The sequence below is a fragment of the [Clostridium] fimetarium genome (genome assembly GCF_900111235.1).
GTDB classification, from domain to species: Bacteria; Bacillota; Clostridia; order Lachnospirales; family Lachnospiraceae; genus Clostridium_N; species Clostridium_N fimetarium.
In genome coordinates this window covers 288,358-346,028 of sequence record NZ_FOJI01000003.1, presented here as the reverse complement: position 1 = coordinate 346,028, position 57,671 = coordinate 288,358, and the positions used below count along the sequence as shown (strand labels likewise).

Below are 57,671 nucleotides of genomic sequence, written 5' to 3'. Positions count from 1 at the left end.
TGCGATACAAAGGCATGCAAAAGTCTATATGAATTATTTGCAATGGAGTATGGAATTCAGGACAGTGATATTGAACTGTTTTCACTTAATGTCAAAAGTACACCAGTATCAACTAAGAAATTACCGGTGCAGAAAGTGGTGAATAGCAGTTTTTGGGTACAAAATCCAGAACTTGACTTGATCAGCAAAGTTTGTTGCCTGACGGGAACCTTTAGAAGGGGTGTAAAGTCAGATATTGAGGCATTTATCATAGGTAATGGAGGTGCTTGTAGTAGTGGGTTAACTCAAAATGTGGATTATCTAGTGGTCGGGGGACAAGGAAGCAGCAATTGGAAGTATGGAAACTATGGTGCTAAGGTTAGCAAAGCAGTGCAAATGCAAGAAAAAGGGATCGTGATTCAGATTATCAGTGAAGATGTTTTGTATATAAAACAGTAATTAGAATACATTTTTAAAATGAACAGAATAAAGTAGAATAGAGGAACGTGTGATGGTAAGAACAGTTGTGAAGGATGTCATATTTCTGGGACAAAAAGCAGAAATTGCAACGCAGGAGGATGTAGCTGTTATTGATGATTTGCTAGACACCTTAAAAGCGAATGCGCAGCATTGTGTAGGTATGGCTGCAAATATGATAGGGAAAAAGAAACGAATTATTGTGTATAGTATGGGCGTTATATGCGTACCTATGATCAATCCAGTTATTATAAAGAAATCAAAACCCTATGAAACGCAGGAAGGATGTCTATCATTAATAGGTGTTAGAAAGACAACACGATATGAATTCATAGAAGTGGAATATATGGATCGAAATTTCAAAAAGCAAAAAGATTCATTTGCTGGATGGACGGCACAGATTATTCAACATGAAATCGATCATTGTGATGGGATTGTGATTTAATATATAGTAGTTAAGATTTGCACAAATATGATTAGAAAAGGGGAAATTAAAAAATGAACAACGAAGTAAACCGTAAGCTAGAAGAAGCACAGCAGGGCATGCTGCGACTACAAAAGATTAATTCAATGTTAGACGAACTAAATAGTCAGAAGACAACATTTACAATTAAAGTGTCAGAGCTGAAAAATAGTTTAGAGAAGGAAGAATTTGATGTAGACAATCTGGAAGGTAAAAGTGTGTCTCACATGTTCCATGCAATCCTTGGTAATTTTAATGAACATTTAGAAAAAGAACAAAAAGAAGCGTTGGCAGCCCGATTAAAATATGACCAAGCAGCGAGGGATCTTGAAACTGTAAATGATCAAATTTCAAAGCTTGTTTCAGAAATGGCCCAATACCAATCTTGTGAAAGTACCTATCACGAACTTTATGAAAAGAAAAAAGAGATGTTACTTCAGTCGGTTTCTAAAGTGGTTGATAGTATACTGATGTTGTCGGATCAGATTAACAGTATAAATAATAACATAAATGAAATTAAGGAAGCCATTCAGGCGGGAAATCAAGTTATTTCACATCTAGATAATGCGACCACCAGCCTGAACAGTGCGCAAGGTTGGGGAACCTGGGATATGCTTGGTGGCGGTCTGGTTGCTGACATTGCAAAACATTCGCATATTGATAAGGCAACAAGTGAAGTAGAAGAATCGCAGAAGGCATTATTACACTTTAGAACGGAGCTTGCGGATGTTAGAATTTCGAATAACATTGGTATAGAAATAAGTGGATTTTCTAAATTTGCAGACTTTTTCTTTGACGGTTTAATTGCTGACTGGAACATGCAGTCCAAAATACATAAATCACAGGACAGTGTAGATGAAACAAAAAGTCAAGTTCAGCAGGTATTAGGTAAGCTGAAATCCATGAAGAATGAGGAATCTTTTCAAGTAGAGCAGTTAGAACAAAAAGTGAAGGATCTGATTACACAGGCGTAGTGATTTATGGTACATATAGATTAGATATTAAAACAGGAAGTGAAATTTTTAAATTTCATTAAAATTATTAAAGAATGTGCCGATATAAAATACATAAATCAAATTCGTAATAGCTAAATGATTTTGGTAGTGAAAGGATTTGCTACTACAGGTAATTCAAGGAGGATATAATATGAATACAAATGCAGTTACACAAAATGAAAATAACACAGTTACATCTAATTACGCAGCAACGGGTAAAACCGCAAAAGCAAATTATGGCAGTACAGTTGGCGCACCAGAATTAAGTGATTCTGCAGCAAAATATTATGAGCAGTTAAAGAAGAAATACTCAGGCATGGATTTTGTACTTGTAAGTGAGGAAAAAAAATCACAGGCACAAGAAAATGTCGGAAGTTATGCCAATGCGAATCGCACAGTTGTTTTGATTGATACAGACAAGATCGAGAAAATGGCATCAGATGAAAGTTATCGCAAGCAATATGAAGGAATTATTAGTGGGGCAACATCACAGTTGAGCGAGTTGAAATCTAGCCTTGGAAGTAATGAAAGTAGTGTGAAAACATATGGCATGCAGGTGAATGATGGTGGAACAGTATCATTTTTTGCAGTTATAGATATATCACAGACAGAACAGAAAAAGCGAATTGAAAAAAATGCGGCCAAGAATGCTGAAGAAAAGAAAACGTCAGCAGAAAAAGCATCGGAAAAGCTTACCAAAAAGGCTACAGAACAGAAAGTGGCTGATAATGAAAGCAAGACAGATAAGGCAGATAAAACAGATAAGACAGATAAAACTGAAGGTGATTATTCTAAGAATACGGTAACAGTAACCGCCTCTTCCATAGAAGAATTGATAAAGAAAATAAATGATACCCTGTATGAGAACATGAGCAATCATGTGGAGACAGATAATGAAAAGCAGGTAGGTAAAAATATCGACTTTTCTGCATAGAAAAACAATTAAAGATGAAGCTATGGATGGCGTCAGAATCGAAGGAGCGAAATATACCCTTTGATTTTGGCGTCATTTTTCTTATTTAAAACTTATAAGTGTTTTGGTACTTTAGTTTAGAAGCAAGATGACGATATATTATATAGAAGATAAAAATATTTATAAATATATTCATGAAAATGGGGGAAATTATTTTGAGAATTACAAATCAGATGCTTCAAAACACCGCACAAAAGGCAGGAATACAACTAAATCAGACGACTTTGCTGGATATTATTAATAACAAAGATTCGGATAGTAGCCTATTAAGTGGAATAAACAATAATAGTGCTTTAAGTAAATTACAAAATAACAATTATAAGCTACTTGAGAAATCAGCAGGTCAATTAAATGAATACACTTCTGATTTTTTTGCAACAGGTGAGGATTCGCTGTTTGCCAAGGCAGAAAAGAGCGGTAGTAATAAAGATATTGTTCAAAATGTAAAGAGCTTTGTGGAAGCTTATAATGCTACAGAAGATAAGCTAAAAAAGACAGATAGTACGCTGAATCAATATTACCTTCAGCAGATGAAATCATTAGTAGTTGATAATACAGATGCCTTAAAGAAGGTAGGAATCACGCAGTCAAAAGATGGAACGATTAGCTTAGATACAAGCATATTAGAAAGTGCGAGTGTTAGTGATTTGAAAGCGGCATTTGGTAGTTCTAACGTGTTTTCATCAAGAATGTCATATATAGGAAGCAAAGTAGAACAGAATGCAACCGCGAATATCGAAAGTGTAAGTAGTCAATATACCTCTTATGGAATTAATTCGTATATGAACAGTAATAATGATTATAATTTTTGGGGATAGATAAAGAGACTGTTATTTTAATTGTGAATAAATTTGAGCTGCAAGTGTAGCTTATAAGGAGGAAACATATGTCATACCGCTTTTTTCAAAACAAGGAGTGTGAATATTTTCCTTGCCATAAGATGAGTGAAAACCAAAAGAAAGATTTTAGTTGTCTATTTTGTTATTGTCCACTGTACCAGCGCAATGATTGTGGTGGAGATTTTGTATTACTTGAAAATGGGTGTAAGGACTGTACAAACTGTTTACTTCCACATTTTCAATATGATTATGTTGTTGGTAAGCTAAAGAAAGACTAGTAAAAAGACTAGGAAATAGTATTAGGTGAGAATTCCTTGGAGCAAGTTCATTTGCCTAACTTTATATTGACATTACATCTAAAAAGTAATATTATTATGATATTAAAATAATATCACATATGCAGTTAGCAGCGTATGAAATGCAAAAGAGGAGAACATTATGAATTTAGAAGAAAATCCAAAACAGAATGTAATTGAAGAAAAAGAACTAAAACCTTTAAACGGAGGCCCGGTGTTGCTCCTGTTGCTTCTAGAACTTACTCTTTCTATTGTTTTCTTTGTACTTGGTTGTATTTTTTTAGACAATGAGAATTATATATTAGGAGGATTTATGCTTGCGATAGGAATTGTGGCTTTTTTTGCATTCTTTTTTCTGATTCCAGGTCTTCACATTGTCAATCCTAATGAGGCACTTGTAATGACTTATTTCGGACAGTATTACGGAACCATTAAGCATCAGGGTTTTTATTATACCCATCCTTTTGCATCTGCCTTTAATCCAACTCATCGGGGCGCAGCATCGACTGCATCTGCAAATGGTTCCCAGACCAATGGTATGCAGGATGCACCTACTTTGAGCAAAAAAATATCCACAAAAACCATGACTTTAAGTAACGAAAGGCAAAAAGTGAATGATGTTTTGGGAAATCCGATTATCATTGGTGCCATTGTTATCTGGAAAGTTGCTGATCCAACCAAAGCAGTTTTTAATGTTGAAAATTATAAGTTATTTTTGTCCATTCAATGCGATTCGACGATTCGAAATATTGCAAGACTATATCCATATGATACGTTTGAAGATGACAGCGATGAAAAAACGCTTCGTGGAAGCAGTCAGGAAATTGCGGATAGTATGAAAGCAGAGCTACAACAACGGGTAGAGGAAGCAGGCTTGAATATCCAGGAAGTAAGAATTACCCATTTGTCTTATGCAGAAGAAATCGCAGCTGCAATGCTTCAGCGTCAACAGGCAGTGGCCATCATAGCCGCTAGACAAAAGATAGTGGAAGGCGCAGTTAGCATGGTGAAAATGGCCATTGAACAATTAGGTGAAGAGGAAATTATAGTTTTAGATGAGGAAAGAAAAGCTGCCATGGTTAGTAATTTGCTAGTTGTTCTTTGCGGTAACAAGGACATTCAGCCAATCGTAAACACTGGTTCCATTTATTAATCATTCTAAATGAGCTTCAGAATAGTAGGTATGAATTATGGAAGAAAAGATACTTCAAAAAGAAGAAAAACTGAAAGCACGCTTAGAACAATTAAGTGTACTTGAAAAAGAAATTTTACAAAAGCAAAAATTTATAAAAGATAAAGAAAAAGAAAAGAAGCAGGTACTACTTCGCCTTTCCCCTAGCTTGTGGAATGAACTTGCTGCATGGGCTGAGGATGATATCCGCTCCATCAATGGACAGATTGAATTTCTGCTTTCTGAATGTGTGAAACAGCGGAAAAATCATTAGAAAGAATAGTACAAAGGCATAGTATAAAAGGCTATATCACCAGGAAATCACTGTGATATAGCCTTTTTTTAAAACCGTTTTTATGGATTGAAGAATATAAAATCTTATGTTTTTAGAGAGACATTTCGTTATTGATTTTTATAGCAACCCTAGGATTATATGACGTTCCTTGGATTTATGTATATATTGTGCTATACTATAAATAAGACTTGAACTCACACGATATTATAATTGTGTCTGTGCTTTTATCGTTAAGTCGATTTTAAACTTGCTCCTGTTCTTTATTTCTCACCTATGCATAGGTAAATTCTTGTTTCTCGAATATTTGTATGACATTACAGCTCATCAAGATATTTTTGAATTATGTACTTCTTATAGATCCCGTTTACGGACATCTATTTCACGATGTTTCCAAGTACCATCTCACTAAAAAATTATTAAAATATGATTTTAAATATTTCGTTGGATATTTTATTTCAATGTCTAATAGAACAAAACTTTTATACTAAATTCACACTAATCTTTAATCTGATAAGGAGGATTAATAATGACTAATAAATATGGAAAACTTTTTGAACACCTTAAGGTTGGTAAACTTACTTTGAAAAATCGTATTGCTATGGCCCCATTGGGAATGGTGGCTATGTCAGATCCTTGCGGCGGATTTACCCAAGATGCGCAGGAGTATTATATAGAACGTGCAAAAGGTGGTACAGGACTAATAATAACAGGTGTTACAAATGTAAATTATAATGAATTTGTACCGTTAGCAATGCCTTGTGCTTCCTATAAACCATTAATGTTTGCAAAATCTTGTGCTCCTATGAACGAAAGAATTCATGCTTATGATGCTAAAATATTTCTGCAGCTAACAGCAGGATTTGGTAGAGTAATAATTCCAAAACTAATGGAAAATGGTATTGCCCCATCAAAACAGGAAAATAGATGGGATCCATCCATTATGCATAGAGCTATGACGGTTGCTGAAATCGAAGAATTAGTTGCATCTTTTGTTGCCAGTGCTGTTGTTGCAAAGGAATCAAAATTTGATGGCGTTGAGATTCATGCTGTTCATGAGGGCTATCTGTTAGATCAATTTGCAATTTCTTTATATAATAAACGTACAGATGAATATGGCGGAGATTTGCTTGGCCGCTTAAAGATCACTACTGATATTGTAAAAGGGATTAAGGCTGCTTGCGGCGAGGATTTCCCAGTATCATTACGTTACAGCTTAAAGAGCTATGTCAAAGAAATTCGTAAAGGGGCGTTACCTGGAGAAGCTTTTGTGGAGAAGGGTAAGGATATTGAGGAAGGGATTGAAGCTGCTAAGATTCTAGTAAATGCAGGCTATGATTTGTTGAATGTAGATGCAGGAACCTATGATTCATGGTATTGGAATCATCCACCTATGTATTTTGAAAAAGGCATGTATAGAAAATTTGGTAAAATTCTAAAGGAAAATGTAAATGTTCCAATTATTCTTGCGGGAAGAATGGATGATCCAGAAATGGCCTGTGAAGCACTAGGTACATCATGCGATATTGTCGCATATGGCAGACCTCTGCTTGCAGATCCTTATCTACCAGAAAAAATCCGTACTGAAAAACTAGAAGACATTCGTCCATGTTTGTCTTGCCAACAGGGCTGTTTAGATAGACTCGCTCATGGGTTACCAATATCTTGCGCAGTTAATCCAGCCTGTGGTAGAGAGAAATCTTTGGCAATCATACCAGCTGTCGATAAGAAAAATGTGTTGATTATCGGTGGTGGCCTTTCAGGTATGGAAACAGCAAGAGTTTGTGCTATGCGAGGTCATCAGGTCACACTTCTAGAAAAAGGTGACCAACTAGGCGGCAATATTATTGTGGGTTCTGTACCTGATTTCAAGAAAGATGACCGTGCACTTTTGAAATGGTACAAGGTACAGCTAGGGAAACTTCCGGTCGATATTAAGCTCAACTTTAAAGCGGATAAAAAGATGATTGAAAAATCTAACGCGGATGTTGTTATTTTTGCAACAGGTTCAAAACCGATAAGATTAGACTTAGGTAATAAAAACAATATATTTACAGCAGATGAAATATTAAAAGATATAGAAAAAGCAGGTGATGATATTGTCTTTGTTGGTGGCGGTTTAGTCGGTTGTGAAACAGCATTGTGGCTACGTCAACAAGGTAAAAATGTTACAATTGTAGAAGCAAAACCACAGATACTTGGTGGTGGAGAAGATATGTGCTTTGCAAATTACGATATGCTCAAAGATCTCTTAGTGTTTAACGAAGTAAACGTGTATTGTAACTCATCCATAAAAATGATAATGGATGATGCTGTCTCAATTGAAACACAAAATGGCGGGAAAGAAATAAAGGCAGATACGGTCATTGTTGCGGTGGGATATAGTTCCCAAAAAGGTCTTTTTGACACAATGACAGATACCAATAAAATTATTTACAATGTTGGTGATTCCCGTAATGTACATAATATTATGTATGCAATATGGGATGCCAACCAAATAGCAAGAGAGCTATAAATCGATCAGGCCTCTTAAGTTCATCCAAATGGGTAATGCAATTAATAAAAATCTTAGCAATTGCACATATTTTTCTATAACAGTGTTATAATATAGAAGAATAGTCGGTAACTGACCTTTCGAAATAAATGACGTAATTTAGCGTAAAGAAAGAGTGTGTATAATGGGAAGATGTTATCAATTATCAAAAAAAATAACAGATGCAGAATCAGAATTAATTCTAAAAGAAATAAAGGCATTAGATGATGTTGACAAAGTAGAAATAACAAAAGATCATACTTCTATTAATATCAGCGCAAAGGAAGATCAATATACAGTCGTTATGGGTAAAGTCGTTAATATTTGTAGTAGAATAGCGGGAGACCTAAGATTGTCATTTTCAAAATTTGCTCTTGAAGCATAGTAGAAGTAAAACAGACAGAAAATTATAAAAGCTATCAAAGAAAATAAACAGAAGGCTACATGTAGTCTTCTGTTTTGTATTTATCAAGCAAGTTATAGTATTTGACAATAAATTTATTATAGGTTTCCTTTTTGCCCTATTACTTTATTATATCCAGTGCTTTTTCTTCTGCAGTTGGCATTTGAATTCCCAGCAATTTGCAAAATGTTGGACATTCATTTAAAACAGATGCACTTTCAATTACTGCATTTTCCTTAATATCAGGTCCAAATGCAATCATTAATGGTTTGGGTCCCTTGGAAGGATGGTAACCGTGATTTGATTTATAGGAATGATAGTCGGGAGAATTTGCTTTAGTGATTAGTGCTCCCGTATATTGATTACCAAAACAAGTTCCTAATGTTCCTTCCACTACAAAGCTAAATGGTCCTGTAAGACCTTCTTCTGCGGCTTCTTCTATCGTATAAATATGTTCTATGTAATCTGGATATTGTTTTTGAAGCTCTAATAATAGATGGTAAACGCTAGATAGCATGGCTTCATCCTTTGGATCTTTTAGCATAATCTGGCTGGAAAAGCCTGCTGAAAAACTGTAAGCGGTATAATCTTTTACCAAATTTTTAGAATCGAGTGAAATCAATCCTGCTTCTATAAAAGGAATATTTAACTGGAATTCTTGTTCTATGTTGATCTGACCATGATCACCAACAATAATAAAATTCGTGTTTTCGTAGGTTCCAGCTTCTTTTGTTGCATTTAAAATATTTTGAATATGCACATCTGCTTTCATCAGAGCTTTTTCAACATATTCGCTATCATTACCTGTTTTATGGCGATATCCGTCTAACAAAATAATATGTGTAAGTAACAAATCAGGTTGATTCTCTTTTAAGATATCACAAGCAATTGGTACCACAAACTGATCTACTTCAAAAGATTTTGCGAAATCAAAACCTGCCACATATTTATCAAAAAAACGATCCATAATTTCTGGTGAACTACCTACTCCATAACTTGCTCTTGGTGATCCATACATGTAAGGCCACATCTCTGCAAAATTGTAATCTGGAATAGCTCCACCCATTGTTGGCCAGGTAGCAACTGCGGTAGTAAGTCCAGCCTCTTTGGCTGCATCAATTAAAGTTGGGACTTTTATGGCACTACTTTCCCAGATCCAATTATACCCAACTACATTCCAGTTAGTGTCTGTCTCAGGAGCATAAGGATACTGATTGTGGTAAACACCGTGTTGTGCTGGTGTAACACCTGTAATTATGCTGACGTGATTTACATTTGTAAGAGTAGGATATACCTCTCTAATATTTTTTACGATAGAAGCCTTTTCTAGAATTTTCTTAAAACCTGGTAATTCTTTCATTATCTCTAAATCCTGAGTCTGTAGTGCATCTACAGATATTATAACTAATTTGCTGCTCATGTTTTCTTTCCTCCTTTTAGGGTCTAATACTGTCTAATAATGCATTTAAACTAAAGCGAACCAAATCCCCTGCCTGTATCTGGTACTTGGCTGGAATGGTCGCTGTTTGTTTTGCCATGGTAGAAACAATTATAATGGAGCTATATAAAATTGATACGGCAGTTATTTTGGGATCAAGGACGTCCTTCACAGAACCATCATAAAAATTTTCCAGAAAGAATTTTACAGTATCACCAGTGTGATAATCATCTTCTTCATATATTGTCATTAACAATTCACTGTCTTCATGACTGGTGGCATTTAGATAAGTATCTTTAAATAGATCAATAAATATATAGGAGTTTGGATTACAATCAAATCCCTCACATAATAAATTGATAAATTTTTCGAATTTATCAAAGGTCGTGCAATCATTACTGCCTATTTTATCCTCTAATTTTTGAAAAAAATCTGTGGTATGCGTTCTCATTATATGCCATAGGAGTTCTTCTTTATTTTTGAAGTACCTATAAAAAGTAGCTCTCATAATTCCGCATTCTTCCACAATATCTGATAATTTCACTTTTTCAATCCCCTGTTCCACAAAAATCTTTTCTGCAGTCGACAAAATTAAGTTATATTGCTTTTCTCCATGTCTTAAGTATTTGTTCTTTTGTTCCACGAAACCACCTCTTTCATCATTTTAAATTCATTCTACACCACGTTAAAATAAAACACAATGTCAAAATTTAAACATTACGTACAATTTACAAAGAGTTTACAGAGACTTGATAGTAGTGCTCAATATGTATTTGCTATACTGAAAATGCAAAAGAAAAAGAGATGAGGAAATACAAAATGAAATATTTTAGACGGTATCCTTTTATAAATGCCTATAACATTAGAGACTTGGGAGGATATCCTACGAATGACGGTGGAGTAACCAGATTTGGAGTGTTTTATAGAGCTGATTCGCTGGCAAATATTTCAAAGGATGAATGGAAAAGGTTAGAGCACATGAATGTGAAAACTATAATTGATTTAAGGTCAACCAAAGAAAAGGTCAGTCAGGCTTATACGACAACACCAAGCATTCATTATCTTCACATGCCAATGCTCGATGAAAAACAAAACAATTCAATTTTAGAAGCCACGATGCATAAATATTCTTCTCCAGATGAATTTAAAAAAAGTATGAGTGAAGGGTATGTGACTTTATTTAAGAATAATATTCACAATATTATGCAGATCATAAAAACCATTGCATCTGCTTTGGAAAATGGAAGTGTATTATTTCACTGTACTGCTGGAAAAGATCGTACAGGAATTCTTGCAGCGCTGCTACTTTATCTATGTAAAGTAGATCTGGTTGATATATCAGCAGACTATCAGATTACATATACCTATAACTTGAAAAACCCAATCATGTATGAAGCAATACAATTATATGGAGATTTATTAAGGTCTGATGCGGATAATATTGAAGCCTTAATACTTTACTTCCATACACAAAATATAGAAACGTCACTATTTGGTAAAGTGTTTACGGAAAACGAAATAAGAAACATAAGACGCCATTTTGTTTTCATCTAATAGAAAGGACAGTATATGATACCTAAAATTGAATTGAAACAGATTAAGAAATGTTATGAAAGTAATCAACCGGTGATTGATCATTTATCACTCAATATTCAAGATAGAAGTTTTACTGTGTTACTTGGACCATCGGGTTGTGGAAAATCTACCATATTAAGAATGATCGCGGGATTGGAGCAAGAGACAGAAGGCTCAATCTATATTGATGGTAAGGATATGAAGAAAGTGGAACCAGGTGCGCGAAATATTGCGATGGTATTTCAGAATTATGCATTATACCCAAACATGACAGTCCGGGAAAATATAGAATTTGGGCTTATCAATATGAAAGTGCCAAAAAAATCCCGCTCAGAACGCATTCAGAAAGTATGTGAAATAGTAGGGTTGTCAGAATATATTCACAGGAAACCTGCAAAATTATCTGGAGGTCAAAGGCAACGTGTCGCGTTGGCAAGGGCAATGGTAAAGAACCCTTCTGTATTTTTGATGGATGAGCCGCTCTCTAATTTGGATGCAAAATTAAGAAATCAGATTAGGACTGATTTAATCGAACTTCACAGAAAACTAAATGCTACTTTTGTATATGTTACCCATGATCAAACAGAGGCAATGTCAATGGCTACAGATATTATTTTATTAAAAGATGGTCAAATAATGCAGCAAAGTACACCAATGGAAATCTATCATAATCCGCAAAATATATTTACATCTAAATTTATTGGAAATCCACCAATGAATATTATGCAGTTGGATTTCGTTTTGCCTGAGGGATTGGTGATTCCCGAAAATGCCAAATACATAGGGTTCCGTCCTGAAAATACAGAATTCACGGATGATGTGCAAGAAAATCAGCAGTACCTATCTTTTAAAGGAGAAATTATTCTGCATGAGATGCTAGGAAATGAGATATTATACCGAATTCAGCTGGAAAAAGAAAGTATTAATGCAAAAACCTATAGTTCCAAGATGATGGAGTATTCCCAAGTTACAGTAATGGTTTCTTATGAAAAATTGTATTATTTTGATGCTAATGAAAATCGAATTTACATCTAAGAAAGGATCTGCCATGAAGAAAATAAATTATAAAAAAGCAGGTTCACTGCTAAAGCCATATGCACTGATTACTCCTTCCATGATTATTTTATTTTTGTTTTTTTTATACCCAATGATATATATGATTTATCTGAGCTTTTTTAAATGGAATATGATTGGAAAAATGAAATTTATAGGTATCAAAAATTATTTGGAGATGTTTGGAAATTCTGAATTTTGGGTAGTTATAAAAAACACATTCTCCTTCATGCTTTTATCGGTTGGAATAAGTATTTTGTTGTCCTTACTGTTAGCAGCATATCTGCAAAAGAACACAAAAATAAACCAGATACTGCAGAGCGTAATTTTTGCTCCTTATATCATCTCCTTTGTTTCTATCTCATTTATTTTTTTATGGATGTTTGAACCGGATTATGGATTATTTAATTATTTTTTGGAATGCATTGGGTTGCCACCTATTAGGTGGCTTCAGAATACAAATACGGCCATGATTTCACTGGTAATGGTATCGGTCTGGAAAGGTGTTGGTTATAACACGCTCATTATTATTTCGGCAATACAAAAAATACCACAATACTTGTTCGAGGCTGCTCAGTTGGATCGTTCGAGCCGAGTTAAAACATTTTTTAAAATTACGCTTCCAATGATATCGCCAACTATGTTCTTCCTGGTGCTTGTCAATATCATTGTCTCATTAAAAACATTTGAAACGATACAATTAATGACACTTGGAGGGCCTGCTAATTCCACGAAGACATTGGTTTATTATGTATATGAATATGGCTTTAGCTTTTATAAAATTGGTTATGCATCAGCGTTAGGTGTTGTATTGATGATACTGATTGGCGTACTTACTATTCTATACTTTAAAGTGCTCAGTAAAAAAGTATATTACCGTTAAGGAGGAACACATGATTAAACAGATAATGAAAAAATCCATACGAATACTAATAAATACATTGATTATAATCATTTTCTTTGTCCCATTCTATTGGATGATTCTTACGGCAATTAAGACCGTACAGGAAACAATACAGTTTCCACCCTCTTTCTGGGTGAGTAATCCACAATGGGAGAATTTTGTAACAGCATTTAAAGCAATTCCGTTTATGAAATACACGGTAAATAGTATTATAGTTTCAATCAGTGTAATGGCATTGCAGTTTTTAACGGTAATTCCGGCAGCCTATGCATTCGCACGACTTAAATTTAGAGGAAAATCATTCTTATTTGGTTCTATTTTAGCAACTATGATGGTTCCAAGTCAGCTCGTTTTTCTTCCTATATATCTGATGTTTAGTAAATGGGGGTTGATCAACAATTATCTGAGTCTTATTTTACCATTCGCAACGAGTGCATTTGGGATTTTTATGATGAGGCAAAGCTTCATGCAGGTTCCAGAAGAAATAGTGGAAGCTGCGAGATTGGATAAGGCCACCGAATTAAAAATAATAACAAAAATCATGCTACCTGCTGCAAAACCAACCATATTTATGCTGGCATTGTTCAGTTTTATCTCAACCTGGAATGATTATTTTTGGCCGCTTATAATTACAACAAATAATAATGTACGTACGCTACCAATAGGTATCAGCAGTCTTAGAATGGTAGAAGGTGGAATTACCTATCATATTGTTATGGCGGGAAACCTTTTGTTAATTATTCCAATTATCATTGCGTTTTTCATTGCACAAAAACAGATTATCCGGGCTTTTACTTATACCGGTGAAAAATAAAGCAGGAAACTGCATCGCATTAAATGGAAATGTTGCAAAAAATTGTTATGCGAAAAAGCGCGCACAAATAAGCGCGTACAAATGGAGGATATTATGAAACGATTACTTTCTTTAGCCCTCATCCTTACGATGGTGGGTACCTTATCAGCATGCGGCACACAAAAAAATGATGAGACGGTTATTAATGAAACTGTTCCAAAAACCGAAGATGTCTTAACTTCACCTGTTACAATTGATTATTGGTATTGCTTTACGGATACCGTTGAGAAATACAATCTCGACAAAGTTGCAGAATTTAATAGTACCATTGGAACACAACTTGGAATTACTGTAAATGCAGTAAATCAACAAGATTACACTACTGTAGGACAGAAACTTCAGGCGGCAGCGGTTGCTGGAAATACGCCTGCTGTAGTACTTATGGGCGTTGATCAGACACCATTTGTGAATGATAATGTTTTACTTCCCCTGGATGGTTATATCAAAAGAGATCAAGTAGATATGAAAGATTTTCAGGAAGGCTTTTTAGCAGAATCTTATTTTAATAGTAAATGCTATTCTATTCCATTTTTAAAAAGCACTGCAGTTATGATTTATAATAAAACAATGTTTGATAAAGCAGGTCTTGATGGTACAAAAATGACAACATGGAATGATTTTAAAACATATTCAACAACACTTCATAGTAAATTAGGTGTATATGGTGTAACTACATATTCATGGCCATGGATTCTGGACAGCTATTTAAAATCATATAATTCAGGTTTACATAATAGTGACAATACCACTACAAATATTAACAGTACACTTACAAAAAACTTTACACAAATGTTCTTGGATTTAAAGCAAAGCGGATCTGCCCATTTAATTCCACAGGCAGAATATAATAATATATATACAGAATTTGCAAGTGGGAAAACGGCAATGATCCCAATGTCTACAGGTGCCATTGTTTCTCTATCAGCAATGGGAACAAAATATGGATTTGAAGTTGGTGTATCGTTTATGCCAAAAGGAGATATTGATGCGACTGTAACCGGAGGTGCTAATTTAGCCATCACTACAAAAATCAGCGATGCCCAAAAAGAAGCAGCTTGGCAATTTGTAAAATTCATGACAAATACAGATAATTCAGCTGCAGCTACAATCGCTACAGGTTATCTTCCAACTAGAATCAGCGCAAATTCATCTGCGGCACTAACAGCATTTATCGCTAAAGTACCACAGATGCAAGTGGCAATTAATCAGCTGGTAAATGCAAAATCCTATGCAACTGTTGGAACTGAAGAAAACCGCACAATCTCTACAGCAATAGAAAATATCTGGATCAGTGATGCAGATTTAACGAAAACATTGCAGGAAGTTGAACCCAAAATTAATACTTTAATAAAAGAGGCTAAATAGTTAGAATATTAATTGACCTCGCATCAAGGGTATATATTAAGCTACAATTATAAAAAAGAAAAATAAAACACCCTATATGAACGTTTAATTAAGTTCATATAGGGTGTTTTGGGCTTTGGAATTAGATTCATAGCATCTTTTTTTTCGTTGATATTCAATTTAGATATTAAAGCAATTTTTCTTGTATAAATATAAAAAATATATAAAAAATATATTAAAAGTATATGAAAATAGTGAAAAAATATATGAAATAGTAGTCTATTATATGGTATTTGATTAATAAAACAAAGATAAGAGAATTTATATATGAAAAATGTGGAAAAATACATTCAAAAAAAAGTTATAGTTGTTAAAATTAACACGTATAGACCATTAATTAACAATATTTTATGAATACGACAAAATGGAAAGAGGTGATTAGAAATATACTAATATAATTTAAAAAATTGAGAGAGGGTAAAAAAATGAGAAAAATGAAAATGAGAAATTTGTTAGGTAAGCGTATTATGGCATTGGTACTTAGCACAGGTTTAATCGTTTCTGGTATACCTGCAATTGGAACAAGCACAGTGGAGGCAGAAACGCTCACTACTATTTATGCTGCAGCGTATCAGGACGCAACTGCTACAAAACAAACAACACTGCCAGCAGCAGTTGATGTCAATGGAACAAGCACGAGTGTAAAATGGAGTTGGCCAAGTACCAAATTTGCGGTGCCTTTTGATACCGTTGAGGTAACAGGACAAGCAGGAAATGACGTAGTAAAAGCACAAGTAGAAGTGATTCCAAAAGCGGAAAACGAACTTGTGTATTTTGTGGATGCCAGCCGAGATAGTGGCAAAGAGTCCAAAGCGTTTGATTCAATCAAGGCTTTGAGCACAACAATAAAAAATACCGTTGCCGATCAGATATATAACGATACGGATAAATGGGGAAGAATTGGAACTAATTTTAGAGAAAAAGGAACAAGTAATATAGCTGTTACAAAAAAAATAGAGAGTGGATGGTACAGTAGCAGTAAAACAGAGGCACTTACCTATCAGCTTTATCTAGAGGCAGGTGAGTATACACTTGGGGCAGGTTTACATGAGTGGTGGAATGGCCGAAGTGTGAACTACGTACTGAGTGGTAATGGCATGATGAGCGTCACTTCGCAGACTGCAACTGTATCTGGTGTTGGAAGCTCTGATGTGAAGCTTACACATTTCACAGTAGCTTCTGCATGTACGGTTACTATGAAAGTGCAAAATATTAATGCCACAGGAGAGGCTCCAGCGCTTAGCTGGTTTTCTGTAGCAAAAGGAACTGTGACTCTTCCAAATATAACAACACAATACGGCGAAGTGGTCGTAGATGGAACTGATGTGGTAGCAGCAGCCCAAAATGTCAATGGACTAACCTACAAAGGGTTTGGACTACTCAGTGGTAACAGTACGAGTAACCTTTTGATGGATTATAAGGTAGAATCTCCAGAAGTATATCAGCAAATGATGCAGGTGTTGTTCGGTGGTAAACATCCACTGATGAACCATGTAAAAATGGAGATGGGCAACGATGGAAATAACTCTACTGGTGCAGATGCATGTACAATGCGTTTAGAAACCGAAGAAGCGGATGCTTCCAGAAGTCCTGGATTTCAACTGGCAGCGGATGCAAAGAAAATCAATCCAGATATAAAAGTCAGTTTCCTAAGATGGGGAATGCCAACCTGGGTTGCGAGTGCATGGAACAGTGATCGCACCGGTGCAGGATATGAAGCAATGTATAAATGGTATAGCCAAACAGTATTTGATGCTTATGAAAAATATGGATACATAGTAGATTATATCAATCCGGATACCAATGAAACATCTAATCCTGATGAAGATTTTATCAAATGGTTTAAAACAAAATTAACAGAAGAAAAAGATTTCCCAAGTTATATGGATGCAGCAGCACAAAAAGCATATAACAGCATTAAAATCATTGCGTCTGATGAAAATACCAGCCTAAATATTGTGCCAAGCATGAGAGCTGATTCTGCATTGTATAATGCTGTATCTGCTGTTGGTTTCCACTATAGAGCAGGTGATACAAATTCAACACGTGATTATCGTACAATGGCAGATGTTGACGACAAAGAAATATGGTACAGTGAAGGCTGCGCAACATTTAGTTATTCAGAGTATCAGGAAAATAAAACAATCGCTTATGGTGCTGGCACTATTGGTGGATTTCAGAGTCCATTAGCGCTTGCTGATAACTTTATTAAGAGTTTTGTATATTCACGCAAGACCCATTATATTTTTCAGCCGGCAGTCGGATCTTTTTATGAAGGTGCACAGTATGACCACAAAGAACTGATCAGTGCAAGAGAGCCATGGGCAGGTTATGTACATTATGACCCAATGATTTATTTATTGGAACATTTTTCAAAATTTGCTGTGACTGGTTGGGAAAATGAAGACAATACGGCAGGTATTTGGCGTGTAATTCCAAGTGCCAGTGCAAATAATTCCAGCGGTTCAGATCATTTGACAAACGAAGCAGGCAATCCAAGCTATATGACGCTTGCAGCACCTGACAAAAAGAATTTTTCTGTTGTAATGGTAAATAACAGCAGCAAGACGCAAAAATATAGTGTCAAAGCGCAAAATATGGATATTGCAGACGGCGCACCTATGGAAATCTGGGAAACAAAGACAGATAGTTATATGCAATATATTGGTGAGGCTGGATACAGCAATGGTTATTATACTGTAACAGTTGAGCCATATTCAACAGTTACCTTAACAACCCTTGACTGTAATAAGGATGCGCAGTACACGAATCCTTTGCCAGAATCAAACGAGAAAGCAGTACTAGATACGGATGCTTCAGGTAAAACTCTGGATACAACTGATAACATTTTGTATGCAGATGATTATAATTATGACGAATATAATGATTATAGTGCCTATGGTAAAGATTATCTAACAAGTCGTGGAAATGAACCACGAAATACCGTAGACTTTAGTGGTGCTTTCGTTGTAGATAACGGACAGTTGAAGCAACTGCTTAATAACAGTGTTAGCCAGTGGAATAACAATACGCCCAATAGTGTTGTTGGTGATTTTCGCTGGATGAACTACAAGGCAAGCATAGATGTAACTGTAGGTGTTGGATATGCAGGTTTGAATATCCGCCAACAGACAGGTATGGGATTTGAAGGAAGCGGATACAATCTGAGTATTACCAAGGATGGTATTTGGACATTAAAGAAACATAGTACTGTTGTGGCAAGTGGCACAGCTACTAAAAACGATGCGGGGACCTACAAGCTTGCATTGGAAGGAAAAGGAGCAGTTATAAGCGCGTGGGTTGATGGGGTTTTGGTGAATGCCTATACGGATTTGAATCCAGAATACTTTGGCCGTGTAAGATTGGGCTGTAGTTGGAATGAGACTACCTTTGATAATCTGCTTGTAGAAAAAGTGGATGGATATGAGCCTTATGCTACCGAATTAATTGACAATGCTTCTGATGAAGTCACCTATGATGGTACATGGGATATTCGTGTTGCAGGTAACGGCGCTAGCAGTAATGACTGGTACCGTTCAACAAGTACTACCGCTACACCAGGTTCAAGTTTTCAATTTGATATGTCAGGGGCAGGATTTGCACTCCTGGGTGGAAATGATGGTTCTGCGACATTGGATATTAGTGTGGATGGCAAACAGGTAGCTACAGATGTTACCACACAATCCAGCAACCAGCATTATTCAACTTATATTCAGGATGGTTTGAAGAACAGTGCACATACGGTTAAGGTTACTGTGAAATCAGGAAATTTTGTACTAGATGCCATTGATATTCTACCATCAGGAGAAATGGATAAAGCGCAACTCGACGAATTAATTCAGAAAGTTGAAAATACAAAATATATAGATACTATGTTTGAAGACAAATGGATACCATTTACTACAGCGTTGCAAACTGCTAGGGACGTATCAGCCAATGTAAGGGCTTCCCAGAATGAAATTGACGCTGCCTACACTGCATTGAAAGCAGCAGCAATCGGAATTGTAAACCCCAATAAACTAAAAGAAAAAATGGAGAAAGCAAGATCAATTGATGCTAGTCTATATACAGATGAAAGTTATGAAAAAGTGACGATGGCGTTGAATGATGCAAATTCAGAAATTAATAATGAAATAGTGATACAGGAAAATTTAGATGCGACGGGAACAGCATTGGAAAAAGCAATAGCTGAACTTGTAAAGAAAACTCCTATTTCGGAAGCTACAATAAATGAGCCAAGTACTCCAAGCAGTGAAAGCACTGCCGTAGAAAATGGCATAGCAACCGGGGACACAACGATGGTAAGTACAATAATTGTGCTTGGGGTTGTATCTGCATTTATTTTGGCATCATTGGTTTTGGTGTCATTTATCAAACGAAAAAAAGCAAGAAATATTAATAGTAAATAAAAGAATTTCATATGAGATACAAAAAAGGTATAAACAAGAGCACTATTGATTGCAGAAATACAGTTAATAGTGTTTTTGTTCCTTTTGACTTTGTAAAGGCAATGCGTTAATATAGTTGTATCGATAAAAAAGATAAAGTTATGGCAAGGAGAAATATGGCATATTATAATATAATAATTAAAAACAAATTAGGTAAGAGGATGTCTGAAAAATCACAGGAGGATCAATGTTGTCTCGTGTATAAGGATGCATATTTGCATGATGATACGATTACATTTGAATCTTCGGAGAGTGGTATTTATGTTGTGGTATCAGTGGATGATGCAATGGAAAGTTCGTTTGTATTTATGAAAGATAAATCGTTTGAATATAAAATCCCATTTGATGAAAATAAAGTATCATATTCACCGAAATCATTTGCAGGGAATATACATTTGATTAAGATCAGGACAGCGACAGAAGAGGAAATATCAAGATATAGGAATTTGGCGGTTAACAATTTGGATCAGCATGTCAATACTGTAATGTTTCCACATGCTACGGCAAATGTTGAAACCAGAGGGGAAGCAGTTTTTGCAGCAAGAAATGCCATAGATGGTAATAGAGAAAATTCCTCGCATGGAAACTGGCCATATGAATCATGGGGAATTAATATGCAAGATGATGCCGAATTTAAAATTGATTTTGGAAGAACAATTGTAGCAGACAAAATTGTATTGTATACGAGAGCAGATTTTCCACATGATAATTGGTGGACGCAGGTGAGATTTTCTTTTTCAGATGGAACACAGATGGAATTTGATATGGAAAAATCATGTAAGCCGCATATATGTGAATTTGCGCAGAAGAAAATCGAGTGGATAAAAATTGATAAATTAATAAAATCAGATGATCCTTCCATGTTTCCAGCGCTGAGTCAGATAGAAGTGTATGGAAAAAACGAATATTAGGAGGTATGTGTTTATTATGAATGTAATTGATTTTGGAGTCACTTCAAAAGGTGAGAAAACAAGTTTAATTATTATAAAAAACGAAAAAGGAACAAAAGTAGCAATCAGTGATTATGGAGCAACTGTTGTAAGTATATTTGTGAACGATAAATATGGAAAAACAATCGATGTTGTACTCGGATATGATGATGCGAAAGGATATGAAGGCAGAAAATCTTTCTTCGGTGCATTTATCGGACGTAATGCAAATCGTATTGGTAATGCACAGTGCTCAATATCAGGAAAAAGTTATAAACTCACTGATAATGATAATGGAAATAATCTCCATGGCGGCTGTGACTATTATGCGAACAGAATGTGGGAAACAGAAAATATAGAAGATAATAGTGTCACATTTAGCTTGCGAAGCCCAGATATGGATCAGGGGTTTCCAGGAAATGTGGATATTAAGGTTACCTATTCGCTTTCAGAAGACGATGAATTCAAAATTAACTATTATGCCGTGAGTGATGCAGATACGATCGTAAATATGACGAATCATAGTTATTTTAATTTAGATGGACATGCGTCAGGGAGTATTTTAAAAGAGAAACTCATGATCGATGCAGATTATTATACGAAGACAGATTCAAAATCTATTCCAACAGGCGAATTAGTTGAGGTTGCAGGAACACCTATGGATTTTAGAACGTTTAAAGAAATTGGACAGGATATAAATCATGATTATGAAGCTTTAAAGATTGCAGATGGTTATGATCATAACTATGTTCTGAAAAATAATAGTCAACTCTGTAAAGTAGCAGCAGTTGTGTCGGATGTGAGCGGTATAACAATGGAAATAATGACTGATATGCCAGGATTACAACTATATACAGCAAATTTTCTTGATCATAGCGCAGGAAAATCTGGCGCAGTATATAATGCAAAAGAGGCTGTATGTTTTGAAACACAGTATTTTCCAGACGCACCACACCATGATAATTTCCTGAGTTCGATTTTGAAAGCAAAAGAGATCTATAATAAAACAACAATATACAAATTTTATGTTTGTAGAATTTAATGAAAAAACGAATGAATTGAATTTAATGAGTATAAGTTATTGCGGTATATTATTCTTGAAATATATTTTCTGATATTCTTTAGGAGTGAAATTTATTAATTTTTTAAATATTTTTGAAAAATAACTAGTATTTGAAAAGCCTGTTGCACAAGCAATCTCAGTAATCGTCATGTCTTTTGAGATTAAAAGCGGCAGGCTTTTTTCTATGCGATAATATAGAATATAATCAAAAATTGACTGGTTTGTATGCTTCTTGAAAAAACGACAGCATTCGCCTTTGCTTAGATTTGCCGCGTTTCCGATATCATCAAGGGTGATCGTTTCATCATAGTGTAGATGAATATAGTCAAATATTGCTTTTAGATGCTGGATTTTAACAGTGCTTGCCAAGCATGCTGCATCTGATTGCAAAATCGAATAGTTCGATGCATATTGGTAGATAGCGATCCATACAAGTAAAAGGTGGTGTTGAATTTTGAGTTCATATCCATCTTTTTTCTTTTGGTTTAAAGTATAGATTTTTTTGATATGTGAAAGAATACTTTTATTATCAGGGTTATCGCAAGTGAAATGAAAGGAACTAAACATTGTGTTGGAAACAACTGGCGTTATGTATTTTGTTTGGATGGTACTTGATTCAAACCCATAGATAATACGTGGGTTAAAGGCAATTGAGATATATTGACAGTCATTATGATTGTGCATATGTCCGGCGTGAAGTGCGTTGGAATTACAAAAAACTACATCACCTTCTCGCAGATGATAAAGGTTCTCATTAATCATGTATTCTATTTCACCGCTTAAAACCAGTGTCAGTTCTATTTCAGGATGCCAATGACATGAAAAAGCACCAGTATCATAACGTGAGAGAATTTCCAGACTAATATCAACAGGAAATTCATAAGTGCCATGTGTTTTTAATTCCTTTTGGTTATTGTTTGTTTTCAGCTGCATAAGGCGCTCCTTTTTCTTGCTATTTTTTGCTTATATCAAGTTTGTGTAAGAATATTTTTAATATATATGATAAAAACGCAATATAGTTATAATAATCACTAATATAGTTGTTGTATAAGAGTATATATCTCATTATAATCATAATTAGAGAATAATCAAATGGTTTTTACTCAAATAGTTTTTGATGCTTAAGGAGGGTTTTATGAATCATATTAATTTATTGAATGAATTTGTGGATAAGTTTGGAGAGGGTGGAGATATTCGTGGATATTTTACACCTGGAAGAGTGAATCTAATTGGAGAATATACAGATTTTAATGGCGGATATGTCTTTCCATGTGGCTTGACAATGGGAACCTATATGGTAGCAAGAAAAAGAGCAGACAGAAAGCTGTATATGTATTCCATGAATTTTGAAAAAAAAGGAGTGGTACAGTCTTCACTTGATGAATTTGTGAATGGGTTAGAAAAGAATTGGACAATGTACCCAAAGGGTGTTATGTGGGCTTTTGAAGAGAAAGGCTATCCACTTACTTATGGCTACGACTTTCTAGTGTATGGAAATATACCCAATGGCTCTGGTTTATCATCCTCAGCATCACTTGAGGTGTTAACAGGAATTATGCTGAAGGATATGAATGGCACGAAGGATATTGATAGCAGGAATGGCATTGATAACAGTGATTCCAATGATGATATTCATGGGATATCACTTCAAGATATTGCGCTAATCGGACAGTTCGCAGAAAATAAATATGTAGGCGTTAATTGCGGAATCATGGATCAGTTTGCAGTAGCTATGGCAAAAAAAGATTATGCAATATTTCTGGATACAAACAATCTGTCATATAAATATGTACCTTTAAAGTTGGGCAAATATAAAATCGTTATTATCAGCAGTAATAAGAAGAGAAGTCTTGCTGATTCGAAATATAATGAAAGAAGAAGTGAGTGTGAACAAGCACTTGCGTTATTACAGACAAGAAAAAAAGTGAGTTGTCTGTGCGATTTAACAGTGGCTGATTTTAATGAAATCCAAGATGTAATTGCAGATGATATTTTACTCGCCCGTGCAAAACATGTGATATATGAAAATGAACGTACAAAAAATGCAGTAACGGCACTTGAAATTAATGATATTGTAGAATTTGGTAAGCTTATGAATGAGTCACATCGTTCACTTCGTGATGATTTTGAAGTCACAGGGGTAGAACTTGATCTACTTGTGCAAGAAGCCCAAAAGTGTGAAGGTGTAGTAGGTTCAAGAATGACGGGTGCAGGGTTTGGAGGATGTACAGTGAGCATCGTAAGAGATGACTGCATTGATGCATTTATTGAACAAGTTGGCAAAACGTATGAAGAAGAAATTGGCTATAGCGCAGATTTTTATGTTGCCGGTGTAGGTGATGGAGCACACAAAATAGATATCGATGGGGTTAATTATGTTGAATGAAGCAATTAAAAAACTTGTTTTATATGGTGTAGAAAATGGATTGATTCAGAAAACAGATATTGTGTATACAATCAATAGATTACTCGAAGTGTTGCAACTTGATGACTATGAGAATGTCTCATGCGAAAGAGAAGAAAATCTGGGAAAAATATTGGAGCCTATGCTGGATTATGGGATTGATAAAGGATTGATTGCAGAAAATTCAGTTGTATATAGAGACTTATTTGACACAAAAATAATGGGATGTATCATGCCAGCTCCAAGTGTGATAATAAATGAATTCAGGAAAAGATATGAAGACACACCATCAAGCGCAACTGATTATTTTTATAAATTAAGTATGGATAGCGATTATATAAGACGTTACAGAGTCTCGAAAGATATACGTTGGATAAAGCCAAGCATATACGGCGAAATTGATATGTCAATTAATCTTTCAAAGCCGGAAAAGGATCCAAAAGCAATTGCTGCTGCACGTTTTATAAAAAGTAGCGGATATCCACAATGTTTGCTCTGCCGTGAAAGCGAAGGTTACGCAGGAAGACTTAATTATCCGGCAAGGCAGAATCACAGAATTATTCCATTGAAAATGAATGGTGGGGATTGGGGACTTCAATATTCCCCATATGTTTATTATAATGAACATTGTATCGTGCTAAATTATAAGCATATTCCTATGTCAATTGGAAGGCAGACATTTGAAAATCTATTCGCATTTATTAGACAGTTTCCTAAGTATTTTATTGGCTCAAATGCAGACCTTCCTATAGTAGGTGGCTCGATACTGACTCATGATCATTATCAGGGTGGTTGTTATCAATTTGCCATGGAAAAAGCGCCTGTTGAAGAAGAATTTACGATCAAAGGATTTGAAGGTGTAACGGCTGGAATTGTAAAATGGCCATTATCAGTGATTCGCTTAAGAAACAGTAATTGTGATCGAGTAATTGAACTTGCGACACATATTTTGGATACTTGGAGAGGGTATACAGATGAAGCTGCATTTGTATATGCGCAAACAAATGGCGAACCTCATAATACAATTACACCAATTGCCAGAATGAATGGTGAGGAATATGAACTTGACCTTGCAATGCGAAATAATATAACGACTGAGGAATATCCACTTGGTGTATATCATCCACATGAACAATATCATCATATTAAGAAAGAAAATATTGGGTTGATAGAAGTGATGGGACTTGCGATTCTTCCATCAAGACTAAAAGATGAATTGGAAATCCTATCGGACTATATACTAGGTGGAAACATTTCAGAAATTAGAAATGATAGCGCAGTTGAAAAACATTACGAGTGGGTGAATGAATGGATTTCAAACTACAATGATCTGAATGAAGAAAATATAATGGATATATTGAAAAGAGAAACAGGAAACGTATTTGTTAAAGTGCTTGAAGATGCCGGAGTATATAAGTGTACTCCAGAGGGCAGAGAAGCTTTTAGAAGATTTATAAAAACACTTAGTATTTAATAGTATTCATGTTACAAAATGAAATATTTCTGCTTATATAATATAATTACGTTGACGGAAAATGATGCTAAGTGTAATATGACTATTAATGATTCAAAAGTATTTTGTTCAAGCAAAACACAGAAAAGGAGATAAGATTAAACTATGATAAAAGGGTTTAAGATGAAACTTAATGATGGAATGGCAGCAGAATACAAAAAGAGGCATAATGAGCTTTGGCCTGAAATGAAAGATATAATTCATAATCAAGGTGGGAAAAATTATAGTATTTTTCTTGATGAGGAAACCAATATTTTATTTGGGTATATCGAAATAGAAAATGAAGAACGGTGGAATAAGGCTGGGAAAACAGATGTAAATCAAAAATGGTGGGATTTCATGGCATCAATTATGGAGACAAATGAGGATAATAGTCCGGTTAGTAAAGATCTAGAGTTGATGTTTCATCTTGATTGAGTGGAAGATTAAATCATTCCATGAAAGCTACTAGATTAACAGACAGAATGATTAAATTTGCGCAACTGATGGAAATACTACTACTCGATTACATTATGGTGAGTAGTGATAGCCATCAGTTTTTTTGATAGTTTATTAATTCAGATATAAGAGCAATTCATTTTGAAAACAAGTGCGGAAAGGAATTCATCTATGAAGAAAATAATTAGGCGTCAGTATCGGGCTTCATTGAAGTCGGAAATAAATGAAATCGCTTTTTTACAAGCAGCCAATCAATCCAAACAGGAAGCATGCGCTGCAAGAAAAAACGATAGAGTATTGACCTGTGGGATGTTTCGTTATAAGCAAATGGTTTTTTTATATATGGAATTAATAATAGACGATGTGCATCCTATATTAGATGACAAACACCGCATAATAGATGATAAGAATCCCATAATAGATGACCAATATCCCATAATAGATGATCCATCGATATGGTTCCCAAAACTGACAGAATTTTTGTGTAAATGGCCTCAGATGGACAAGGAAAAAGAGTGGGTAGAAATGTTTCCTGTATTTTGGTTTGATTCTCCAGTGAGTATAGAACAGTGGAAAAGAAAGCAAAGTCCAGATAAGAGATGTGGAAGGATTGCAGTATTGTATCCGGATAAGCTGCTTTCATATATCTGCCATCATCAGGCAATTGCGCAGGAAGGTTTGCTCAAAGGTGACAGATACCAAAGTATTGCCGTTCATGAAAATATCTTATTTTCATATTTCGAGACACCAAGAGACAGGGAAGTGGTTAATATTAAAAGAGTAGATGAAAAGTCATCTGAAATTGAGAAATGGAAGAATGTGGATCCAGTCAGCCATTTTCAGCATTTTCCAGAGGCTAATGGAGACGATTTTATGATTATTTCTACGATATTTGAAATTGGGTAATTTAAAATTGCACTTAGTGGTTGCGAAAAAGAACCTTGAAGTTGGTAGATAATATGTAAACCATTTGATAAACTCATTATAAAATCACTTATAGGAGGCGTCGTGTATGAAACTTTCAGAAAAGATACAATTATTAAGACATAAGAATAGTTATTCACAGGAGAATTTGGCAGAGGTTTGCAATGTTAGTAGGCAGTCAATATCAAAATGGGAAGCTGATATTGCAATACCAGAGACTGAAAAATTATTGATTATAAGTAGGTTATTTAATGTCTCAGTAGATGTATTGCTAAAAGATGAATTAGAAATAGATGCGCTTAAAGATGTTAAAAAATGTGGAAATAGTGCAATAGAAATGACAGAAAATGGAATATATGAAGGCGTGCTCATAAAGGAAAGTATTAATGATGAATCAGTATTGGATTATATTTCAATTAATAAAGTTGAAATATGGAAGACTGCTGGGAATCCAAAGTATTGGACAGTACTATATTTTAATTCAGATAAAGAGGATTTTCCTGAAATTCTCGCTAAAGTAATTATTTCAGATGAAAAAAAGGGCGGAAATTGGTTCGTAGATTTCAAGTCTGGGAATATGAAATATATTGTGTTTAGAAATAAAATACTAAAATATACAATTGGAAATAGTAAGGAAAAAGAAATTGTTTGTGAGGAATGCACAAAATTAGGCATTCCCGATAGGCAGATGAATTGGTCAGAATGATTCAATTAGCATTGTTTTACTTATTCCTGTAATTTAATCGATATTCACTAGGCGTTACATTTATAATCCTTTTGAATTGTCGCATAAAATGTACATCGTTTGTGTAGCCACATAGTTCAGAAATATCGGATATGGTGTAGGCTGTATTGCCTAGTAGATACATTCCGTATTCTAGTCTATTGTTAATAATATCATTTACTGTAGAAATACCAAAGATTTGTTTGTAAATATGTTGAAAATAGGAGCGGCTCATATTGACACTCAATGCGAGAGAATCAATTGAATAGTTAATTTGTGGAGCATTATAAATTTCGTTACGCAACTCTACAAATTGGTTGTAATACTTGCTGATATTATTATGCGGTTCAATGTTATTTCTTATGTCACTTAATTTCATAAAAAGACAGCGAATAGTTGCATCAATAATCTCATTTTTAAAGGTACCATTCTGCACTTGCTCCAATTGAATATCTTGAACTTTTCTGGAAATAAAAAACGGATTATGAGCATTAATAATTGTATCAAAAGGAAGATTGAGCTTATTGAAAAACGGTTCAATATCATCACCATCAAAATGAAACCAATCATGAATCATGGGTTGTTCAAAATCCTTATAAAAGTGGTAACTTCCTTTTTTGAAAATGATATAGGTATTTTTATCTGCAATTACTTTTTTACCTTGTAATTTTAATTCCATTTTACTTCTAAACAATAAAAAAAGGTAATCACCGGAACCAAAGGGGCGATCAATTGTGATACCGTGTTGATGAATAATGTTATATCCGATTCTTATTAGCCTAAGCATATTTAATCCTCCAATAAAAAGCACAATAGTTCAGTTACTAAACATTATATATCATTGTTGATGTTGATACAAGATAGTATAATTTAGTACTATAACTGAAAGGAGAATCTAATATGAAAGAACTAAAATCTTTACCGGCACCACTGTTTAGAGATCCTATATATGATGGAGCAACAGATCCAGTTGTGATTTGGAATAGAGAGGAACTATGCTGGTGGATGTTTTATACACAGCGACGTTCTTCGGATATTTCTATTGGAGTATCTAATATTCATGGAACAAAAATTGGAATTGCTTCTTCTAAAGATGCACAAAAGTGGCTCTATAGAGGGACTTTACCCAATATGGATTTTGAACCGGGACTGAATACGTTTTGGGCACCGGAAGTGATATTTGCAGAGGGCAGGTATCACATGTATATCTCATATATTACGGGTGTACCCACAGACTGGAACTATAAGCGTCATATCCTTCATTATACTGCAAAAAACATGTGGGATTGGAAGTTTGAAAGCATTTTAGATTTATCCTCCGATCATGTGATTGATGCGTGTGTATACGAAATTGAACCACATCTATATAAAATGTGGTATAAGGATGAAAAAAATAATAGTTATACTTACAGTGCGATTAGTAAAGATCTTTATCACTGGGAGGTATTAGGTGCAGAAATAACAGATTGTGCTCATGAAGGACCCAATGTATTTGAATTTGGAAGGATCAAATGGATGATTACAGATTGTTGGGACGGGCTGGCAGTTTATAAGTCAGAAGATTTTACCAATTGGTGCAGATGGGGAGAAAATCTACTTCAGATACCAGGAACACGTAAAGATGATACCGCTATGGGTAATCATGCAGATGTTTTAGTTCATGGGGAAAAGGCATATATCTTTTATTTTGTTCAACCGGAGTTCACAAAAGAAATGCGGGAAAGTCATAATACGATAATGACATATGAAGCGGCCAAAACAAGCATCCAGGTAGCTGAACTAAAGGTGGAAGATGGAAAGTTGATTTGTAATAGGAATCAAGAAGTTTACTTTGAATAGAAAATAAGCAAGCCATTAAAATTGATATTTTGTCTTGTAAGAGCATGCATAGGAATGAGGTTATTATGCTAGAAAAAATAGATCCTGAATCAAATGAAATGCAAGCATATATATTTGTACATTTTGCACATGGAAATAGTGAAGATGCCGAGCAAATCTATTTCTCAGTAAGTAAAGATGGTATGCAGTGGAAGGCTTTAAACAATTCAAAGCCTATACTGCGAAGCAAATTAGGCGAAAAAGGTCTTCGTGATCCTCATATTATACGTTCAGTTGAAGGCGATAAGTTTTATTTAATTGCTACAGATTTAAGCATAAGCAAAAATAGTGACTGGATAAGAGCAAAAACAAACGGAAGTAAGTCATTAATGATATGGGAATCCTCAGATCTCGTGAATTGGTCTGAGCAAAGAATGGTAAAAATCGCATCAGAAAATGCTGGCTGTACTTGGGCACCAGAGTCCATTTACGATAAAGATACCTGTGATTATATGGTGTTTTGGGCATCAATGGTGTCAGAAGATAATTATGCGAAGCAAAGAATCTATTGTTCAAGGACGAAAGATTTTATAGATTTTACAGAGGCGCAACTTTATATAGAAAAAGAGAATGATATTATTGATACGACATTTACCCAGCATAATAGTGCATATTACCGTTTTTCAAAGGACGAGACTACGAAATCAATCCTTATGGAAGTTTGTAATACTTTAATGGGGGATTTTAAGACGGTAAATAGTTTCTCATTGGCAGCTGTTCTTGGGTTTGAGGGACCAACTTGCTATCAGTTAAATGGTGAAAATAAATGGTGTCTGCTATTAGATGCTTATGCGACAGGACAGGGTTACAAGTGTTTTATAACCTCGGATATAGCAACAGGCAGCTTTGTGGAAAGCGCAAGTGAATTTATTACTCCATATATATTTAGGCATGGCACGGTTATTCCTATCACTATGAAAGAATATAACGATTTGGTAGAAGCGTATTAACGCTTAAGGTACCCAGAAATATGTAGATTAATTGATTTACTAAAAAAAAATTTAGAGGTAGATTGTAATGAATGTAAAATCAAAATGGCAAGGTAAAAAAGTTAATTTTTTAGGTGATAGCATAACAGCCGGGCTTTTAACTTCAATCATTTATCATGAAATCATTAAAGAGAAGCTGGGACTCAAAATAGCGAGAAATTATGGGATTAGTGGTACAAGGATTGCGAAACATTCTCAGGACGAAGGCAATTCAATGTCCGCTAGGTTTTCCAAAATGGATGATGATGCAGATTTGGTAATTGTCTTTGCTGGAACAAATGACTTTGGACACGATAACGTACCAATCGGAAATTTTAATGATAGAAGTAACAGCACATTTTATGGAGCTTGTCATGTTCTTATGCAGGGGCTTATAGAGAAGTATTATAAAAAAACGATTGCATTTATGACACCTATTCATAGGGATTATCCTGAAGATGTTTCTTATGAAACAAATAAAAGTGGAAATACATTAAAACAATATGTAAATATAATAAAAGAAGTCGCTGAGTATTACGCTATTCCAGTTCTGGATTTGTATGCTGTAAGTGGAATGCAACCGAAAGTCAAAATAATGAAAGAATATTATATGCCAGATGGATTACATCCTAATGAAGCTGGGCATGAAAAACTTGCAGACAAAATCATACCTTTTATGGAAACACTCTAATTAAAAGACCTATGATGTATTAGCTAAACTTTAAAATTACAACTACATAAAAAAGGAGTGTATAAAATGATAACGAAAACGATTGATTTGTGGAAAGATCTACCTTATGAAGGTAAAGGTAATGATGACTTCAGACCCACATTAGATACCTATATACTGAAAGGTGAAATGATAAGAGGAGCAGTGCTAATATGTCCTGGAGGCGGATATGTACTTACATCCGAAAGAGAGGCAGAACCAATTGCACTTGCGTATAATTCTGCTGGATTTCATGCTTTTGTACTGTATTATAGTGTAGCTCCCAATAAGCATCCTCAACCACTTTGGGATGTATCCAGAGCTATGAATATTATTAGAGAAAATGCAAAGGAATGGAATATAGATGCTGACAAGATTGCGGTGTGTGGATTCTCGTCTGGCGGACATCTTGCAGCAAGTCTTTCTGTTCACTGGGATAAACCATATCTGAAGGAATGCCCTGGGATTACAGATGGTCTGAATAAGCCCAATGCACTGATACTAGCATACCCTGTTATCACAACCGGTCCATTTGCACACAAAGGTTCGTTTGAAAATTTGATAGGTAATGATTTGAATGACCCACTATATCAGGAAATGTCCCTGGAAAATCAGGTTTCTGATAAAACTCCACCGGTATTTTTATGGCATACGTTCGATGACGGTGCTGTTCCAGTAGAAAATTCATTACTATTTGCACAAGGGTTACGCAAAAATAATATTCCTTTTGAATTACATATATTTCCCCATGGACCACATGGTCTTTCGCTGGCAAATGAGGAAACTAAAGCGCAAGGTATGGGTGTATATCCTCATATTGCTACCTGGATGAATCTATGTATTGAATGGTTAAAAGGACAGTTTAAATAAAATCAATTAAATTTAATGTTTTAAGGGGAAAGCTACATGAGTGGGTGTTACAGATTTGATAAGTGAATTAAAAAACATAGAAAATGGGGGAGAAAAAATATGTCAACGATTATAACAGCTGAACATTTAGTAAAGGAATTTAGAACAAATAAGAAATATCCGGGGCTGAGAGGAACTGTAAAATCTTTATTTACAAATGAAAAGATTATTAAAAGAGCCGTCGATGATGTTTCTTTTTCTATCCAAGAGGGTGAAATCGTAGGCTACATTGGAAGCAATGGGGCAGGCAAGTCGACTACAATTAAGATGCTTACAGGTATTTTGGTACCAACAGAGGGAACTTGTCACGTGAGAGGGATAGAACCATACAAAAACAGAATGGAAAATGCCCAAAATATAGGCGTAGTGTTCGGACAAAGAACTCAATTGTGGTGGGATTTACCAGTGATTGAATCCTTTACGGTATTAAAAGGAATCTATCAGGTATCAGATTATGACTATAAACAAAGAATGGAATTTTCAAATGATATATTAGGAATAAAAGATTTTGAAAATAAAACAGTAAGAACCTTATCTTTAGGTCAACGTATGCGCGCGGATGTTGCATCAGCATTATTACATAATCCCAAGGTCCTTTATTTGGACGAACCCACTATCGGACTTGATGTAGTTGTTAAGGACAAAATGAGGGAAGCAATACGAGAATTAAATCGGAATTTTCACACGACAATTATACTTACAACACACGATATGATTGATATTGAAGAGCTATGCAACCATATCATTATTATAGACAATGGAAAAATCATCTTTGATGATATGCTACAAGTTTTGCTAAAACAAGGAGATTTGACAGACATTGTTAAGAAAATATTCATTAACGGGGAGATGAATAGCGATGAGAATAAATCGAATTAAATGCTATACCCCATTTGCGCTTAATACCATTAAACGTAGCATGGCTTATAGAGGAGCATTTTTTATCACATTATTAAGCAGGTTGTTTACAGTTTTTGTTATATATTTCTTGTGGAAAGCAATATATGGGTCAAGTGTAAATTCAATTATTAGGGGGTTTAGCTTTACTGAAATGACAGCATATATCACAATGAATTTTTTGACGGGTCTCATTACGGGAATCACTGGTTCTTTAGCAATGAATATAGCTTTTGATGTATCAGATGGAAGTATTGCAATTCAACTTGTACGTCCAATCAGCTATAGGATTATCAAATTTTTTGAAAGCTTAGGGGGATTGTGTGGTAATGTTTTCTTTCAGATCATTCCTTTCTTTATAATTTTCATGGTAATTGGGTTTGTAAAAATACCGATGTCATTTAATTTTGTTTTATATTTGTTTAGTGCATTCCTCGGATTTTTATGTATGTTTTGTTTTGGCTTCTTTTTTGGACTGTTTTCTTTTTATACGACATATTTTTTTGGATTTAGCATGGCAATGTCTGTTATAGTACAATTTTTTTCGGGTAGTTTAATACCATTGACATTCTTTCCCGAATATCTTGAAAAGATATTTCGCTTATTTCCGTTTGCTTCGATGAATTACACGCCCATTATGATTTACCTGGGTAAATTAAATGGAAAAGAAGTTGTATATGCATTGATGCTACAAATAGTATGGATATTGTTGTTTTATTTAGCGGGAAAATTATTATGGTCTTCTGCTATTAAAAGATTAACAATCTTAGGGGGATGAGGAAAATCATGGATATGCTAAAAAGTTGTAAGCGTTATATGAATTTATATAAAATATTTCTTGTGCAATATATGAAAACACAGATGCAGTCAAAAGTAGACTTTACGGTAGGCTTTTTTTCCTTCTTTTTAAATCAAATGTTGGGAATTGTTTTTTTATATCTTATATTTGAGCAAATACCAGATTTAAACGGATGGAGTTTTTATCAGTTGGTCTTTATTTATGGATATGCACAAATACCTAGAGGGATAGATCATTTTTTTACGAATAATTTATGGATATTTACGCGTAAGACGGTAAAGGAAGGTTTGTTTGACCGATATCTACTTAGACCGGTGAATCCATTATTTCAGATACTGATAGAGCAATGTTGTCCGGATGGCATTGGTGAATTTCTTGTGGGAATGGTACTTGTTATATATGCCACAGCTCATTTGGGTATTGCTATAACGATTGGCAGTGTTATCTGGTTTACTATTTCAATTATCTTTGGTGCGCTTATCTATTTATCACTAAAGCTTTTACTTGCTACCAATGCTTTTTTCTTTATGGATGCTTATCAGATTTTGTATTTGGGATATAACCTTTCGGATTTTGTAAAGTATCCTTTGGGAATTTATAATAAGCCAATACGATTTACTTTATCTTATATAATACCGTTTGGGTTTACTGCATTTATCCCTGCCAGTTTTTTTCTTGGGACAAGTACGCTGTATAGTACAATTATATTAGAGATAATAGTGGCGGTTATATTCTTTGGTATTGCATACCGATATTTCTGCTATGGATGTAATAAGTATGAAAGTGCAGGAAATTAATGCTTTGTGAATATTATTCGAACAGATGAGTGTCCTTTATTAAGGATTGGAAAAGCAAAACCATATACAAAAAATCAATATATTCATAAAGATATCATAAGTTACTAGAGGAATATGGGACGTTGGTATAAAATTCGTTTCATATTAATGAGGAGGTTCACAAATGACAGCAATGCAATGGTTTTATAGTTTTCTTAAGAAATATAGTCCCAAAATAATTTTTGCGCTACTGCTTGTTACATGTACAAGTGTAATCGCAATCGTTAACCCACAGATTTCTGGTATTATCGTGGATGAAGTAATCAAGGGTGGAAACCGAAAGATTCTTCCGCTAATGATGTTGGTTATGATTCTTGCAACACTACTTCGTGCTGCCTTGAAATACAGTTCGCTTGTCATCTTTGAGTGGTCATCCCAAAACATTCTATATTCGATGAGGGATCATGTCTATCAAAAATTTTTAAAACAAGATTTCAATTTCTATAACAAAAATCGCACCGGTGATCTTATGTCACGTCAAACGGGTGATATGGAGGCAGTCAGGCATTTTGTTGCGTATGTAATTTATAGTATATATGAAAATATCTTGCTTTTTTCAATAGCACTTTTCATGATTTTTATTGTGGAATGGCGGTTGGCTCTTTGTATGATTGTTGTATTGCCGATATCAGCCTTTGTGGCTAGCAGGCAGTTAAAGAGTGTAAAACCGGCTTTCCATAATATTAGACAGCACTTTTCCAGTTTGAACTCAGCGGTACAGGAAAATGTAAGTGGTAACCGTGTAGTGAAAGCGTTTACGAAAGAAGATTTTGAAATTGATAAGTTTAATAGAGAAAATGACGGTTATCGTGAGGCTGAACTGAATGCAGCTAGGATATGGAAAAAATATGTACCTGTTTTTGAATTTATGTCCAATATACTTACCGTAATCCTTTATTTAGTTGGTGGAATCATGGTTTTTAGAAATGATATAACCATTGGGAAGCTGGTTACTGTTAGCGGATATCTATGGATGCTAAATAACCCGCTGCGCCAGGCAGGTTGGCTTGCTAATGATTACCAACGTTTTGTTACATCCATAGAAAAAATCTATTCCTCTATCGCTGTAGAACCAGAAATCAAGATACCAGAAAATGCAATCGAGAAGGAGAGATTTAAGGGGGACATCATCTTCAACCATGTCAGCTATCATGCGAAGGATGAGGTAATCCTAAAAGATATTAATTTGCATGTGAAGCCGGGGCAAACGGTGGGAATTATCGGAGCAACAGGTTCTGGAAAATCCACTTTAATGAACTTATTATGCCGTTTTTATGATGTAACATCCGGTGAGATTTTAGTGGATGATATAAACTTAAAGAATATGGATTTGTTCTCACTGCGAAGAAATATCGGAATGGCTATGCAGGATGTATTCCTTTTTTCTGATACGATTGAAGGCAATATTGCCTATGCAAGACCATCCTGTAGTTTTGAAGAGGTTGTGGAAGTGGCGAAAATAGCCAATGCTCATGATTTTATACAGCAAATGCCAGAGGGATATGATACGATTGTCGGCGAACGTGGAGTAGGTCTTTCAGGTGGACAGAAGCAGAGAATATCTTTGGCTAGAGCACTGTTAAAAAAACCATCCATTATTATTTTGGATGATACTACCTCGGCAGTAGATATGGAAACTGAAACTCAGATTCAAAATGCTCTAGGCTCCATTCATGCAAAGCATACAGTCTTTATTATTGCTCATCGTATTTCTTCGATTAAAGATGCCGATCAGATACTGGTTCTGGATAACGGTGAAATTATTGAAGCAGGTAATCATGAAGAACTGCTTAAAAAGAGAGGCTACTATTATAACGTATTCCATCATCAGTACGGTGACTTTAATGTGATTAGAGGGGAGGAAAAATATGGCTCGGAATAAATACGACATTGATGAAACGCTACAGACTGAATTTAATTTCTCTCATTTAAAAAGATTAGGTGCTTACATTAAACCATATAGGAAGGAATTACTTATCACTATATTTTTTGTATCAATATCTTCCATGCTTGGTTTACTAACACCTATCTTTCTTATGCAGATAATGGATGATTATATTCCAAATAAGAACATTAAGGCAATTATTTTAGTAAGCATACTGCAGTTAGTTATTTTTTTGTTGATATCAGTAATTCTGTCTTTTAAAATATCATTGACTTCAAAAATAGGACAAAATATTATACATAATATCAGAAGTGATATCTTTGAACATCTTCAGGCGCTACCGTTCTCTTATTATGACGATAAGCCTCACGGAAAGATTCAGGTTAGGGTAGTGAACTATGTTAACAGTCTTAGTGATTTACTCTCTAATGGTATCGTTAATACGATTACTGATTTATTTAGCCTTTTATTTATCATAGGCTTTATGTTAATTGTTAATGTGAAGCTGACACTAATCTGTCTGCTAGGACTTCCGCTTCTGATTATAATAATATTTATAATCAAGAAAAAGCAAAGAGTTGCATGGCAGATTTCCAGCAACAAGTCTTCAAATTTGAATGCATATATAGCGGAGAGTATTAATGGAATTCGTGTTACTCAGAGTTTTACTAGGGAGCAGGAAAATATTAAAATATTTAATACCTTAAGTAATGACTACAGGTTGGCCTGGATAAAGGCAGTAAAGCTGAACTTCCTGATGTGGCCGGCTATTGACAATATTTCAACATGGAGCTATGTTGCGGTTTATGTAGTCGGAATCTCCTGGCTAGATAACAGCATGCAAGGAATTACTGCTGGCGTTATTATTGCGATGACAGGATATATTGGAAGATTTTGGGCGCCCGTTAATACCTTAGCTAGCTTCTATAACTCCATACTTACTGCGGTATCTTATCTAGAGAGGATATTTGAAACAATCGATGAACCAGTGCTGGTCAAGGATTGTGAAGAAGCGATAGAAATGCCCGCGATTAAGGGTGAAGTAGTTTTTAAGGACGTAACATTTAGCTATGAGGATGGAGTTAAAATCCTGAATGGAATTAATTTCCACTCGGCGATAGGAGATTCGGTTGCTATTGTCGGCCCTACCGGAGCAGGGAAAACTACTATTATCAACCTGATAAGTAGATTTTATAATCTGGATTCTGGAGAAATCACGATTGACGGAGTGGATATCAGCAAGGCAACAATCAAGTCCCTTCGAAAGCAAATGGGAATCATGATGCAGGATAGCTTTATTTTCACGGGAACCATCATTGATAATATCCGCTACGGTAACATGGAAGCAACCGATGAACAGGTTATCAAGGCAGCTAAAACGGTTCATGCCCATGATTTTATTATTAATTTGGAAGATGGTTATCAGACACAGGTAAACGAAAGGGGAACCCGATTATCGGTAGGCCAGAGGCAACTGATTAGCTTCGCCAGGGCACTGGTGGCAGATCCGAAGATTTTGATTTTGGATGAGGCGACCTCAAGTATAGATACGCAGACAGAGATACTGTTGCAGGAAGGGTTAAGCAAACTACTTCAAAATCGTACATCTTTCATCATTGCTCACCGTCTTTCAACGATTAAGAACTGCACCTTTATCATGTATGTAGATGGTGGGTCCATTAAAGAAATGGGCAGCCATGATGAGTTGCTTGATTTAAAAGGCAGCTATTATGAGCTATATATGTCACAGTATAAATTCCTGGAGAAGGAATAGTAAATATCCGCGTTTCACTAAAAAAGGAGAATAAAAATATGACGAAATTATACATTGACAGCAAGCAAAAAGAAGGCTTTATCAATCCTGAGATTTATGGACATTTTTCAGAACATTTAGGTAGATGCATCTATCAGGGGATTTATGTAGGAGAATCATCAGAAATTCCGAATACCAACGGTATGCGTAATGATGTTGTGGAAGCATTAAAAGAAATGAAAGTGCCAGTACTTAGATGGCCTGGAGGCTGTTTTGCAGATGAATATCACTGGAAAGATGGAATAGGCCCGAAATCTGACAGAAAGCGTATGGTGAATGCTAACTGGGGTGGAGTCGTTGAAGACAATTCATTTGGTACCCATGAATTTTTCGAATTATGTGAACAGTTGGGTTGTAAGACATATGTCAATGGTAATGTTGGTTCAGGAACAGTTCAGGAAATGAACGAGTGGGTCGAATATATGACATTCGATGGGGAATCTCCAATGGCCGGCCTTAGAAAGAAAAATGGACGGGAAAAGCCTTGGCGTGTGGATTATTTTGGTGTTGGAAATGAAAACTGGGGATGCGGCGGCAATATGACTCCACAGTATTATGCAAATCTGTATCGCAGATATCAGACCTTTGTTCGAAACTACGATAATGAAAATCCTATTTTTAAGGTATGTTGTGGTGCCAACTCCAGTGACTATGAATGGACAGAGGAGGTAATGAAGACCTGTGCATACAAAGCACCAGATCATCTGCATTGTTTCATGGATGGGTTATCACTCCATTACTATACATTACCAAACGGCGACTGGCAGCACAAGGGCAGTGCTACAGATTTTGATGAATCACAGTATTATACAACATTGCATAAGACACTTTTCATGGAAGAATTGGTAAAGAAACATAGCAGGATTATGAGCAAATATGCGGATGAAGATAAGGTTTCACTTATCGTGGATGAATGGGGATGTTGGTATGATGTGGAACCGGGTACAAACCCAGCCTTTTTGTATCAGCAAAATACAATGCGTGATGCCATGGTAGCGGCAATTAATTTTGATATTTTCAATCATCACTGCAAGGTAGTTCGTATGGCAAATATTGCACAGATTGTAAATGTTCTCGCATCTGTTATACTTACGGAAGGTAGTGATATGATCTTGACACCGACCTATTATGCATTTCATATGTACCGTCATCATCAGGGTGCAGATTTGTTACATACGAATTTGACAGGAAATACAGATGTCGGAATAAAAGAAGAGGAACAGGTACCTAAAATCACACAGACAGCGTCGGTAAGTAGCGATGGGATAATTAATCTGACCATCACCAATGTATCCACAGACCAGCCTGAAAATGTCAGCGTAAGCATGGAAGGAATTAGCAACTTCGAAGTAATTGAAGCAAGAATACTGACAGGAAAAATCGATGAGTACAATATCTTTGAAGATAGAAACGTAGTATCAGAAACAGATTTTAATGGATATACAGCAAATGATGGACAATTAAGCATTGAACTCCCACCATGCAGTATTGTGCTCCTACGAATAGAGGAAAATAAATAGTGGAACAAAATACTTCACAGAGAGAATGTCGAAAATGCCTACTGATTGATGCAGAGGCAGGAAAAGAAAAGGAAATCGTATATCGTTATATCTGTGAACTACCGAAAGCAGAGAAGACGCCAGAAAATATTTTCCAGGAAAGGCTTGAAAGCTGTAGAATGTGTGAGTGGCTTTCGTTGGCAACCTGCCAGGCTTGCGGCTGTTTTGTGGAAGTGAGAGCAGCAGTAAAAAAACATAAATGCCCCTATCACAAGTGGTAGGAGAGCCAAAGATGAGATAGATATTAAAAGATAGCAATCAAAATGCAGTAACTGTATGAGTTTGTTGTGATACAGCCAGAGTATCTGGTCTGATCAGGCGCATATAGTTACTGCATTTTGGTTACACTTGATATTATTGATTCATTGAGTCATCCATTCTTTTACTTGCGCATCATACTTTGGGCGGAGTCATCCAGCCTGTATTTTGGAATATGGAAAGATTATGCGCAAATGACATCTTTTTGCGCCAGTCTCGTGGTGTTTCGCCCACAATACTGCTAAAATGACGATTAAAACTGGACAAGGAATGAAACCCAACCTCTTCTGATATACTTAGAATTGGCATGTCAGTTGTCTGAAGAAACAAAGATGCCTTCTCAATCCTGATCTTAATTAGATAGTCCAAAGGACTAGTATTCATAACAGTGGTGAAAGTGCGGCGAAAATGTGTAGAACTCAAACCACACATCTGCGCAAGGGAGTCCATTGAAAAATCCAACATATAACTTTTACGAATGTGATCCAGAGCAGGTGTAATAGCTAGAGAATCGCCAGAAGTCTGTATAATAAAGAGTTCAGGATCATCAGGGTTAATATATATGTTCATGACATCAACCAGAAATGCCATCAGTGTTCCAAATATCGCATATTTGTAATTCAAGTCTTTATTTTTAAGTGTGTGAATTATATGTATGACTATATTATATATCTCGGGATATTTGTCCTTTGAAAATATAGAACTGTAAGAGTAGATTATCTTTTGAATCATGTCGTTTTGAGATAGTATATCTAAAGAAAAGTAAGGATGGAAAAATTCCTCAACATCAATAAAAATATAGCTCCATTTGCTGGAGGTTCCAGGAGTGGAATAGGTGGTATGAATAACATCGCTAGCAATCAACGTGATATCACCTGTATGAAATGGTAGCACTTTATTCATAAATTCAAGGGAACCACTACCCTCTTCGCACAGACCGATTTCTAGGCAGTTATGGAAATGCAGTCTGGTGGATGGAATATCAGAAATATGCCATTCATCTCCAGATAAGAGTAAGATTGGAAAATTCGTTTGCAAACTATAATTACGGAATTCAATGATCTTTTTTTTGGCTTTTGACAAAATTCTCACGACCTTTCGTTACTGATAAATTCATTATAGAATTGCTTGTCATAAATTGCAATTGAAATTCGGATAAATGGACAAAAATGCATAGAAATCGATTTCGTATGACAAGATATTAAACTAGCTAAAATGTATAATAAAAATATAAAATATCTGAAAAACTATACAAGGAGGCTAAGATAAAGTTGAAAAAGAAAAACAATATAGAAAAATATGCTAAAGTAAAGCGCAAAGGTAGCACAAAACTATATCTAAAAATGACATGGCAATTATATGCACTAATGTTTCTTCCAATATTATTTATAATTATTTTTAAGTTTATACCTTACTATGGACTGACGATTGCTTTTCAAGATTACAAAGTTGCGAAAGGCTTTGGCGGCAGCGAATGGGTGGGATTAGAAGTTTTTCAAAAAATCTTTGCAAAAAGAGATTTTTTGCCCGCAGTTAGAAATACGTTGCTACTCAATGTTTTAGACTTGATATTTGGTTTCCCAATGCCAATTATCCTGGCATTGATTTTGAATGAAATACGTTGCAAGTGGTTCAAAAAAATTACGCAAACATTAATGTATCTCCCACATTTCCTTTCTTGGGTAATCATTGGAGCTCTTGGATATCAGTTATTTAGTTTAAGCAATGGTGTTATAAATACACTGATTGCTAATATGGGTTCAAGTCCGATTCCATTTCTACAGGAAAACACCTGGTGGTTGATTACATATGTACTGATTGGCGTTTGGCAGACAATGGGATGGGGCACGATCATTTATCTTGCATCTATCACGAATGTAAGCCCTGAATTATATGAGGCTGCAAAGATTGACGGCGCAAACCGGTGGCAGAGCTGCTTACATGTTACTCTTCCATGCATTCGAAGCACAATCATAATTCTTTTGATTATGAATCTGGGCAAAATGATGCAGGGTTCCTTCGAACGAATTATGGCTTTATCCAATGCAAAAGCAATGGAATATGTAACAACAATTCCTGTACTTGTTTATCGTTGGGGTATTGAGAGTGGTAAGTTCAGCGAAGCAACTGCACTTGGATTATTCCAGTCCGTTATTGGATTGATTCTTGTTGTTGTAGCAGATAGGATAGCTAAAAAAATTGGAGAAGAAGGACTTCTGTAGGAGGGAAAAAAGTGAAAACAAAAAAAATAAAATCAAGTAGAATCATAGGAAAGATAGTGGATGCTTTTTTCTGGCTAATTATAATTTTAGTTTCGTTAACATGTCTGTTTCCATTTGTTCATGTATTTGCAGTTTCAATTAGTGATGAGGCATATGTAGTTGCAAACAAAGTAGTCCTCTTACCAAAAGGCTTTAATTTAACAGCTTATCAAAAGATTTTTGCGGATAGCTCTATAATTAGATCTTTGTTAGTCACAATCTTGATTACTGTTTTATTTACTGTGATTGGAATGTTTCTGACGATTTCAGCAGCATATGCATTAAGCAGAAAAGAACTAAAAGGCGCAAAGTTGATGACATTTTTGATTTTGTTCACTATGTATTTTGCAGCAGGTATGATTCCAGATTATTTGTTAATACAAAACTTACATATGTTGGATACAATATGGAGTCTGGTTCTTCCACTGTGTTTTGCACCATTTAATCTGTTGATTATGAAAAATAATTTTAGTGCAAGCATTCCGGAAAGCCTAGTAGAGGCAGCAGTTGTAGATGGAGCTGGACATTTTAAAATACTGACTCGGATTGTCGTTCCACTTTCCAAGCCAATAATCGCAACTATAGCATTATTCTATGCAGTGGGACGTTGGAATGCATATCAGGATGCACTGTTTTATATCAAGCAACGTGTTGATTTAAGACCTTTGCAGTTGAAATTATATTATTTGGTTGTTTCTTCACAGGAATCCTTCCAGGCTGAGGGAGGAAATGTTGGTGTACTTACCAATCCTGAAGTACTGAAAGCCGCATGTATTATATTTGCGACAGTACCTATTGTAATTGTTTACCCATTCGTACAGAAGTATTTTGTACAGGGAACTATGGTTGGTGCAGTAAAAGGTTGATGCAGAACGTAGAATCTGCAATTACTAGGGTAGTTATATTCTAATTAATTACATATATTAAAGGAGGATTTATTTTATGAGAAAAGGAATTACTAAAAGGGCACTATCAATTGTGCTGGCAACAATGATGACTGCCATGACCGTTGTCGGCTGTGGAAGCAAGACTACAAATACTACTGAACCAGGCGCCAGTGGTAACTATGTAAATGGAGCATATAAAGACTTCTCAAAGGGCTTTGCAGAACAAGTTACAATTAAGATCCCTGTTTATGATCGCGCATTTGAAGGATGGGATGTTACAAACAACTACTATACACAATGGATACAAAAACAGTTCGGTGATAAGTACAATGTAAAGGTACAATATGTTGCTATCGGCCGTACAACTGAAGTTGCAGATAACATGCAGATGATCGCAGCAGGTACTGCACCTGATATCATTTTTCATTATGATATGCCTCAAGCTGTTAACTATTATAGCGAAGGCGCTATACAAGATCTTGATTTGAATGAGATTGCTAATTATGCACCAGACTATTATGCAACACTGAAAGATACAATTGCAACTTACGGCAAGTTGGATGGCAAGAATGCATTCACATTTGGAGAACGTACACCAATCTATTATAACTATGTTCAGTTGATGCGTCAGGATTGGTTGGACAAGGTTAATATGAAAATGCCTACGACACGTGCTGAACTTGATAAGGTATTGGCAGCATGGAAGGCAGCAGGACTTGGAAATGGCGGTGGTTTCTTACTTCAAACAGGCTTCAACTATATGTACGGAACTCTTCCTGCTAACATAACAGACAAGGATAAGGCACTTTACCTTGATTTGAATGTTGCTCCATTAACATGGCAAGCATCTAAGGATTACTTAAAAGAACAAAATTTTGAATACAATGCAGGTTTAATCGACACAGAATTCTACTTAAATGAAAAAGATACAGATACAAAGGCTGATTTCGTATCAGGTAAGTCTGGTATTTATGGCGCATACCTCACTAGCTCAACAGATATCATCTCTTCTTTGTTAGCTAACAACCCTACTGCAAAGGTTGCTACTATGGACGGTGGTGCTATGGCTGCAGATGGAAAAGCTGCATTTTATCAAAATCCATCTTACGGTATGATTATGGGTATCAATTCTAAAACAACTGATGAGCAACGTGCGGCAATTTTCATGTTACTTAACTGGATGGATCAGCCAGATAACCTATTCTATTTACAGAATGGTGTTGAAGGCCAGAATTATACAATGGTTGATGGAATTGCAACTCCTATTGCAGGATATAAAGGAGAATCTGCTCTTTCAAAGAATAACAACAAAGATTACTGGTGTTTGGTTCAAGAAGTTGCTCATTATGAAACAGTAGAAAAGACATACAAAGCAAACTTAAAGGTATTGGCACCAACAGGTTATGAATATCTTATTTCAGATGCTAATAAGTATGCTGACAAATATATGCCATTGGGTGTAATTACTCCTATTTTCACAAAGACAGTTGCATCAGTAGCTGAATACTCACCAGATTTGAAATCAATGTGGAAAGAGTTTTATGTGGATCTTGTTACATGTCCAGCAGATCAATTCGAGGCAAAGTACATAAAGTACAGCAAAGAATATCTGGACGGTGGATATCAAGAAATCTTAGACGAAAAGCAAAAGCTGATCGACGAGGGTTCATATATTATTGCAAAGTAATAAGTTAAAATGTGGGGGGGCTGCTACAACTGTGGCCCCCCCTTTTATAGAAGAAAGACATAGAGGTGCATATGTATAATTTAGAGTTTGATAAACAAGAGATTGAAGAGATTGTAGATAGGATTGTCACAAGAACAATGAAAATGGATCTGACATGGGATTGGTCCTGTGGTGTTGCCTATTATGGAATCAGCAAGGCATATGAAGTGACGAAAAATGAGAAATATCTTAATCTGTTGAAAGAAAGAATAGATGAATATATAGAACTTGGTTTACCTGAATGGTCTGTAAATACCTGTGCCATGGGACATTGTCTAATTACGCTATATGAGGCAACTGGTGATGAAAAATACTGGGATATAGTCATGAGCAAGATCGACTTTATCAGGCACAAAGCGCTACGTTTTGGAGACTCGGTATTGCAGCATACAGTGTCAGCGAACGATGATTTCCCCCAGCAGGCGTGGGCAGATACTTTGTTCATGGCAGCCTATTTTCTACTCCGTGTTGGTGTGAAGCTAAAGGATGAAGAGATTATTGGTGATGCACTGAACCAGTATTACTGGCACATCAAGTATTTGCAGAATCCAAAAACTGGATTGTGGTATCACGGTTATAATAATATTACAGGTGATAATTTGTCTGGATTCTACTGGGGCCGTGCAAATGCATGGGCAGCATATACAATGTCTAGAGTAGGAAAAATTTTACCACAGTGTTACTTGTATCCAAAGTTTATGGATATTGTAGGATCTTTAAGTGAACAGCTTGCAGTACTGAAAACGTTGCAGACTGAGAATGGACTTTGGAGAACGATATTAGATGATGAAGAGTCATATGAAGAAATATCAGCCAGCTGTGGTATTGCAGCAGCAATGCTCAACAAGGGAAATCCACTGCATTTAAAGTATATAAACAAATTCATAAAAGACATAAACAAGTATGTTAGTGAAGATGGCCGCGTTCTGGATGTATCAGGAGGAACTGCAGTTATGAGGGATAGAGACGGATATCGTAATATTTCGAAAGACTGGATCCAGGGATGGGGACAGGGGTTGGCACTTGCTTTTTTTGCCGGGCTGTTAGATTACGAAAATATGAGAAGCGACAGTGCCCTATAGATAATAGATGATTGAAAAGTGTGAATGAAAAGCATTTTCACACAAAGATTGCATAGATAGAAAGGGGCTCAAATGAAATATGATTTTTGTTTACAGAAAAAAGATGGCGTTAGGGTACCAGCTAATATGCTATATGATATGACAAACAGTGAGCTAAAGATTAACTTTGGATTTTTGACTGAGAAGAACAGAAGAAAACAAAATAGCTTACAGATATCGGAACTAAACAGTGGCTTTGATGTTGTTTACTGGTACCGTGAAAGCGATATCACTGAAATTAAGGCAGATGAATACGGCTGCTATATTGATGGAAATTGTTCAGACCAGATTCCATTGACTTTTATCACGCAAATCCCTGAAGAAGGTAATTATCAGGTTAAAATCACATTATATGCTGTAAAAGAAGTAAAAGAGGTTTACGTATTTCTCGGGCGTAGAAGGTTAGCGTATATTGGAACAATTCAAGCAGGACATTGCTTTGAGAAAACATTTGTTACCAATATCTGTCCCATCATTCCAAGAGGGTATTCTAATGAAATGAAAGATTCTACATTAGATATAACCGTGATAGGAGAGGAAGTGCATCTGCAGCATATTGAAATTGAGGCTGTAAAATGCAGGACAATGTATATTGCGGGAGACTCAACAATTTGTGATCAAAGCGCAGATTATCCATATTATCCTTATCACAGCTACAGTGGATGGGGACAGATGTTACCATATTATTTAGAAACATCATTTGCAGTATCAAATCACGCACATTCAGGACTAACAACGCAGAGCTTTAGAAGCGAAGGTCATTACAAAATCATGTTAGACCGGATCAAGGAAGGCGATATCTGTTTGTTTCAATTTGGACACAATGATCAAAAATTAGCTCATCTTATGGCAGATGGAGGATACAGAGAAAATCTGGTCCGTTACATAAAGGAGATTCAGGAAAAGGGCGCTCAGCCTGTTCTTGTCACACCATTAGCCAGAAACACCTGGAAAGGAAATGATGATACATATAATGATCTTTTATATGGTTATGCACTAGAATGCAAAAAAATATCAGAAGAGTTTCAAATACCGCTGGTTAACCTACATCATAAAAGCAAAGAATTGGTAACACAACTTGGAAGGGATAAAGTAAAGTCATATTATTTTCCTTCGGACTATACCCACAGTAATGATTATGGTGCATTTTTATTTGCCGCTTACGTTTATGATGAACTCCTAAAAAACGGAGCAATTCAAGAAGACCATAAAGTGAGCAGATTCCAATGGAATCCCCCTAAAGTTTTACCTGAAATTGTTCCACCAATTGATTGGGATTTTATTGAAGATCCAAATGCAGAGAAACTCTTTGAGAATTTGGATAATCCAGATGATAATCTGACGAGAGTGGGAGCATTGGAGCTTGCTATTACTGCGATGCATTTTTTCCCTACCAATGTTTATAATGATGCATTTGTCGATATAGTAGGTCATGAATTGTATGCAGGTACTGTGGAATGTGCTTATCAAAATGGGCTTATTCCAGAAGATATGATCAAGGACAACCGGTTTCTGCCGCAGAATCTCATCACGGGCAGAGAATTTATGGAGATTGTCATGAACGGGTATCGAAGTAGAAAAGGAAATCAGAAGTTAGATATATCATTTGAGACAATTAGAAATTGCCAGACAATATCAAGAAGAACAGCAGCAGATATTTGTAAGCAACTTCATATTTAAACTTTTAATTACCCGGTGAAAAAAATGCTGTAGTAATGATTTAAAATTAAACTATACTTTTAACGAGGAGAGAAAAACAATGGATAAAGAAAAAGGTGGTTTTACAATTCCGGGAGAATTGGGATATGAAGAACTAACATTAAAAATGGCAAAAAAATGGGGAGCAGATGTCATAAGAGACAGCGATGGAACAGTACTTTCAGATGAGATACTAGAGGCAGGTTATGGTATATATTCTACAATCTGTATTATTAGAGATCATAATGAATGGGCAAAAGCAAATCCGGATAAACTGCAGCAGACTTTTTTGATGTCAAAACATATTATGGCTGTAGATAATGTTGTAGCAATACATATACTTGATGGATATTTTTTGGAGCAGTTTAAAATCAATGATAGTCAAGAGTCACTACAGTACTGGCAAGTCTATGACAGGACAACAGAAAAAGTCATTCCGAGGTCTCACTGGAGATTTGTACCAGAGGCTGGAAATGTACTGATTCAGAATGTAGAATTATATCATACCTATACAGTAAGTTTCATGGCGTATCAGATTTGGGAAGAAATTTCCATGTATAATCATATTACGAATAGCTGGGATAAAGAACATTTAGTGCCAGTTGATCCAATATACCCTGAAACTCAGGATTATTTATATCAGTGGTTGGAAGATTGGTGTAAGAAACATCCAGCAACTACGGTTGTTCGTTTTACATCTATGTTTTATAACTTCCCATGGATTTGGGGTGAAAATCAAAAAAACAGAAGTCTGTTTTCAGATTGGGGATCTTATGATTTCACGGTCAGTCCTATGATGCTCGATGAGTTCAAGAAAGAATATGGTTATGCGCTTTGCGCAGAAGATTTTATCAATCAGGGAAAATTGCATGTTACTCATATGCCTGCCGAAAAACATCAAAGAGATTATATTGATTTCATCAATCGGTTTGTTGTTGATTACGGTAAGAAACTGGTAGACTTGGTACACAGATATAATAAGCTTGCATATGTATTTTATGATGACAGTTGGATAGGCATTGAACCTTACAGTGAACTTTTTCCACAATTTGGATTCGACGGATTGATCAAATGTGTTTTCTCTGGTTATGAAGCTAGGCTTTGTGCCGGTGTGGATGTAGAAACACATGAGTTGAGACTTCATCCATATTTATTTCCATATGGGCTTGGCGGCGCCTCAACATTTTGTGATGATGGCGATCCAACTATGGAAGCAAAGAAATATTGGAGAAGTATCAGAAGAGCATTGCTTAGAGAGCCGGTTGACCGCATAGGCTTAGGAGGATATCTGCATCTTGTAGAAAATTATCCTTACTTTTGCGATTATATCGAAAATGTTGCAGATGAGTTTAGACAGATTAAAAAGATGCATGAGTTAGAACGTGAGGCAGGGAGTCATGTCTACAGTCTTTCCTGCAGGGTTGCCGTATTGCACAGTTGGGGCAAACTCCGTTCGTGGAGTCTGTCAGGACATTTTCACGAAACCTATATGCATGATTTAATACATATTAATGAGGCATTGGCTGGCCTTCCAGTGGATGTTTCCTTTATTGACTTTGAGGATGTGAAGGCTGGTGAACTGAAAAACTACGATATTATTATTAATGCAGGCAAAGCAGGTACTGCATGGAGTGGTGGCGATGCATGGAAGAATTCAGAGGCCGTTTGCAAACTGAATCAATGGGTAATAGATGGTGGTATTTTTATTGGTGTCAATGAACCATCTGCAGTGGAAGGTTTCGCAAATTATTTTAAAATGGCACAGATTCTTGGAGTAGATGAGGATACAGGTGCAAAGGTATGTCATGGTAAATGGCAGTTTGAAAAAACCACTATTGATGGCCTCCTTCCGAATGGATATGATATAATGAGTCGTGAAAACCGTTTCTTAACCAGTGGGGAGACGGTTGTACTGGACAGTGATGGCGGTCTTCCAACTCTAACACTTAATAAGTTTGGAAAAGGTAAGGGTATTTATCTGTCAGCATTCCAGTTAAGCAATGCAAATACAAGGCTGCTTTTGAACCTGATGATGTATGCGATGTATGGTAAAACGGATCAGTCGTATCTAACAGACAATCCAGAGACAGAATGCGCATATTTTCCATCAAGCAAAAAGATAGTTGTTATCAACAACAGTGAAAAAGAACAGCTAACTTCAGTAAAAACAGATGCTGGAGATAAAAAATTCGTATTGCAGCCTTATGAAACACAATTTGCAGACTTATAGATTACTGGAAAATAAATGAAAGAGGTCACAAATGGGAGAATTATTCAACTTAGAAAATGGGTTTTTCAGAGGTATCAGTAAACTGGTGGATTGTATCTTTGTCTCTTTGTTTTGGATCATTGGATGCATACCAATTGTAACGATTGGTGCATCCACAACTGCATTATATTATACGGTGCATAAGGTGATTCATCAGGAGCACGGGTATATATTCCACGAATTTAAGCATGCATTTATATCTAATTTTAAGAAGTCAACTATCATATGGCTCATACTGCTGTGTGTGGGAGCATTTCTTGGATCTGATGCATATCTGACCTATCAGTTAAAACAGCAGGGGGATAAAGTAGGAAATGTTTTTTATCTAATCCTGTTGCTCCTGTTGCTTGAATTAATTGTTTTTATTTTCGTTTTTCCGTATATTGCTAGGTTTGAAGACAATACGAAAAGGATATTTAAAAATGCGTTCTTTTTATCCTTTGGAAATCCGATTAAGATGATCTTTATGCTGATTACGTTTGCAATTTCAGTCTATATGGTGTATGTGCTTCCGATGCTTATCGTTATAGCACCTACTTTATATATGTTGGGAATTGAACAGCAGATGGAAAAAATCTATAAAAAGTTTCTTCCACCAGATGAAGAGGATGAAGCAGAAATGAAACCTGTGAATGGAAAACATTACAGAAGAGAGAGAAAACGCAAAGGAAATTAGGAACAGACATAAACTAGATATGAGAATTGTCAATGTCTTGCGCTGCAAGCCATTGCAGAGTGAGCCAATAAAAGATGCACAGGAATGGTGAAGAAAATGGAATGTTTTTTGCATGGTTGTGATTATAATCCGGATCAATGGCTAGGCAGACCGGAAATTTTAGCACAGGATATCGAATATATGAAAGAGGCAGGAATTAACGAAGTAACACTTGGCATCTTTTCCTGGGCATGTTACGAACGTGAAGATGGTGTTTATACATTTGACTGGATGGATAAAATCATGGATTCGATGTATGAAAATGGAATCCATGTGATTTTGGCTACCCCTAGTGCAGGTAAACCCCCATGGCTGGTGAAAAAATATCCTGAAGTTATGAGGGTACGTGAGGACAGGGTCAGATTACAATACGGAGATCGTGAAAATCAGTGTAATAGTAGTGAAATTTTTCGTGAAAAAGTAACAAAGATGGATGAACTTTTGGCTCAGCGTTACGGAAATCACCCGGCTCTGATCATGTGGCATGTGTCTAATGAGCTCTATGGTGTATGCCATTGCAAAAAATGCCAACAAAACTTCAGATTGTGGTTGCAGCACAAATATAAGACAATAGACAATCTAAATATTCAGTATAATGGTGCATTTTGGAGTCATATCTATAACGATTGGAGTGAATTAGAGTCTCCATCTACGATTGGTGAGCAGTCATTGCATGCATTGGCACTGGATTATCAAAGATTCTATTCTGATCTGAGCATTGATCTGGTGAATGTTGAAAAAGAGGCAATAAAAAAATATTGTAAGGATATACCGGTTACGACCAATATGCATAATCTCAATTGCGGTATTAATTACAGCGAATTGGCGAAAGTGTTGGATGTAACCTGCTGGGACAGCTATCCAAAATGGCACTGTGGCAGGAATGAAGAGTCAGACTGGGAACCAGCTGTGGATGAATCATTCCATTATGATTTTTGCCGTTCTCTGAAAAAGAAGCCTTTTTATCTAATGGAAAGCACACCAAGTAATACGAACTGGTCTGATGCTTGTAAATTAAAAAGACCAGGGATGCATATGTTAAGCTCCATGCAGGCGGTGGCTTCAGGTTCTGATTCCGTCCAGTACTTTCAGTGGAGGAAGAGTCGTGGAGCATCTGAGAAATTCCACGGTGCAGTCATTGGACACAGTGGAACCAATGATACTAGAGTGTTCCAGGATGTATGTGAGGTTGGGGCAAAACTAGAAGAAATCAAAAAAATTCAAGGAGCTATGACGTATAGCAAAGTTGCAATCATTTATGACTGGGATAATTTGCGGGCATTAGAAGAGCAGAGGAGCCTTAAGAATAACGGAAAAGACTTTGAATATATAATCTTTGAATATTATGAGGCATTGCTGAAAAATTATGTCTCTGTAGATATAATCAGTCAATGTGATGATTTTTCATCCTATGAGCTGATAGTTGCACCGGTACTTTATTTATTTAAACCTGATACAAAAAAAAGAATCACGAGCTATATAGAGACTGGTGGAAATTTTGTAATGAGTGCGTATAGCGGTCTTGTAAATGAAAATGATCTGGCTTATGAGAGCTTTCCTCCATATGATTTGCATCAGGTGTTTGGAGTATGCGCAGAAGAGACGGATGTGTTGTGTGGTGATGAAGACAATAAGATCACCTATGGTGGCAGGAGTTACCGGGCAACTTATTTTTGTGACCTTTTACGCAACCAAGGTGCTACAGTATTAGCTGAATTTGAGCAGGATTTTTATAGAGGTAAGCCGGCGGTAACAAAGCAAACTTATGGTAGTGGTACTGCGTATTATGTAGCATCTAGGATGCAGGAGGATTTCAATTACCAGTTTTTAAGCGATGTGATAGACACACATGGAATACGACGCGTCCTAAACTGCAACTATATCGAGGATGTCATGGTCAAAGAAAGAAAAAAAGATGGAAAGAAGTATCTTTTTATTATGAATTTCAGCACCAAACAACGGTCTGTGATGGTAAATGACAAGGAACATATCTTACACGGATATGAATGTAGTATTGTTACATTACCAGAGTAAATATTTTGGAGGCATTAGTATGTTGGAACAATTAAAGCAGAAAAAACTGATTCTAGAGTCTTTGAAAGAGACCTGGAGAGATGATAGTATATTATTGATATGGAATAAGTTATGTGATGGTCCTGCTGATACAAGGTATGAGATTTACAGTAAGGATCAAAAGATTGGGGAGACTTTTTTTACGGATTTCACGGTAGCGCAACTTGAACCTGACCAAAATTATATATTTCATGTAATTGCGGTCGCTGCAGCGGGGGAGTCTGTAACCAGCAATGTTGTGGAAGTTACCACAGCACAGGAACCAGAGGACATCGATGTTTCTACATATGGTGCGGTAGGTGATGGGAAATCACTTAATACATTGGCTATCCAAAAGGCGATTGATGACTGCCCGAAGTTAGGAAGAGTTATCATACCGGAAGGTACCTTTGTCAGTGGTGCGTTGTATCTAAAAAGCAATATGACACTGTATGTCAAAGAAGGCGGGCGCCTTCTGGGAAGCAGCAATATCAAGGATTTTCCTGTGATAAAGTATAGGTTTGAGGGTCTTGAGACTGACTGCTACGCAAGTCTGATCAATACAATCCGGGATGGTTCCTATGAAAATATAACGATTGCTGGAAAAGGAGTGATCGACGCCAATGGAAGCATACTCAGGAAGCAGCAGACAAAGCTACTTCAGGGAAAACCTGGACGGGCAGTCTGTCTGATTCATGTCAATGGAGTTTATTTCAAGGATATTACGATTCGCCAGAGTCCTGCATGGTGCGTACACACCATATATTGTAGCAATGTGACCTTGAATCAGGTTTCTATTCATGTGAAATATGATGAAGAAGGAAAGCGCTATGAGGGCATTGAAAATGGAGATGGATTTGATCCTGATTCCTGTAAAAATGTCTATGTGGTTCATAGTATGATTGCCAGCCAGGACGACAGTATTGCAATTAAATCAGGTAAAGATGAAGAAGGAAGACAGGTTGGAATCGCCTGTGAAAATATCAGAATCTCAAATTGTAGGTTTGTCGAAGGCTTCGGCGTGGCCGTAGGAAGTGAGATGTCCGGTAGTGTCAGAAATGTTCTGGTGCAGGACTGCACATGTGAAAATACTTACTTTGCTGTCAGCCTGAAAGCACCAAGAGGACGTGGCGGTATCATCGAAAACATCAAATATGAGAACATTACGCAGTATTACCACATAAAGGAATTCCAGGATTGCAGATGGTTTCGAGGAGCAATCAACATTGATATGTTCTATAGCCATGACAAGACTGTTACAGATGAAAAGATACCTAGGACAGAAGGAACACCTTCTATTCAAAATGTATTGATTAAGAATATAAGTGTGGATACATTTGCCGGAAATGCAATCTTTTTGTATGGGTTGCCGGAACAATATCTAAAGAATATCACATTGGATCATATTACGGCAACTGCAAAGAATGGTATGAAAGTCAATAATGTAAATAACCTGATTATGAAAGATATTATGATACACGAAGAACCGAACAGATAGTAGCTTTAGCTATGCTGTAAAAGGCTAGAAAGGAGTTCATATGTTTCTGTTAAATCAAAATACAGTGATACCACCGGATCAGAACGATACGGCCGTGCAGCTGGCAATTGGTAATCTGAAACGAGATATCAGTAAGGCATGTAAGAAAAGTGAGCCATGTATGCAGAGCGAGGTTGAGCCAGGAGAAATCGTCCTAATCAAAGGTTTGCAGGAAAAAGAATGCTTTTATTTGAATATAAGCAATGGACGTTTGCAGATACATGCATCTGATACACTGGGTTTTGTTTATGGATTATATGAAATAAGCCACACCATATTAGGAATTCAGCCTTTCTGGTTCTGGAATGATCAGAAGATTACAGCACGTGATGCATATGAAATTCCCTCTGATTTTGAATATCAATCTACTCCATTTGCAATCAGACTAAGAGGCTGGTTCGTGAATGATGAGGTCCTTATTCATACATGGAGTGTCAATGGAAGAAAAGAAGAATCATGGGAAATGGTGTTTGAGGCATTGATTCGCAGTGGTGGCAATATGGTGATACCGGGAACGGACAGGAATGGTACGAAGTATCGTAAGCTTGCATCTGACATGGGGCTTATGATTACCCATCATCATGCCGAACCCCTGGGAGCCGATATGTTTGCAAGAAAATATCCTGGATTAACTCCGTCATATGCTCAGTATCCAGATAAATTTATCGGACTTTGGAAAGCCGGAATTGAAAGCCAGAAAGATATGCATGTAATTTGGAATTTGGGATTTCGTGGACAAGGAGACCGCCCGTTTTGGGCAGATGATCCCCAGTATCAGACATCCAAAGCACGTGGAGAGCTGATGGGGAGTCTTATTAGAATTCAGTATGATATGGTAAAGAAAGTAGATCCTGACGCAATCTGTTGCACAAATCTGTATGGTGAGACAATGGAGCTGTATAAGGAAGGTTATTTGGATTTTCCAGAAGATGTTATAAAGATATGGGCGGATAACGGCTATGGTAAGATGGTTTCTAGAAGACAGAATAATCATAATCCAAGAATTGAAGCACTACCACCGGACAGCGACCATGGAATGCATGGAATCTATTACCATGTTTCATTTTATGACCTTCAGGCCGCAAATCATATCACAATGCTGACAAATTCTGTAGACTTTGTTTGTAGTGAACTGAATCGAGTTGTCGCACACGGCATCACGGATTACTGGATCATTAATTGTTCTAATGTAAAGCCACATGTTTATTATCTCGATTTGATCGCTACCATGTGGAAATCCGGTAAAGTGGATATAAAAGAACACGAAGAGAATTATATTACAACGTATTATGGGAAAAAAGATGTACAGGCAGTGAAGCAGTACCTGAATGATTATCATAAATACGCGGTATCCTATGGACCAAATGAAGATGATCATGCGGGTGAACAGTTTACCAATTATGTACCCAGAATGCTGATATCCCAATATATGAAAGACAGGAATTCTACACAAAAGGATTTGTTATGGGCGACAGATGCAAAGGATTTAAAGGGTCAGATTGACTGGTATATGAAGCTTTGTCAAGAAGCTGCAAAAGGATACCGATTGTATTGCAGGGAGTGCGAAGGCGCTGTCCTGTCTATGGAACATCATGCAGCGGAATTGATGAAAGATTCCCTCCTGTTACAGGCAAAGATTTACGCGTATTGTTTTTCAGGTGCATATGAAGCTAGTAAAGGCTTACTTTATGCGTTGAATCAGGATTATCAGCTAGGATTTTATCATGCAGGACTGGCCAGGGAGCAATATGATCAGGCGTACAGTTGCCTACATGAAAGAGAACATGGAAAGTGGAATGGATTCTACCAAAATGAGTGTCTGACAGATATCAGGCAGACAGCATGGGTGCTGGAAGGCTTGATGAGCTATATTAGAAATATGGGAGATGGTCCACATTTTAATGCATGGCAGCGAGAGTTCCTTTATGCAGAAGAAGACCGCAGGGTCATACTGGTAACGAATATGGAAAATCATTTAACCAATCTCGAATTATTGGCACTAATGAAGGAAAGGTGGAGTGATTAGTGATGAGTAGTCTGAAAGAGAAAACCATTTATGGTTTTGGGGATTCTATTGTTGCAGGACATTACTTAAAAATAGGTATGCTGAGTCATTTAGTAGAAAAGAATAAAATGAAGCTTACCAATTATGCAGTCAATGGAGCAACGGTCATTCCAAATATTGCAAAACAGATTCCGGATTTGATTTGGGTATGGGATATTGCTAAACAGATTGTAAATGCTTCAGATTGTGTACCTGATTTTATCTGTTTTGATGGATTGACCAACGATGCAGTTGAACTGGTAAAGGATAACTATCTTGGTAAAATCACAGATCATTATGAGGACGGATATGATACTGCAACATTTATTGGAGCCTTTGAGAATATATGCTATCAGTTAAGAAAGAAATATCAGAACAGCCAGATTTTCTATATTGCCGTTCATCATATGCCCTTGCAGAGTGAAGAAACACAGCGCTGTTTGCAGTATTGGGCAAAGACTGTCTGTAAAAAGTGGTCCATTCCGGTGATAGATATATTTGAAAAAGGGGGAATCAATACCTGTATTGAAGGTATGAGATATGAATTTTCCTATAATGGTGAAGTTGAAACGAAGGATGGAAATGGAGTGCATCTAAACGCTGAAGGTTATAAGCGGTGGTATGCGCCATTGATTGAAGCAGAACTGAAAAAACACATAAAATTATTATAACCTTATCCAGAAAGCAGTAATAAGGTTAAGAGCAAGTAGCACAATTGGATTGATAATATCCGATTTAACTTGAGAAAGAGGTATAAGA

Annotated in this window: 51 protein-coding genes (2 of these 51 only partly in view); 46 read left to right on the top strand and 5 right to left on the bottom strand. The window is 36.0% G+C overall.

Features of this window, described 5'->3' with window-relative positions; all coding sequences use genetic code 11:
* The 10 genes from BMY18_RS05920 to BMY18_RS05875 form a co-directional block, all read left to right on the top strand.
* On the top strand, positions 1-438 hold the 3' portion of the coding sequence (locus BMY18_RS05920; RefSeq protein ID WP_092451542.1) for an exonuclease domain-containing protein. 468 nt of this gene lie to the left of the window's left edge; 438 of the gene's 906 nt are visible here — the last part of the coding sequence; its start codon lies off the left edge, out of view; it ends in the stop codon at positions 436-438.
* Positions 439-490: 52 nt separating this feature from the next.
* The gene (locus BMY18_RS05915) at positions 491-901 is read left to right on the top strand and encodes a peptide deformylase (protein WP_092451540.1); all 411 of its coding nucleotides are present in this window, start codon (positions 491-493) and stop codon (positions 899-901) included.
* Between the two features lie 53 nt (positions 902-954).
* Positions 955-1,893: a coiled-coil domain-containing protein gene (locus BMY18_RS05910; RefSeq protein WP_092451538.1), complete on the top strand. Its 939-nt coding sequence runs from the start codon at positions 955-957 to the stop codon at positions 1,891-1,893.
* A 172-nt stretch (positions 1,894-2,065) separates the two neighbouring features.
* The gene (locus BMY18_RS05905) at positions 2,066-2,848 is read left to right on the top strand and encodes a DUF6033 family protein (protein ID WP_092451536.1); all 783 of its coding nucleotides are present in this window, start codon (positions 2,066-2,068) and stop codon (positions 2,846-2,848) included.
* A gap of 194 nt (positions 2,849-3,042) precedes the next feature.
* Entirely contained in the window at positions 3,043-3,705 is a 663-nt protein-coding gene (locus BMY18_RS05900; RefSeq protein ID WP_092451534.1) for a hypothetical protein, read from the top strand.
* Between the two features lie 68 nt (positions 3,706-3,773).
* On the top strand, positions 3,774-4,004 hold the full coding sequence (locus tag BMY18_RS05895) for a cysteine-rich small domain-containing protein (RefSeq protein ID WP_092451532.1): 231 nt from the start codon (positions 3,774-3,776) through the stop codon (positions 4,002-4,004).
* 160 nt (positions 4,005-4,164) lie between these two features.
* Positions 4,165-5,175 (top strand): SPFH domain-containing protein, encoded by a 1,011-nt coding sequence (locus tag BMY18_RS05890; RefSeq protein ID WP_092451530.1) that lies wholly within the window; start codon positions 4,165-4,167, stop codon positions 5,173-5,175.
* A 133-nt stretch (positions 5,176-5,308) separates the two neighbouring features.
* Positions 5,309-5,467: a type II toxin-antitoxin system antitoxin gene (locus BMY18_RS21700; RefSeq protein ID WP_139197232.1), complete on the top strand. Its 159-nt coding sequence runs from the start codon at positions 5,309-5,311 to the stop codon at positions 5,465-5,467.
* Between the two features lie 547 nt (positions 5,468-6,014).
* Positions 6,015-8,000: an oxidoreductase gene (locus tag BMY18_RS05880; RefSeq protein WP_092451526.1), complete on the top strand. Its 1,986-nt coding sequence runs from the start codon at positions 6,015-6,017 to the stop codon at positions 7,998-8,000.
* A 163-nt stretch (positions 8,001-8,163) separates the two neighbouring features.
* Entirely contained in the window at positions 8,164-8,403 is a 240-nt protein-coding gene (locus BMY18_RS05875; RefSeq protein WP_092451524.1) for a hypothetical protein, read from the top strand.
* A gap of 139 nt (positions 8,404-8,542) precedes the next feature.
* Here the strand turns inward: BMY18_RS05875 and BMY18_RS05870 are convergent, their stop codons facing one another.
* A complete protein-coding gene (locus BMY18_RS05870) occupies positions 8,543-9,841 on the bottom strand; it encodes an alkaline phosphatase family protein (RefSeq protein WP_092451522.1) in 1,299 nt (432 codons plus the stop codon).
* A gap of 16 nt (positions 9,842-9,857) precedes the next feature.
* Entirely contained in the window at positions 9,858-10,502 is a 645-nt protein-coding gene (locus tag BMY18_RS05865; protein ID WP_092451520.1) for a TetR/AcrR family transcriptional regulator, read from the bottom strand.
* Positions 10,503-10,678: 176 nt separating this feature from the next.
* On the opposite strand from BMY18_RS05865, the gene BMY18_RS05860 reads away from it, so the two are divergent.
* The 8 genes from BMY18_RS05860 (at position 10,679) to BMY18_RS05825 (ending at position 22,067) form a co-directional block, all read left to right on the top strand.
* Positions 10,679-11,413, top strand: coding sequence for a tyrosine-protein phosphatase (locus BMY18_RS05860; protein WP_170841316.1), 735 nt, complete (start codon positions 10,679-10,681; stop codon positions 11,411-11,413).
* Positions 11,414-11,428: 15 nt separating this feature from the next.
* Positions 11,429-12,469 carry an ABC transporter ATP-binding protein gene (locus BMY18_RS05855; RefSeq protein WP_242940971.1) on the top strand — a complete coding sequence of 347 codons (1,041 nt, stop codon included), beginning with the start codon at positions 11,429-11,431 and terminating at the stop codon, positions 12,467-12,469.
* Between the two features lie 13 nt (positions 12,470-12,482).
* Entirely contained in the window at positions 12,483-13,370 is an 888-nt protein-coding gene (locus tag BMY18_RS05850; RefSeq protein WP_092451686.1) for a carbohydrate ABC transporter permease, read from the top strand.
* Positions 13,371-13,380: 10 nt separating this feature from the next.
* Positions 13,381-14,205 carry a carbohydrate ABC transporter permease gene (locus tag BMY18_RS05845; protein WP_092451517.1) on the top strand — a complete coding sequence of 275 codons (825 nt, stop codon included), beginning with the start codon at positions 13,381-13,383 and terminating at the stop codon, positions 14,203-14,205.
* 93 nt (positions 14,206-14,298) lie between these two features.
* Positions 14,299-15,609, top strand: a complete 1,311-nt coding sequence (locus BMY18_RS05840) for an ABC transporter substrate-binding protein (protein ID WP_170841315.1) — start codon at positions 14,299-14,301, stop codon at positions 15,607-15,609.
* Positions 15,610-16,073: 464 nt separating this feature from the next.
* On the top strand, positions 16,074-20,057 hold the full coding sequence (locus BMY18_RS05835; RefSeq protein WP_092451513.1) for a glycoside hydrolase family 30 protein: 3,984 nt from the start codon (positions 16,074-16,076) through the stop codon (positions 20,055-20,057).
* Between the two features lie 155 nt (positions 20,058-20,212).
* A complete protein-coding gene (locus tag BMY18_RS05830) occupies positions 20,213-21,007 on the top strand; it encodes a carbohydrate-binding protein (RefSeq protein ID WP_092451511.1) in 795 nt (264 codons plus the stop codon).
* A gap of 16 nt (positions 21,008-21,023) precedes the next feature.
* Entirely contained in the window at positions 21,024-22,067 is a 1,044-nt protein-coding gene (locus BMY18_RS05825) for an aldose epimerase family protein (RefSeq protein WP_092451509.1), read from the top strand.
* 36 nt (positions 22,068-22,103) lie between these two features.
* Here the strand turns inward: BMY18_RS05825 and BMY18_RS05820 are convergent, their stop codons facing one another.
* Positions 22,104-23,021: an AraC family transcriptional regulator gene (locus tag BMY18_RS05820; protein ID WP_092451507.1), complete on the bottom strand. Its 918-nt coding sequence runs from the start codon at positions 23,019-23,021 to the stop codon at positions 22,104-22,106.
* Positions 23,022-23,223: 202 nt separating this feature from the next.
* Between BMY18_RS05820 and BMY18_RS05815 the strand changes: the two genes are divergently transcribed.
* From BMY18_RS05815 to BMY18_RS05795, 5 genes are all read left to right on the top strand, one after another.
* Positions 23,224-24,474 carry a galactokinase gene (locus BMY18_RS05815; RefSeq protein WP_092451505.1) on the top strand — a complete coding sequence of 417 codons (1,251 nt, stop codon included), beginning with the start codon at positions 23,224-23,226 and terminating at the stop codon, positions 24,472-24,474.
* A complete protein-coding gene (gene galT / locus BMY18_RS05810; protein WP_092451503.1) occupies positions 24,464-25,966 on the top strand; it encodes a UDP-glucose--hexose-1-phosphate uridylyltransferase in 1,503 nt (500 codons plus the stop codon). The genes BMY18_RS05815 and galT overlap by 11 nt, the downstream gene beginning before the upstream one ends.
* A gap of 144 nt (positions 25,967-26,110) precedes the next feature.
* The gene (gene rhaM / locus BMY18_RS05805; protein WP_092451501.1) at positions 26,111-26,422 is read left to right on the top strand and encodes an L-rhamnose mutarotase; all 312 of its coding nucleotides are present in this window, start codon (positions 26,111-26,113) and stop codon (positions 26,420-26,422) included.
* Positions 26,423-26,614: 192 nt separating this feature from the next.
* On the top strand, positions 26,615-27,349 hold the full coding sequence (locus tag BMY18_RS05800) for a hypothetical protein (protein ID WP_092451499.1): 735 nt from the start codon (positions 26,615-26,617) through the stop codon (positions 27,347-27,349).
* A gap of 106 nt (positions 27,350-27,455) precedes the next feature.
* Positions 27,456-28,073 carry a helix-turn-helix transcriptional regulator gene (locus tag BMY18_RS05795; RefSeq protein ID WP_092451497.1) on the top strand — a complete coding sequence of 206 codons (618 nt, stop codon included), beginning with the start codon at positions 27,456-27,458 and terminating at the stop codon, positions 28,071-28,073.
* A 16-nt stretch (positions 28,074-28,089) separates the two neighbouring features.
* Here BMY18_RS05795 and BMY18_RS05790 read toward each other — a convergent pair whose 3' ends face one another.
* On the bottom strand, positions 28,090-28,878 hold the full coding sequence (locus BMY18_RS05790) for a helix-turn-helix domain-containing protein (protein ID WP_170841314.1): 789 nt from the start codon (positions 28,876-28,878) through the stop codon (positions 28,090-28,092).
* Between the two features lie 113 nt (positions 28,879-28,991).
* Between BMY18_RS05790 and BMY18_RS05785 the strand changes: the two genes are divergently transcribed.
* The 11 genes from BMY18_RS05785 (at position 28,992) to BMY18_RS05735 (ending at position 40,565) form a co-directional block, all read left to right on the top strand.
* Complete coding sequence (locus BMY18_RS05785) at positions 28,992-29,930, top strand: glycoside hydrolase family protein (RefSeq protein ID WP_092451495.1); 939 nt, start codon at positions 28,992-28,994, stop codon at positions 29,928-29,930.
* 65 nt (positions 29,931-29,995) lie between these two features.
* Positions 29,996-30,919 (top strand): glycoside hydrolase family 43 protein, encoded by a 924-nt coding sequence (locus tag BMY18_RS05780; RefSeq protein ID WP_092451493.1) that lies wholly within the window; start codon positions 29,996-29,998, stop codon positions 30,917-30,919.
* A 67-nt stretch (positions 30,920-30,986) separates the two neighbouring features.
* Entirely contained in the window at positions 30,987-31,628 is a 642-nt protein-coding gene (locus BMY18_RS05775; RefSeq protein WP_092451491.1) for an SGNH/GDSL hydrolase family protein, read from the top strand.
* Between the two features lie 66 nt (positions 31,629-31,694).
* Positions 31,695-32,516, top strand: coding sequence for an alpha/beta hydrolase (locus tag BMY18_RS05770; protein WP_092451489.1), 822 nt, complete (start codon positions 31,695-31,697; stop codon positions 32,514-32,516).
* A gap of 99 nt (positions 32,517-32,615) precedes the next feature.
* Entirely contained in the window at positions 32,616-33,434 is an 819-nt protein-coding gene (locus tag BMY18_RS05765; RefSeq protein ID WP_278280983.1) for an ABC transporter ATP-binding protein, read from the top strand.
* Complete coding sequence (locus tag BMY18_RS05760) at positions 33,415-34,230, top strand: ABC transporter permease (RefSeq protein ID WP_092451487.1); 816 nt, start codon at positions 33,415-33,417, stop codon at positions 34,228-34,230. The genes BMY18_RS05765 and BMY18_RS05760 overlap by 20 nt, the downstream gene beginning before the upstream one ends.
* A gap of 8 nt (positions 34,231-34,238) precedes the next feature.
* Positions 34,239-35,048: an ABC transporter permease gene (locus BMY18_RS05755; RefSeq protein ID WP_170841313.1), complete on the top strand. Its 810-nt coding sequence runs from the start codon at positions 34,239-34,241 to the stop codon at positions 35,046-35,048.
* A 163-nt stretch (positions 35,049-35,211) separates the two neighbouring features.
* Positions 35,212-36,969 (top strand): ABC transporter ATP-binding protein, encoded by a 1,758-nt coding sequence (locus BMY18_RS05750; protein WP_092451483.1) that lies wholly within the window; start codon positions 35,212-35,214, stop codon positions 36,967-36,969.
* Positions 36,956-38,746: an ABC transporter ATP-binding protein gene (locus BMY18_RS05745; protein WP_092451481.1), complete on the top strand. Its 1,791-nt coding sequence runs from the start codon at positions 36,956-36,958 to the stop codon at positions 38,744-38,746. The genes BMY18_RS05750 and BMY18_RS05745 overlap by 14 nt, the downstream gene beginning before the upstream one ends.
* A gap of 38 nt (positions 38,747-38,784) precedes the next feature.
* Entirely contained in the window at positions 38,785-40,305 is a 1,521-nt protein-coding gene (locus tag BMY18_RS05740; protein ID WP_170841312.1) for an alpha-N-arabinofuranosidase, read from the top strand.
* Positions 40,305-40,565, top strand: coding sequence for a DUF6171 family protein (locus tag BMY18_RS05735; RefSeq protein WP_092451477.1), 261 nt, complete (start codon positions 40,305-40,307; stop codon positions 40,563-40,565). The genes BMY18_RS05740 and BMY18_RS05735 overlap by 1 nt, the downstream gene beginning before the upstream one ends.
* A gap of 172 nt (positions 40,566-40,737) precedes the next feature.
* Here the strand turns inward: BMY18_RS05735 and BMY18_RS05730 are convergent, their stop codons facing one another.
* The gene (locus BMY18_RS05730) at positions 40,738-41,685 is read right to left on the bottom strand and encodes an AraC family transcriptional regulator (protein ID WP_170841311.1); all 948 of its coding nucleotides are present in this window, start codon (positions 41,683-41,685) and stop codon (positions 40,738-40,740) included.
* Positions 41,686-41,873: 188 nt separating this feature from the next.
* On the opposite strand from BMY18_RS05730, the gene BMY18_RS05725 reads away from it, so the two are divergent.
* From BMY18_RS05725 to BMY18_RS05670, 12 genes are all read left to right on the top strand, one after another.
* Entirely contained in the window at positions 41,874-42,824 is a 951-nt protein-coding gene (locus BMY18_RS05725; RefSeq protein WP_242940970.1) for an ABC transporter permease, read from the top strand.
* A gap of 11 nt (positions 42,825-42,835) precedes the next feature.
* A complete protein-coding gene (locus BMY18_RS05720; protein ID WP_092451473.1) occupies positions 42,836-43,729 on the top strand; it encodes a carbohydrate ABC transporter permease in 894 nt (297 codons plus the stop codon).
* A gap of 76 nt (positions 43,730-43,805) precedes the next feature.
* On the top strand, positions 43,806-45,437 hold the full coding sequence (locus tag BMY18_RS05715; protein WP_092451471.1) for a type 2 periplasmic-binding domain-containing protein: 1,632 nt from the start codon (positions 43,806-43,808) through the stop codon (positions 45,435-45,437).
* Positions 45,438-45,508: 71 nt separating this feature from the next.
* Entirely contained in the window at positions 45,509-46,558 is a 1,050-nt protein-coding gene (locus BMY18_RS05710) for a glycoside hydrolase family 88/105 protein (protein ID WP_092451469.1), read from the top strand.
* A 72-nt stretch (positions 46,559-46,630) separates the two neighbouring features.
* Positions 46,631-48,277, top strand: a complete 1,647-nt coding sequence (locus BMY18_RS05705) for a rhamnogalacturonan acetylesterase (protein WP_092451467.1) — start codon at positions 46,631-46,633, stop codon at positions 48,275-48,277.
* Positions 48,278-48,356: 79 nt separating this feature from the next.
* Complete coding sequence (gene gnpA, locus BMY18_RS05700; protein ID WP_092451465.1) at positions 48,357-50,525, top strand: 1,3-beta-galactosyl-N-acetylhexosamine phosphorylase; 2,169 nt, start codon at positions 48,357-48,359, stop codon at positions 50,523-50,525.
* A gap of 31 nt (positions 50,526-50,556) precedes the next feature.
* Positions 50,557-51,240, top strand: a complete 684-nt coding sequence (locus tag BMY18_RS05695) for a YesL family protein (RefSeq protein WP_092451463.1) — start codon at positions 50,557-50,559, stop codon at positions 51,238-51,240.
* 84 nt (positions 51,241-51,324) lie between these two features.
* On the top strand, positions 51,325-53,313 hold the full coding sequence (locus BMY18_RS05690) for a beta-galactosidase (RefSeq protein WP_092451461.1): 1,989 nt from the start codon (positions 51,325-51,327) through the stop codon (positions 53,311-53,313).
* A 19-nt stretch (positions 53,314-53,332) separates the two neighbouring features.
* Positions 53,333-54,829, top strand: coding sequence for a glycoside hydrolase family 28 protein (locus BMY18_RS05685; RefSeq protein WP_170841310.1), 1,497 nt, complete (start codon positions 53,333-53,335; stop codon positions 54,827-54,829).
* A 40-nt stretch (positions 54,830-54,869) separates the two neighbouring features.
* Positions 54,870-56,894 carry a glycosyl hydrolase 115 family protein gene (locus BMY18_RS05680; protein ID WP_092451456.1) on the top strand — a complete coding sequence of 675 codons (2,025 nt, stop codon included), beginning with the start codon at positions 54,870-54,872 and terminating at the stop codon, positions 56,892-56,894.
* Between the two features lie 2 nt (positions 56,895-56,896).
* A complete protein-coding gene (locus BMY18_RS05675) occupies positions 56,897-57,583 on the top strand; it encodes an SGNH/GDSL hydrolase family protein (RefSeq protein ID WP_092451454.1) in 687 nt (228 codons plus the stop codon).
* Positions 57,584-57,670: 87 nt separating this feature from the next.
* Position 57,671, top strand: a 1-nt sliver of a protein-coding gene (locus BMY18_RS05670) for an aldo/keto reductase (RefSeq protein ID WP_092451453.1). It continues 1,001 nt past the right edge of the window; just 1 of its 1,002 coding nucleotides falls inside the window; only part of the start codon is in view: it crosses the right edge, with 1 base visible at position 57,671; its stop codon lies beyond the right edge, outside the window.

Coding starts and splice junctions, on each gene's coding strand:
- BMY18_RS05835 (WP_092451513.1), top strand. CDS start 16,074: ATGAGAAAAATGAAAATGAGAAATTTGTTAGGTAAGCGTATTATGGCA.
- BMY18_RS05815 (WP_092451505.1), top strand. CDS start 23,224: ATGAATCATATTAATTTATTGAATGAATTTGTGGATAAGTTTGGAGAG.
- BMY18_RS05770 (WP_092451489.1), top strand. CDS start 31,695: ATGATAACGAAAACGATTGATTTGTGGAAAGATCTACCTTATGAAGGT.
- gnpA (WP_092451465.1), top strand. CDS start 48,357: ATGGATAAAGAAAAAGGTGGTTTTACAATTCCGGGAGAATTGGGATAT.
- BMY18_RS05855 (WP_242940971.1), top strand. CDS start 11,429: ATGATACCTAAAATTGAATTGAAACAGATTAAGAAATGTTATGAAAGT.
- BMY18_RS05675 (WP_092451454.1), top strand. CDS start 56,897: ATGAGTAGTCTGAAAGAGAAAACCATTTATGGTTTTGGGGATTCTATT.
- rhaM (WP_092451501.1), top strand. CDS start 26,111: ATGATAAAAGGGTTTAAGATGAAACTTAATGATGGAATGGCAGCAGAA.
- BMY18_RS05875 (WP_092451524.1), top strand. CDS start 8,164: ATGGGAAGATGTTATCAATTATCAAAAAAAATAACAGATGCAGAATCA.
- BMY18_RS05880 (WP_092451526.1), top strand. CDS start 6,015: ATGACTAATAAATATGGAAAACTTTTTGAACACCTTAAGGTTGGTAAA.
- BMY18_RS05895 (WP_092451532.1), top strand. CDS start 3,774: ATGTCATACCGCTTTTTTCAAAACAAGGAGTGTGAATATTTTCCTTGC.
- BMY18_RS05790 (WP_170841314.1), bottom strand. CDS start 28,878: ATGCTTAGGCTAATAAGAATCGGATATAACATTATTCATCAACACGGT.
- BMY18_RS05910 (WP_092451538.1), top strand. CDS start 955: ATGAACAACGAAGTAAACCGTAAGCTAGAAGAAGCACAGCAGGGCATG.
- BMY18_RS05820 (WP_092451507.1), bottom strand. CDS start 23,021: ATGCAGCTGAAAACAAACAATAACCAAAAGGAATTAAAAACACATGGC.
- BMY18_RS05775 (WP_092451491.1), top strand. CDS start 30,987: ATGAATGTAAAATCAAAATGGCAAGGTAAAAAAGTTAATTTTTTAGGT.
- BMY18_RS05695 (WP_092451463.1), top strand. CDS start 50,557: ATGGGAGAATTATTCAACTTAGAAAATGGGTTTTTCAGAGGTATCAGT.
- BMY18_RS05690 (WP_092451461.1), top strand. CDS start 51,325: ATGGTGAAGAAAATGGAATGTTTTTTGCATGGTTGTGATTATAATCCG.
- BMY18_RS05680 (WP_092451456.1), top strand. CDS start 54,870: ATGTTTCTGTTAAATCAAAATACAGTGATACCACCGGATCAGAACGAT.
- BMY18_RS05845 (WP_092451517.1), top strand. CDS start 13,381: ATGATTAAACAGATAATGAAAAAATCCATACGAATACTAATAAATACA.
- BMY18_RS05850 (WP_092451686.1), top strand. CDS start 12,483: ATGAAGAAAATAAATTATAAAAAAGCAGGTTCACTGCTAAAGCCATAT.
- BMY18_RS05715 (WP_092451471.1), top strand. CDS start 43,806: ATGAGAAAAGGAATTACTAAAAGGGCACTATCAATTGTGCTGGCAACA.
- BMY18_RS05870 (WP_092451522.1), bottom strand. CDS start 9,841: ATGAGCAGCAAATTAGTTATAATATCTGTAGATGCACTACAGACTCAG.
- galT (WP_092451503.1), top strand. CDS start 24,464: ATGTTGAATGAAGCAATTAAAAAACTTGTTTTATATGGTGTAGAAAAT.
- BMY18_RS05745 (WP_092451481.1), top strand. CDS start 36,956: ATGGCTCGGAATAAATACGACATTGATGAAACGCTACAGACTGAATTT.
- BMY18_RS05795 (WP_092451497.1), top strand. CDS start 27,456: ATGAAACTTTCAGAAAAGATACAATTATTAAGACATAAGAATAGTTAT.
- BMY18_RS05760 (WP_092451487.1), top strand. CDS start 33,415: ATGAGAATAAATCGAATTAAATGCTATACCCCATTTGCGCTTAATACC.
- BMY18_RS05765 (WP_278280983.1), top strand. CDS start 32,616: ATGTCAACGATTATAACAGCTGAACATTTAGTAAAGGAATTTAGAACA.
- BMY18_RS05750 (WP_092451483.1), top strand. CDS start 35,212: ATGACAGCAATGCAATGGTTTTATAGTTTTCTTAAGAAATATAGTCCC.
- BMY18_RS05685 (WP_170841310.1), top strand. CDS start 53,333: ATGTTGGAACAATTAAAGCAGAAAAAACTGATTCTAGAGTCTTTGAAA.
- BMY18_RS05840 (WP_170841315.1), top strand. CDS start 14,299: ATGAAACGATTACTTTCTTTAGCCCTCATCCTTACGATGGTGGGTACC.
- BMY18_RS05830 (WP_092451511.1), top strand. CDS start 20,213: ATGGCATATTATAATATAATAATTAAAAACAAATTAGGTAAGAGGATG.
- BMY18_RS05755 (WP_170841313.1), top strand. CDS start 34,239: ATGGATATGCTAAAAAGTTGTAAGCGTTATATGAATTTATATAAAATA.
- BMY18_RS05780 (WP_092451493.1), top strand. CDS start 29,996: ATGCTAGAAAAAATAGATCCTGAATCAAATGAAATGCAAGCATATATA.
- BMY18_RS05740 (WP_170841312.1), top strand. CDS start 38,785: ATGACGAAATTATACATTGACAGCAAGCAAAAAGAAGGCTTTATCAAT.
- BMY18_RS05890 (WP_092451530.1), top strand. CDS start 4,165: ATGAATTTAGAAGAAAATCCAAAACAGAATGTAATTGAAGAAAAAGAA.
- BMY18_RS05915 (WP_092451540.1), top strand. CDS start 491: ATGGTAAGAACAGTTGTGAAGGATGTCATATTTCTGGGACAAAAAGCA.
- BMY18_RS05825 (WP_092451509.1), top strand. CDS start 21,024: ATGAATGTAATTGATTTTGGAGTCACTTCAAAAGGTGAGAAAACAAGT.
- BMY18_RS05905 (WP_092451536.1), top strand. CDS start 2,066: ATGAATACAAATGCAGTTACACAAAATGAAAATAACACAGTTACATCT.
- BMY18_RS05860 (WP_170841316.1), top strand. CDS start 10,679: ATGAAATATTTTAGACGGTATCCTTTTATAAATGCCTATAACATTAGA.
- BMY18_RS05710 (WP_092451469.1), top strand. CDS start 45,509: ATGTATAATTTAGAGTTTGATAAACAAGAGATTGAAGAGATTGTAGAT.
- BMY18_RS05800 (WP_092451499.1), top strand. CDS start 26,615: ATGAAGAAAATAATTAGGCGTCAGTATCGGGCTTCATTGAAGTCGGAA.
- BMY18_RS05705 (WP_092451467.1), top strand. CDS start 46,631: ATGAAATATGATTTTTGTTTACAGAAAAAAGATGGCGTTAGGGTACCA.
- BMY18_RS05785 (WP_092451495.1), top strand. CDS start 28,992: ATGAAAGAACTAAAATCTTTACCGGCACCACTGTTTAGAGATCCTATA.